Here is a 57,198-nt window from a genome sequence, read left to right on the forward strand (position 1 = left end):
CCTATGCGGGGTTGGTCCCGAGGCAGTACCAGAGCGGGGTGACGGACCGGAAGGGTCGCATCACGCAGCGGGGTCCGGGCGTGTTGCGGAAGCTGTTGGTGGAGTGCGCGTGGTGCATGCTGCGGTACAACCCGTGGGCGCGGGCTCAGTACGCCCGGCTCACGGGCGGGGGTGCGAGTCGGAAGAAGCCGGCGATCGTGGCGCTGGCGAGGAAGCTGCTGGTGCGTTGCTGGGCCATGCTGCGGGACGGCCAGCGCTGGCGGGCGGACCCGGTGCCTGAGGCAGCGAAAACGTAGGCAAGTGACAGCGGGTTGTCACTGAGGCAGGGAACAGTTGGAGGGAACGGTCGATCGTCCACGAGTGGCCTGTCCACGTCAGCCCGAAGCTGGGTCTGGGAGAGTGACACTGCGGTGTTGCTGATCTCGGCCGAACGAATGGGCGGCGTGGCGGATCGGATGGGTGGGGCCGGGCGCGAGACCCGAGAGGGGCGTCCGTGACCTCGGATAGTCGAGTGCGGCCCTCGCGGTTCTGATCGACGCGGTGCGGTGTTGGTCCCGGTCGGTTCGGTGGCCGGGGTCTGAGGGTCGTTTTGTTCCTTGAACGGCCCCGGCACAGGGCGAGGACCATTCACGGAACAAAACGACCAAAGAAAACCAATCAACTGACTTGACGCGCACACGGCTTCATAGTCGACACAGCTCACCTGCCCGGCCGGGACACCCCGAGCCTGACGAGCACCTCAATGAGCACAGAATCGTGACAGCAGGCCGGGTCAGGTGCAGCGCCTGGTTCGGCCTGCCTTTGCTAGCCCCACATGACCGCGTGAAACTCCATCGTCCCGATGGTCGTGTAGTCCATCGCGTAACTCCAGAGCGCGAAACGTTCCATGTCCGCCCGCCGGTAGGTCTTGCCGAAGCCGTTGTCGAGGATCTCGTTGAACGCCTGCCCGTCGCCGTAGTGGGCGAACAATTTCTTGTTCCGCCTGGCCGCGCCGGCATCGTCCTCGGCCGGCGTCTGGTAGATCACCGAGTGCAGCTTGCCCTGCCAAGTCGTCAGGATGACATGCCCTTCGGCGATCTCGAACCGTTGCTCATGTGCTCCCGCGGCCTTGTCGTGCGGTCCTTCCCAAACGAGGTCGCCCGGTGGCGTGATGCCGTCAGCATCTTCGAGCAATCGGAACAATGGAAGGGCCATCCGCGTCTTCGCCTCCGCCGCCGAACTTGTAATTGGGCAGATCCGCCTTTGCGGTCTGCCCAACACGATTGAGCGCCCGCCAGGCTAACCCGCAGTGTGCGTCGTGACAAGGGGATTCGCGTTTGTGCAGGTGTGCGTTCACCCGTGTTATGCAGACCAGCCCGGTCTGCCTAACACGGTCTGCCTAACAGGGTGACGGCTCAGAGTCGGTCCGCGAACCAACCCCCGGCCGCTGATGCTCCCGGCTCTCCGTGCGCCGGGGTTGCTCAACCGCCGGCTGGTCCGCGTGACCACGAACGCGACTTCGACAAGCGCCCGCGAGGGGTACTCCCGCAGAAGTTGAGGCCGGGATTCCTGTCACACGCGAACACCTGTCCCGAATTGTTCGGGGCCATTCCGTCTCATTAGCGCGTAAACCGTCTCATTAGTGCGTAAACCGTCTCATTAGCGCGTAAACCGTCTCATTACGGGGAGGGGTGGCGACGAGGCGGAACCAATCTCACGCCGCACCTCAACCGGTCACACCTTCCCGAGCAGTTCGGCGAGCAGGTTGTTCTGCGGGTAGCTGTGCCCGAGGTGCTGGCGGAACCCCTCGGCGAACGCGACGCCGGCGGCCCGGCCCTGCGTCGCGCCCCACGCGCGCATCGACTCGACCAGGTTGTCGACCCCGTGGTGCTTCCGCAGCCACGCCCGCTGGCTCTCGTGGCAGTCGAGCATCCGGCCCTTCTCCGCCATGACGCCGGTGATGTCGACGCGGAACGCCGGCACGATCGGCACCCCGAAGGCGTCCTTCCCCTCGAGCGGGTCGCAGTAGAACAGGTGCGGGATGTGGTCGAGCGGCGGGTGAACGTGGCGGCCGTGGAGGAAGTTCTGGATCGGCGCGGCGAACGTCGCGGCCCGCACGATCTTGCTCGTCTGCTCGTGGTCCATGTGGTAGTCGTCCGGGCTGTGGGTGAACACCACGTCCGGCCGCACCGCGTTGATGAGGCGGACCACCCGCTCCAGCGCCGCCTCGGAGTAGACCACCCGCAGGTCGCGCTCCTCGACGCAGTGGAACGTCGCACCGACCGCCGCGGCGGCGGCCCTCCCCTCCCCGCGGCGGATGCGGGCGATGTCGTCCGGGGAGTGCTCGGCCGACCCGCAGTCGCCGGGGGTCATGCTCGCGACGTGGACCGCCCACCCGTGCTCCTTGTGGAGGCGGATCAGGGTCCCGGCGCAGAGGAACTCGGCGTCGTCGGGGTGCGCGAGGACGGCGATCGCGGTCTTTGGCACGGTCGGGCTCCGAACGAAGAGGCGGGCGGGGGACCGGCCCCCGCCCGCCAGGATATTCATTCCGCCGGCGGCGTCACGGGCCGTCGCCCGGCTCGCCCCCGGGCGGCTGGGGCGGCGGGGCCGTCAGCGGCTTCCGCTCGACCCCCTGGGTCTGCCGCACCGACGACTTCACGGACTGCCCGACCCACGGCCCGCCGCGGCGGTCGTCGGCCACGCCGTCGGCGTCCCCGATGGGCTTGGCGAACGGCGAGACGACCCGCTCGGCGGTGTGCCACTTGAACTCGTCCTGCACGTCGCGGACCTCGGCGAACCGGCCCGCGGCGTTGAACGGGACCGGGAGCGTGTTGAACGCGGCCTGCACCTCGCGGCCCATCTCGGCGGCCCGCGCCCGCACGGTCTGGTCGTCCTGCACGAGCAGCCGCAGGTACGCCAGCTCGTAGCCGTAGGTCTCCTCCTCGGTCCGCTCCGAGCCGTTCGGCGGGCGGTGGAACTCGCGGTCCGCGGCGAGCACCTGCTTCCACAGCTCCAGCCCCTCGCGGTACAGGGCGATCGCGCCGCGCGGCCCGAGCTTGTTGCCCAGGCGCCGGGCCTGCTCGGCCCGCCACAGGGTCTTGCGGGCCAGCACGGTGATCGGCTTGCCGGCCGCGTCCACCCGGGACTCGCCGATCGCGGCGGCCAGGAAGTACGGGAAGTTGGTGACCTGCCGGTTCTGGCCGTAGTAGAACACGGCGCTGCTGGCCCGCTGCCACTGCTCGATGACCGCCTGGGGCGCGCCGTCCGGGGGCCGGCGGGCCGCCTCGCTCTTGTAGTTCTCGAGGCGGGCCGGTTCGATCACCAGCCCGTACTTCTCGCCGTGCTCGGTCCACATCCGGGCGGCCGCGCGCCACTCCTCGAGGGACCACCGGCGGGTGCTGCCGACGACGACGTCGAGGGGCCGGGTGGGGCGGACCGGGTCGTCGGGGAACCACCAGTTCGCGGGCGAGTCGGTCGGGTCGTCGATCCGCCACCCCTCGTCGTCGAACCACCCCTCCTTCTGCTCCAGCTCGGCCTGGTAGCTCTGCGCCCGGGGCGCCCCCTGGCAGAAGATGACGAGCATCGGCTGCCGCGGGACGCGGTACCTCACCGGGTCGTACTCGCCGGGCTGCGGGGTGCCGGCCGGCATCGGCTTGTCGTTCGCGTCCCGCGGGGGCCACGTGTCGGGGACCGGCACGAGGCTGTAGGCGTACCACGCGCGGGCCGTCTTGAACGCGGTGAAGTCGTCCCCGGTCTCGGACCCCGGGTTCGCCTCGGTGTCGTTGAACTTGGGCGGGAGCACCGGGAACTGCTTGTAGGCGTCGGTGTGCAGCTCCTTCTTGGACTTGTACCGGCTCGGCACGTCCTTGTTGTCGCGGAGGAACTGGACGACCGCCTGCGGGGTCGCGCACTTGAGCGACTCCTCGATCTTCTTGACCGTCGCCTGGTCGCCGCCGCTGCCGGCCCGCTCGCCCCGGAGCCGCCGCACGAGGTGCGGGTACTTCTCGCAGAACTCGCGGAACTTCCGCGGGTTCACCACCCGCTCGCCCCGCTCGTCCCGCTCCTCGAGGTCGTCCGGGTTCCGGTCGTCGGGCGAGACGCACGACAACTGGAACAGGCACCGGAGCACCTCGACGTTGTCGGACACGCCGAACTTGTTCTGGTAGAAGAACGCGATCTGGTACCGCATGTCGGGGGACCCGAGCCGCCGCCCGGTCCCGGGCTCGACCCGGCCCTGCCGCCGCTCGCCCTCGGCCAGCAGCTCGATGCCGTTGGCGATGTAGAAGTACATGTCGCCGCTGCCCTGCATCTCGACCGACACGTTGTACGCGATGTTCCAGCTCTGGAAGATCCAGGGGGTGATGAAGTGCGGCTGGAGCTGCGTCACCTGGCGGATCAGCCCCTCCATCTTGTGGAAGTCGTTCCGCTTCTGGGCCTCGATGGTCGAGTGCCACAGGGACGCGACGACGAGCCCGCGGCTCCCGAGGAGGGCCAGCCGGAACGCGGCCCCCTCCAGGTCCTGCTCGCCCTCCTCGACCTCGCGGAGCTCGAGGTTGAGCGACTGCCGCAGGATGGTCCGGGACGCGACCCGCTCGGCGGCGAGGTTCGCGGCCGTGGGCTCGCCGGCCCGCGCGGTGCTCAGCGGGATCGGAATGGTCCCCCGCCAGAACATGCTGACGGTGAACAGCCCGAGGATCGCCGCCAGGTACGTCGCCTTGCGGCGGGCGGAGGCTCGTTGCAGGGGGTTCATAGTTCCGCCCGGGGTCGGGAATCAGGAGTCTGGGGTCAGGAGGAACGGCTCGGGCTTCTGGATCATGCTCCCGAGCATCCCACCGATTGCCGCACAGCACTCGCTCAACGCGCGGTGCTCGTCCGGCGTGATGTAGTTGCAGTCTCGGGCGAAATCGAGGGAACTGTCGGTTTCACTGTTCTCGCCGTCGCAGTCCGTGAGTTTACTCACGAAGTGAGCGGGGTATCTCCGCTTCGCCCACGCCTCTCGGAGGTTCAGACAAACCGATCGGGACGAGCGGCGGATCTGACTCGTCAGGGCGAACCGCTCTTCGGGCGGGAACCGCTTTGTGACCTCGAAGACTTTCATCGCCAGTTGGTACCCCGCCGCGTACACGCGTAGTTCCTTGGCAGACTTCACGCCCATGACGAGCGCTCCAGCGGGTGTAGTGGTGTCGCCCGGTCCCGGTTCCCGATGTTCGGCCCCGACTCCTGATCCCCGACTCCCGATCCCTGACTCCCGGCCCCCGCTACGCCGCGACCTCGCGGGACTTCATCAGGTAGTACGCGAGGACGCCCCACGGGAGCAGGTACCCGATCAGCATCAGCAGGTTCACCACGAGGTACTGGGAGTCGATGTTGAACCCCTCGGCGACGAACGCGCTCCACTCGAACGACTGGAGGTCGGGGAACGCCTTGGACACGCGGCGGACCACCCACGACCACCCCTTGTCGGCCGCGCCGAGGGCCTTGGCCCCGGCCGTGTCGGCGGTCGGCGCGGTCGGCTGCTCGGCCTTCATGAGCTTCGACATGCTCTCGAACGGCCCGCCGCCCACGGTCCGCCCCGTGGCCACGTCGTTGATGAAGTCGGTGAAGAACCCGGTCCCGAACACGACCAGCACCACCAGCAGGCTCAGCACGCTGCTCAGGTACGTGCTCCACGCGACGGCCAGCCCGATCAGGATCGCCAGCCAGCACCACAGCCCGAACATGCCCTTCACGTAGTTGACCGCGAACGGCTGCTCGTACTCCAGCAGGTACAGGTCCGGCTCGGCCATGCCCAGGAGCTGGCCCGGGGTCTCGCACTTCACGTACACGCTGACCCGCGGGAACGGCACGTCCCTGCCGGTCCTCGGGTCCTTCACGGTGCCCGGGTCGCCCTTGAGCGCGTTGCGGAACAGGCCGGCCGGGACGTCGAGCCCCATCACCTGGTAGTCGAACACTTCCTTGCTGCCGAACTCGAAGCACCCGAACTCCTCGGCGAGCGCGTTCAGTTCGGCCCACGCCGGGGTGCCGGGCCGCGCGCCCCCGAGGTTCACCCGCTTGGCGATCTCCTTCTTCCGCTCCTGGTACTCCCTCTCCCGCTGGGGGTCCTCCCAGGGCCAGGTGCCGGGGCCGGTCGGCTGCTTCTGCCGGGCGGCGTGCGTCACGAACCGGAAGCTGACGAACGCGCCCTTGTTCTGCTCGCCCTTGGTGAGCTTGAAGATGTCGAACGTGAACTCGACCGGGACGCGGTCGTCCTGGGCGGCGCCCAGCGCCGCGGGCACCCGGGGGAAGTGCCAGATGCCCCGCTGCATCGCGCCGGCGCCGCCGGGGATGTACCGCCGGTAGTCGAACTCGCGGCCGACGTTGGTCCCCTCGAACTCGGTCTTGTCGGCCCGATACTTCGCCTCGACGCTCTTGAACTCGAGCGCCCCGCGGACCGGCACCCGGGCCTTGTACGTCTCGTCCTTCGCCCGCTGCGAGATCGACGAGTTGGTGATGAGCACGAGGCTCACCCCGGTGAGCCCGAGGAGCACGAGGGTCATGAGCGCGAGGTACCCGACGAACCGGCCCAGTACGATCTCGAACTTCTCGACCGGCTTCGACACGACCGTGTAGATGTTCAGGTTCTTGATGTCGTTCGGGATGCCGTAGAACGACGCGAGGAGCAGCGCCGGGACGAGCACCAGGAGGGTCAGCGCCAGGTCCATCCGCTCGACCGTGACCCGCAGCTCGTCCGACGGCTTGATCTCGCGGAACCACTGCGCGGGGAACAGGAACGGGAGGAACACGAGCAGGAACACCCACAGGAGCTGGCTGCGGATCGCCTCCTTGAAGCTGAGCTTGGCGATCGCCCACACCGGCCCCTCGGCCTCGAACAACACGAGCGCGAGGGTGCCGAGGAGGACCACCGTCGCGGCGACGATGCACACCCCGAGGTAGATGCCGAACAGGCGGTCGGTGCCGAACGCGAACACCACCACGCCGAGCAGCGCGTACAGCCCCAGGGCCACGCCGAGCCCGACGAGCCGCCGCGGGCCGAGCAGGCCGCCCGCGTAGCTGGCCACGGACCGCCCGAACCGGCGGACCCCCGAGGTGCCGAGCGTCAGGTTCCGGCGGCGGATCTTGGCCAGGTCGCGGGCGAACGGCTCGCCGATGCCGAGCAGCGCGAACGCCCCGGCGACCATCCACGCCAGCGGGATCAGCTCCGTGTGGACCTCGGGCGGCGGGGTGACGATCGGCATGCCCGGGGGCGGGGGCGGCACCGGGGGCGGGGCCAGCGGCTTCCCGGCGAACGAGGTCTTGCCCGCGGCCTGCAGGGCGTACAGCCCGAACACGCACCCGTAGCTCACCACCGCCAGGGCGGCGCACGTCACCATGAACTTCGACACCGGCACCCGGAGCCGCTCGGACTGCGACTGGTCGGTCGGGGTCCGCAGCGCGTACAGCAGGTACACGACGAGGCCGAGCATGCCGAACCCGCCCGCGACCTCGAGCCAGTTCTGCACCAGCCCGGCGATGTGGGCGTACCCGAGCGGTTCGCCCTTGTCGAGTTGTAGGATGCCGAACAGCGCCGACGACGTCACGGGTGGAACCTCGGGGCAGGGGACTCGGTGGCGAGCGGGGGGCGTGAGCCCCCCGAGTGTTTCGCCGGACCTCGGGGGGCTCACGCCCCCCGCTCGCCCGACGCGACTACGACTTCGCGGCCGCCTCGGCGGGCGGCAGGTACCGGCGGCCGGGCCGGGCCTTCGACTCGTCGACGATCTTCAGGAACAGCTCTTCGAGGGTCGTCGTCGGGTGGCCGACGGTCTCCAGCTCGCCGCCGTGCTTGCGGAACACCGCTTCGAGGTCGGCCCGCAGCTCCGGCGACTCCTTGACCTTGTTGGCCCGGACCTCGAGCCGCACCGCGTCCTCGAGGAGCGTCGAGACCTTGCCGAGGGTCTGGAGGTCGCCGTTGTACAGGATCGCGATCCGGTCGCAGACGTCCTGGACGTCGTCGAGCCGGTGCGAGCACATGAGGACCGTCTTGCCCTTCTTCCGCAGGTCGAGGATCAGGTCCTTCATCCACCGGGTGCCGAGCGGGTCGAGGCCGCTGGTGGGCTCGTCGAGGATCACCAACTCGGGGTCGTTGATGAGCGCCTGGGCCAGCCCGATCCGCTGCCGCATGCCCTTGGAGTACTCCTTGAGGATGCGCTTCTTGTCGGCCGACAGGCCGACCATGTCGATCAGCTCGGCGGCCCGGCGGCGGCGGGTGTCCGGGTCGATGTTGAACAGGCGGCCGTAGAAGTCGAGGGTCTCCTCGGCGTTGAGGAACCGGTACAGGTACGACTCCTCGGGGAGGTACCCGATCCGCTCGTTCTTCTCGACCTTGGCGGCCGGCTCGCCGAACACGAAGGCGTCGCCCCCGGTCGGGAACAGGAGCCCGAGCAGGAGCTTGATCGTGGTGGTCTTCCCGGACCCGTTCGGGCCGAGCAGGCCGAAGATCTCGCCCTTGTGGATCGTCAGGTCGAGGGCGTTGAGCGCGGTCTTCTTCTTCCGGCCCCAGAAGTCCCGGTAGACCTTGGTGAGGCTCTGCGTTTTGACGACGACATCGGACTCGGCCATGCGGCCTCCGGAACCCGTGGCGGGTGCGGGGGGTACAACAGGTGCAGTCAGTGGTGCTACGCACCGCCCCGGCGGGCGGTTCGCGCATATGGTAGGAACCGCCGGCACCCGCGTCCGGGGGCGGGGCGGAATAGCAACCGGGCACGGACTCCGGGCGAACCCTGAGCGCCAGCGAGGCGGTGGACGTCACCCCCTCGCTGGCGCTCAGGGTTCGCCCGGGCACGGTGTCTTCCCGTGCCCGACGCGGGTTCCCCCTTCCCGTCCCGCACCCGACAGGTGTCCGAACTGGTACAATCCACCAACCGCCCGAACCCGCTCCCCGAAGGAATCCCCCCGATGAGATGGCCGATAGCCCTGGTGCTGTGCGGGTGCCTCGCGGCCCCCGCCCTGGCCGCCGACAAGCCCGACGACAAGAAGCCCGCGACGTACGAGATCCCGTACCGGCTCACCGACACCAAGCACGTCCTCGTGCGGGCGAAGCTCAACGGCAAGGGGCCGTTCAACCTGATCCTCGACACCGGCGCGCCGGCCGTGTTCATCACCAAGGCGGTCGCCAAGCGGTCCGGCGCGGACCTCGACGACAAGGGGTGGGGCACGTTCGACACGTTCGAGGTCGAGGGCGGGCTGAAGGTCGACAAGGTGAAGACCCGCGTCGAGGACCTCGTCCAGATCGAGGGCATGAACAGCATGGGGCTGGCGGGCGTCGAGCTGCACGGCGTCATCGGGTACAACGTGCTCGCGAAGTTCCGCGTCGAGTACGACTTCACGGCCGACAAGCTCGCGTTCGTCGAGCTGAAGGGGTTCGAGCCGCCGGGGGCGGAGAAGGTCGACGCCAAGGGCGGGGACGACATCCAGAGCATGGGGCCGCTCGTGAAGATGCTGGCGGCGCTGTCCGGCATCAAGCCGAACTTCGAGGTGGTGCCGCGGGGGTTCGTCGGCGTCGAGTTCGACGACACGAAGGCCGGCGTCGTGGTGAAGAAGGTGCTGGCGGGGAGCCCCGCCGAGAGGGCCGGGTTCAAGACCGGCGACGTGATCGAGGCGGTGAAGGCCGCGGCGATCGGAACGGGTGCGGACCTGGCCAAGGCGCTGGCGAAGGCCGGCGTCGGCACGAAACTCCGCGTCTCCGTGAAGCGCGGCGACAAGACCGAGGAACTGACCGTCGAACTCGGAAAGGGGCTGTGACCATGAACACGCTTGCGAAACTCCTGCTCCTGTTCGGGCTCGCGTTCCTGCCGGCGCTGGCCGCTGCGGAGGAGAAGCCGGCGGCCGACAAGACGGCCGAGGAGAAGAAGAAGCTCGACGAGAAGCCGGTCACGGTGCCGTTCGAGCTGCTGAAGTCGCGGCACATGGCGGTGATGGTCAAGGTGAACGGCAAGGGGCCGTACAAGCTGATCTTCGACACCGGCGCGCCGACGAACCTCGTCAACAACCGGCTCGCCAGGGACGCCGGGGTCACCAAGAAGGGCGACAAGGGCGGCATGATGTTCGGCATGGGCGGGGCGAAGACGATGGACACGCTCGAGATCGGCGGGGTGAAGCTGGAGAAGGTGCCGGTGATGGTCATGGACCACCCAACCGTCACCGCCATCTCGAACGCGCTCGGGCCGATCGACGGCATCGTCGGGTTCCCGTTCTTCGCGCAGTACAAGACGACCGTGGACTACCAGAAGAAGGAGCTGACGTTCACCCCGAACGGGTACGTCCCCGGCGACGCGATGCAGGGGCTGATGGACAAGATGATGAAGGGCTCCAAGGGGAAGCCGGACCCGAACGTCGCGGCCCCGGCCGCGGTCTGGGGCTTCGCCGTGGACAAGGCCGACAAGGACGAGGCCGAAGGCGTGGAGGTGAAGGACGTGTTCGCCGGGTCGCCCGCGGCCGACGCCGGGCTGAAGGCCGGCGACCGCCTGCTGACACTCGACGGCCGGTGGACCGACACAGTGGCCGACACGTTCACCGCCGCGAGCCTCGTGAAGCCGGGCCGGGCCGTCGCGGTCTTGGTAAAGCGCGGCGGCAAGGACGTGACGCTGACCGTGAAGCCCGCCAAGGGGCTGTAACGCCGGTAGTTTCGAGTTCAACGTCGGGCCGGCACAGCCGGCCCGACGGCACGACGGCGGTCACTCCACCTCGAAGATGCACTCGATCTCGACGGCGATGTTGCCGGGCAGCGAGTTGTGCCCCACGGCGCTGCGGGCCCCGACGCCCGCGTCGTCGCCGAACACGTCCCGCATCAACTCCGAGAACCCGTTGATGACCTTCGGCTGGTCGAGGAAGTCGTCGGTGCAGTTCACCATGCCGAACGTCTTGACGATCCGCTTCACCTTGTTCAGCGAGCCGAGCGTGTCCTTGACGGTCGCGAGGACCGCGAGCCCGACCTGCTTGGCGGCCTCCTTGCCCTGGTCGAGCGTCAGGTCCTTGCCGACGCGGCCGGTGATGAGCGTCTTGTCGGGCTTGAGCGGGCCGTGCCCGGAGACGTACAGCAGGTTGCCGTGCCGCACCGCGGTCTTGTAGACGGCGACGGGCTTCGGGGCGGGCGGCAGCGTCAGGTGCAGTTCCTGGACGCGCGTCTCGGGGTCGCTGGCCATCGCGGAATCTCCGTGGGGGTCGAACGGGGGCGGGTATTGCGTTGGTATACCCCGGCCGGTGCGGGCGGGAAAGTCGCGGACTTTCCGTTCCCTTTCGGTCGCGATGTGGTTTAATGCACGTTCTGCCCCGCTTCGGGCTTACCATGAAATTCGAAGCACGAAATTCGAAACTCGAACAACAGCCCAGAGCACGGGCGCTGCCGACTTTCGGATTTCGTACTTCGTGCTTCAAATTTTGGGCCGAGGCCCCGCTTCGGGCTGCCACCGGAGCCACCATGCTCTCCGCACGCGCTCTCGCCACTCTCGCGGTCGTCCTGCTGTCCCACGCGACCGCACGCGCCGACGACCCCATCGACTACGGCCGCGACATCCGCCCGATTCTATCGAATGCGTGCTTCAAGTGTCACGGGCCGGGCACCCAGAAGGGGAAGCTCCGGCTCGACGACCGCGACGCGGCGGTCAAGAAGGACGCGATCGTTCCCGGCAAGCCCGGCGACAGCGAACTCCTCAAGCGGCTCGCCCTCCCGGACGGCGACGACCAGCGGATGCCCCCGCCCGAGGTCGGCGACCGCCTCACCCCCGAGCAGGTCGCGAAGCTGACCGCGTGGATCAAGCAGGGGGCCGAGTACACCCCGCACTGGGCGTTCGTCGCTCCGAAGCGCCCGCCGCTGCCGCCGATCGCCAACCCCCAGTCCCCGATCGCCAATCCGATCGACTGGTTCGTCGCGGCGAAGCTGCGGGCGGCCGGGCTGGAGATGTCGCCCGAAGCCGACCGGGCCACCCTGCTCCGCCGCGTCTCGCTCGACCTCACCGGCCTGCTGCCGACGCCGAAGGAGGTGGACGACTTCCTGAAGGACACGTCGCCGGACGCCTACGAGAAGGTGGTGGACCGGCTCCTCGCGAGCCCGCACTACGGCGAGCGCCAGGCCCGGCACTGGCTCGACCTCGCCCGGTACGCCGACAGCAACGGGTACACCATCGACGGCGCGCGGTCCATCTGGCCGTACCGCGACTGGGTCATCAATTCGCTGAACGCCGACCTTCCCTTTGATCGCTTCACCACCGAGCAACTCGCCGGCGACCTGCTGCCGAAGGCGACGACCGAGCAGAAGGTCGCGACCGGGTTCCACCGCAACACGTCGTTCAACGAAGAGGGCGGGACCGACGCCGAGCAGTTCCGCGTCGAGCGCACGATCGACCGCACGAACACGACCGGGGCCGTGTGGCTCGGCCTCACCGCCGGGTGCTCGCAGTGCCACGACCACAAGTACGACCCGATCTCGCAGAAGGACTACTTCCGGCTGTACGCCTTCTTCGACTCGTGCGACGAGCCGACGCTGCCGATCGGCGGGAGCCCGCAGCTCGAAGACACGATCGCCAAGCTCCGCGAGATGGAGTTCTGGATTCAGAAGAACGGCGGGAGCCGCGAGGACATCGCGATCGTTCAGAAGGAGATCAAGCGGGTGCAGGGCAAGCTGCCGACGACGCTGGTGATGCGCGAGCGGCCGCAGCCGCGGGTCACGCACGTCCAGATCAGGGGCGACTTCCTCCGCAAGGGCGACATCGTTCAGGCGATGTTCCCGACCGCGATCTCGACTCCGGTCACCGCGCCCAAGAAGCTCACGCGGCTCGACCTCGCGAAGTGGCTCACGAGCGCCGAGAACCCGCTCACGGCCCGCGTAACGGTGAACCGCGAGTGGCAGAAGTTCTTCGGCCGCGGGATCGTCGAGACCGAGAACGACTTCGGCTACCAGGGCAACTTCCCGACGCACCCCGAACTGCTCGACTGGCTGGCGGCCGAGTTCCGCGAGCGCGGCTGGTCGTTCAAAAAGATCCACAAGCTTATCGTGACGTCGGCCACCTACCGGCAGTCGTCGGCGACCACGCCCGAACAGGCGCAGAAAGACCCGCGGAACCTCTTGCTCGGCCGGCAGTCGCGGTTGCGGTTGGAAGCGGAGATCGTCCGCGACGCGGCGCTGTGCGCGAGCGGACAGTTCAACCCGAAGGTGGGCGGGCCGGGGGTGTACCCGCCGCAGCCGAAGGAGGTGTTCGCGTTCACGCAGAGCAACCACGCGTGGCCCGAGAGCACCGGGCCGGACCGCTACCGCCGCGGGATGTACACGTTCATCTGGCGGCAGTCGCAGCACCACCTGCTGACGACGTTCGACGCGGCCGACGCGCAGACCGCCTGCACGAAGCGCAACCGCAGCAACACCCCGCTGCAAGCGCTGCACATGGCGAACGACCCAGTGTTCGTCGAACTGGCGGCCCACCTCGGCACGCGCATCGAGAAGGACGGCCCGGCCGACGACGCCGGCCGGATCGCGTTCGCCTACCGCCTGTGCTTCTCGCGCCCGCCCACGACCTCCGAGGCAGCCCGCGTACAGACCTACCTCGACGCGAAGCGCAAGGCCGACCCGAAAACCGCCTGGGCGTCCGTCGCCCGCGTGCTGATGAACCTCGACGAGTTCATCACCCGGGAGTGAACCGCATTTGTAGCCGCGGATGCGGCGACCGAGGGTAGCCAGGGGTGGAGCGAGTCCGCGAGCGGAACCCCTGGCTACCCTCGGTCGCCTCCACCCAACCCAAGCGCCCAATGCCTCAGACTATACACAAAGCGATTACACAGGTTCTCCGCGACAAGGGGGTACCTCTCACGGCAGAAGAGATCTATGCGTCGATTATTGAGCGTAGTCTTTATGAGTTCAAGGCACAGAATCCCCTCGCCATAGTGATCGGAACCTTGCGCCGCCATTGCGACGGTTTAAATTTTCCATCAGCACGAGAGATGAAATACTTTACCAGAGATTCCGAAGCAAAGTGGGCACTGCTTGAAACGCCGCTACGGGTCAAACCCGGCCTCTTCAAGGTTGGATCTCCAAAAGGGAAGTCGTCCAGTGTCGTAAGTGTTCCGGTGGGTGAAGACGACGACGAACCTGCCGAGCCGACCGGCCCTACACATTACGAAATCCAGTGGAGGCTGCTGAGTCTTGGATCGCAGATGGGGCTGAACATTTGGTGTCCTCAAAACGATCGAGGGCGAGCATGGAAAGACAATGTGTTGGGGACTGTTCCGAGGATGCTAGCCAAACTTCCGACGCAGTTTGATGCCGCAACGAACAGAACAATTGAAAACATTGATGTTCTTTGGCTTGAGGGACAAGCGATCTTAGCTGGATTCGAAGTCGAGCATACATCAACGATCTACTCAGGATTGCTTCGCATGTCGGATCTGGTGGCTATGCAGCCTAATATTGATATCCGATTGTATCTTGTTGCACCTGATGAGCGATTTGGCAAATTTGCTCGCGAGGTCGCCCGCCCAACCTTTTCCCGCTCACACCGAAAGCCACTGCATTCTTTGTGTCGATTCCTCCCGTACACCCGATTGCTTCATCGCCTTGACGCAGCGAAGGATTTGATTAGCGATCTCAAGCCAGAGTTCTTGAATAAGATCGCTGAGGTATACGACCCAGAGGCTGAGTTTGCGTTAGAAGAGTAACTCTGCCGCCCCTCCGGGGCTGATGCGTTTGGTCGGGTTCGTGTTCCAGGGGTTGCGCTCGAAGACTCGCTCCACCCCTGGCTACCATCGGTCGCCGCTCCGCGGCTCACACCGCCCCTCCGGGGCTGAAATGCCATGCAAGACCACGACACTGACAGCGCGTTGACACTCGCCCGCACGCGGCGGCACTTCTTCCGCGACTGCGGGGTCGGCGTCGGGGCGATGGGCCTCGCGTCGCTGCTCGCGCGCGACGCGCTTGGCGAGCCGGGAGCGTCAGCGACCGGAGGCACGCGCAACGACCCGCTCGTGCCCAAGAAGCCGCACTTCCCGGCCAAGGCGAAGGCGGTCATCTTCCTGTTCATGGCCGGCGCGCCGAGCCAGCTCGACCTGTTCGAGCCCAAGCCCAAGCTCAACGAACTCAGCGGCCAGAAGGTGCCCGAGTCGTTCACGATGGGCAAGCGGTTCGCGTTCATCAAGGGCGACGCCAAGCTCCTCGGCACCGGCCGCAAGTTCGCCAGGGCCGGGCAGTGCGGCATGGACGTCAGCGAACTGCTCCCGCACCACCGCGAGGTGGCCGACGAGCTGTGCTGGATTCGGAGCATGAAGACGGACGTGTTCAACCACGGCCCGGCGAAGTGCTTCGTCAACACCGGCTCCCCGCAGTTCGGCCGGCCGAGCATGGGGGCGTGGCTCACCTACGGCCTCGGCTCCGAGTGCGACAGCCTGCCGGGGTTCGTCGTGCTGCAATCGGGGCCGCGCGGCCCCCGCGGCGGCGCGTCGCTGTACGGGTCGGGGTTCCTGCCGAGCGTCCACCAGGGGGTGCCGTTCCTGAAGGGGGCCAATCCGATCCTCGACCTCGCCCCGCCGCCCGGCACCGACCTCAAGAAGCAGGGCGAGTTCGTCGATGCCGTGAAGGATCTGAACAAGCTCCGCCTCGACGCGACCGGCGACCCCGAGATCGCGACCCGCATCGCCGCCTACGAGATGGCGTACCGGATGCAGTCGTCGGCCCCGGAACTCACGGACCTCTCGAAGGAAGACAAGAAGACGCTCGACTTGTACGGCGTGACGCCGGGCAAGCCGAGCTTCGGCACGAACTGCCTGCTGGCCCGCCGGCTCGTGCAGCGCGGCGTGCGGTTCGTGCAGCTGTACCACACCGACTGGGACATGCACGGCGGCGGCCTGGACCTCGGCAAGCCGCTCGACAACATCTGCAAGGAGATCGACCAGCCGTGCGCCGCGCTGGTCAAGGACCTGAAGCGGTTGGGGCTGCTCGACAGCACGATCGTGGTGTGGGGCGGCGAGTTCGGCCGCACGCCGATGGGCGAGACCCGCGAGACCGTCGGCCGCGACCACCACATCGACGCCTACACGATGTGGGTCGCCGGCGGCGGGTTCAAGCCGGGGCTGCTGTACGGTCAGACCGACGACATCGGCTACAACGTGACCGAGAACCCGGTCCACGTCCACGACCTGCAGGCAACGATCCTGCACCAGATGGGCCTGAACCACGAGAAGCTGACGTACCGGTTCCAGGGCCGCGACTACCGCCTCACCGACGTCCACGGGACCGTGGTAAAGGACGTGCTGGCCTGACGGACCAAGCACGTCTGCCACTCACCCGCCTGGGATGGTGATCGCGACTAAGTAGCGGCGACGTGTCGGGTGCCGGGCGGGTGGCACAGGCCTCTGGCCTGTGCAGGCGAACACAGGCCAGAGGCCTGTGCCACCAGAACCAAAGTCAACACCTCGCCCCGGCTCTGCGGGGGGAGGTCCCGACGAGTCCTCGAGTCGCGGACGAGGGGCGGCCGCGTGAACCACGCCCCGACCACGCGGCCCCATCTCGCCACCGGCTCTCGGCGCTCAGTGGGGACGCCGGTTACGGGGGCGTGTAGGCGTCGGCGGCGCTGAGGTTCACCGTGTACCCGAGGTCGGCCAGCGACGCGATCGTCACCCGGCTCACCGGGTTGACGCCGCTGTTCAGCCACCCGGTCATGATCTCGTTGTCGAAGGCCGACTCCCGCCAGTGCCCGTACGCGGTCCCTTCGCCGCCTTCGCTCTCGACCGGCACCCCGGTCACGTTCGTGCCGAAGAGCTGGTTGTACGCCGCCACCGCCTGCGGGCCGGTGAACGTCGGGTTGCTCGTGCCGGCCCCGGACAGCAGCCCCTTCAGCTCCCAGATCGTTCCGATGCCGAGGACGTGCCCCATCTCGTGCAGGATGACGCTCTGGAGTTGGCCGCTGGCCTCCAGGTTCGCGAGGTCGGCCGTGTCGAACTCCATGATCCCGTGGACCGGCAGGAACGAGCCCGACCGGACCCAGTCCGGGCCGGCCCGGCCGAGAACGTTGCCCACGCCGTCGATCGCGATGCCCGAGGCATCGATCAGCACGTCGTCGACCGCGATGCCGTTGTACGTCGCGTCGGGCAGGTCGCCGGTGATGATCTGCGCCCAGCGGTCGGCCGCGTGCTGGAAGATCGCGCGCTGGCTCGTCGTCATCCCCGTGACGTTGAGCGTGATCTGGAACCCGCCCGCCGGCGGTGGGGGCGGAGGAGGCGGTGGGGGCGGAGGAGGCGGCGGCGGCGGAGGTGGAGGCGGAACCGGATCGCTGGTCGCGACCGTGAGCGAGTAGTCGGGGCTGTAGGCCCCGCCGACCCCGGTCACCTGCAAGTAGTACGTGCCGGCGGCGCGGCCGCTGAGCGATACCGTCTCGGTGTTGCCGGACCCCTGCGAGGTCGCGGCGAGCCGCCCGCGGGAGTCGTACAGTTTCAGCGTCAGGTCGCCGTTCGCGTTGTTGAACGCGATAGTCGCGCGGCTCGCCGCCGTGCCGGTCTGAGTGGTCGTGAACTTGAACCAGTCGGCGGCGTCGGCCAGCACGAGGTTGCTGGTCGTCTGCGTGCCGGTCAGCGTGCCGAGGTCGGACGCCGTGGAGCGGCTGTCGTTGTTCTCCCGCGCGTCGTCGAGGGGCGGGTTCGACGGTGCGTCGATGCCCCAGGTGTACGCGCCGCCCGGGGTGCCGGTGTAGTTCGTGACGCCGAGGTAGTAGGTGCCGGCCGACAGTTTAACGGCCAGGGCGCTGTTCGTGTTCGTGGCGGAGATGTCGTCGTTGTACGCGACCCGGCGGCCGCTGCTGTTGTACAGCCCGAGCACGGTGTCCAGCCCGGCGGTCGCGGAGGCCGTGAACGTGGTGTTCCCGGCACGGACGGTGACCTTGTACCAGTCGACCTCGCCGGTGTCGATCGCGGCCGCGGCCGACGCGTTGCCGGCCGCGTCGAGCGCGGCGGCGGTGAACGACGCGGGCACCGCAACCCGCGACGGCGGTACGGTCCACGACGGGGTGATGCGATCCTCGAGCCCCTCGATGCGGGGGCGGAACGTGCGGTGCGCGGCCATGCAGTCCTCGCTCAGAAACGAGTGGGCAATCAGCGGAAATGACTCGTTCCCGACAGATGGGAAAGGGAACCTGCTCGCGATTCGAACACGTGTGCCACTTTGGACGGATTTGGTGGCACCGAGTTCCCGATTTTGCGGCGCTCGAACGCCGAATCGGTTCCCCACTATAAGCACGGGTCAGGCGCGTTGGGGAGGACAATTTTGCCCGGAACCGCGGGCGGGAGTCGGATCGCCGGGCGAACTGCGCCCGCGGGCAACAATTTCGTCCGTCCCGAAACGAGCGAGGGCCGCCCTCGTGGGCGGCCCTCACTGCTGCGTCCGCGGGCACGGCCGCGGGATCACGGGGGCGTGTAGGCGTCGGCGGCGCTGAGGTTCACGGCGTACCCGAGGTCCCAGAGCGAGGCGACCGTGACCCGGCTCAGCGGCTGCGAGCTGCCGTTGATGTAGCCGGTCATCAGTTCGTTGTCGAACACGGTCTCGCTCCAGTGGCCGTACGCGGTGCCCGGGCCGCCGCCGCTCTCGACCGGCACGCCCGTCACGTTCGTGCCGAAGATCTGGTTGTACTCGGCGACGGCGTGCGTCCCGGTGAACCGCGGGTTGGTCCCGCCGAACCCGGTCAGCAGGCCGGACGACTGCCAGAGGGTGCCGATGCCGAGGACGTGCCCCATCTCGTGCAGGATGACCGCGAGGAGCGAGCCGTCGGCCTCCATGGCCGCGAGGTCGGCGCTGTCGAACTCCATGGTCCCGTGGATCGGCAGCCCCGCCCCGCCGCTGCGGAACGCGTCCGGGCCGGCCTGCCCGAGGATGCCGCCCGCGCCGTCGATCGACGCGCCGGACGCATCGATGAGCACGTCGTCCACCGCGACGCCCTGGTACGTGGCGTTCGGCAGGTCGCCGGTGATGACCTGCGCCCACCGGGCGGCCGCCTGCTGGAAGACCGCCTGCTGGCTCGTGGTCAGACCGCCGCCGAACCGCACCGTCACGTCGAACCCGCCACCCGGGGGCGGCGGCGGCGGGGGCGGGCTGCCCGGGGGCGGCGGGGGCGGGGGCGGGCTGCCGGGCGGGGGCGGGGGCGGGACCGGCGTGCCGGAGGGGGTCAGGCCGAGGACGTAGCTCGGGTTGAACGCCCCGCCCGAGCCGGTCACCTGCACGTAGTACGTCCCGGGCAGCAGCCGGTTGAGCGACACCGTCTCGGTGTCCCCGCGGCCCTGCGAGAACGCGATCCGCGCCCGCCGGGAGTTGTACAGGGCCAGGTCCAGGTTCCCCGCGGCGTTGGAGAACGAGATGCTCACCTGCGCCGTGCTCGTCCCCCGCTGGGGCAGCACGAACTTGTACCAGTCGGCCGAGTCGGCCATCACCAGGTTCGGGACCGACCGGGTGCCGCTCAGCGTCCCCAGGTCGGACGCCCGCGGGCTCGTGTCGTTGTTCTCGTAGGCGTCGTCGGTGAGCGGCGGCGGGGCCGGGGGCGGGGCGGTCGGGGGCGGCGCGTTGCCCGTCGTCCGCGCGATGCTCCAGGTGTACGCGCCGCGGGGCGAGCCCGTGAAGCTCGTCACACCGAAGTAGTACACCCCCGCCGACCGGAACGTCACCGACGTGGTGCTGTTCGAGTTCGTGGGGGAGATGTCGTCGTTGAACGCGACCCGCTGGCCGGCCGAGCTGTACACCCCGATGACCGTGTCCAGGGGGCTGCCGGTGGCCGCGGTGGCCTGGAACGTCGTGTTGCCGCTCTGGACCGCTACGCGGTACCAGTCGATCTCACTCGACGCGATGGCCGCGGACCCACCCGCGAAGCCCGCCGCCCCGAGGGACACGGAGGCGTAGGCCGTCGGCAGGGCGACCTGCGCCGGAGGGGTCGCCCCCCACGAGGGGGTCATCCGGTCTTCGAGTGCTTCAGCGGTGGGCCGGAACCGGAGCAGCGGCGACGCTCGCATACGTTCCTCAATCGGGAGAAGGAGTCAGGTCGCAACAGACAAAGGAGCTTTACCTAATAACGAGCGAAGGGAGGAAAAGTAGTCAAAAATCTCGCAGCTCACGTGAGGACTTTCGCGATCTCGCCGAAAGATCTGCTATCAGCGATATTTTCATCTATCACAACAACACAACTGGCCCTCCGGCTGCTCGGCCGAACCGTGCCGCCTCGCACCCCCGTATCGGCGGTACAGAGGGAGAACGCGGTCCGCTGTTGCAGGCGAGGCGACGGGAGCGGGGGGCGTTCCGCTCCCGTCGCCTCGTCTGCAACAGCGGGCCGGCGGCCCCGCGACCCGTTTTGATCGCTGCGGACCGCGGAGCGGCTCCCACGCCCGGAATCACTTCCGCTGTTGGACGATGACGCGGACGCCCTTCTTGTTCGACGTGACGACGTCGAGGAGCCCGTCCCCGGTAATGTCAGCCACGACGAACTGGGTGCCGATGCCCGAGTCGTCGTCGATCGGCATCGGGGTGAACTGGGCCACGCCGTCCGGCCCCTTGGTGTTCTTGAGCCAGTAGATCATCGCGGGCATGTCCGAGCCCGGCTCGCTCTTGCCGTGGCTCCACCACCGCTTGCCGGTGACGAGGTCGGGCCGGCCGTCGCCGTCGATGTCCACGAAGTGCGCCGCGTGCGTCTCCGACACCAGCTTCGGGAACAGGTCCACCTTCTGGAACGACGGGTTCGCGTCCTTCTCGCCGCCCCGCTGCTTGTGCCACCAGATCCCGAACTTGTGCGCCGACGTGGTGAGGACGTCGTTCTTCCCGTCGCCGTCCACGTCGAACGCGAACATGTCGGCGCACCCCTCGCCGAGGTTCGCGGGGTGGAAGGTCCACGGGGTCTTGCCGTCCGGCTTCTCGGGCTGCTCCCACCACCCGGCGGGGCACAGCACGTCGGCCCGCTTGTCGCCGTTCACGTCGCCCATGCCCAGCCCGTGGCTGTACCGCTGCGTGGCCGGGATCTCCTTGCGGGTGCCGGGCACCTCCTTGCCGTTCTCGACCTTCGCCGGGGTGCTCGGCTCGCTCACCGGGTGCATCTCCCACAGCGCCGCCGGGTCGGAGGCGGGGGTGAAGTACGCCATCTGCCCCTCGTTGCTCTTGCCCTTCGGCTGAGCGGCCATCAGGAGCACGCGCTTGCCGGTGCCGAGCAGGTCGGCGTAGACCGGCGTCTCGTTACAGGCCGAGTGCCAGATCACGTGCTTCTTCCAGTGGAGCGGCTTGCCGTCGTCGCCGGCCGCCTTGCCCTTGGGGTTCTCCATCCAGTAGCACGGAGTGCCGGGGTGGTCGATGACGAGCAGGTCCGGGAACCCGTCGCCGTTGAAGTCGTCGGACCAGCAGTTGAACACGCGGCTGTAGTTGCCGAGCCCGTCCTTGAAGTCGGCCGGGGGCTGCAGCTCGTGCGGCTTCCAGTCCGGGGCCTCGTACCAGTACTCGCCGTTGAGCACGTCGACCTTGCCGTCCTTGTTGACGTCGGCGACCGCGACCCCCTCGGACCGGAACTTCGTGTCGAGGACGGTCTTCTTCCAGGTGATGTTGGCCTCGGGCTTCTTCTCGTCGGCCGGCGCGGCGGCCGGCAGCGCGGCGACCGCGGCGAGTAGCGCCGGGGCGAGTACCAGGCGGACCATTGGGGGCTCCTTCGGATCGGGGAGGGGAGACCGAGGCGGGGCGGGTCGAAGTGAGATTATCGGGTCTGCGGTGTGGCGAAGCAATACGCGCCCCGCGATCGCGGGACGCGTCAACGCACGGCGAGCAGCCAAACGAACCACGATATGATAGTCCGGGAAATGCTCGTCACTTGATCTTCTTTGCGGGATCTTGGCCCTTATCTTTCATCGCGTCTTTCTGCATCTTCTCGAGATCCTTCATCACGTCGCCCTGGATGACCTCGCTCACAACAGCCGCGCCGTCGGGGTGCGAATTCGCAGCGCCCGTTGTCCGCATGTGAACGTTGAGCAACTGCTGTGCGTATTTCTTTTGGTACTCTGCCTCCTCCTCGCTGCTCCTCCACTTAATCGACTTCCCCTTATCTCTGACCTGGACCATTCTTTCAGCAGCGGCCTTGACGCTGTCAAGGGGTTCTTTCTTTTCAAGGGCCTCCGCCAAAGCGTTTTGCGTAGCAATGTAGTCTTTGTAGTAGGCATCCGCTTCGCTGTTTCCGCTGCAACCTGCCACAGAAATCGCGAGCACCAGAACAAGTCCTCGCCTCCAAGTGCGCATCATGGTGGAGCTCCGAGAGAACATGGGACGTCCGGAAGTTACATCGTAGGACGGTGAAGCCGATCGTCACGCCGTGCTTATCGACGAACCGCCGCCCGATCTTGCCGGTCACGGAGCCCGCGGCGGCAGGGGCCGACCGGTGCGATGCCTGGCGAACGCGCCCGCGGCTGCGAGACAGATGTGGGGAAAGGCGTGACAGTTCATGCGGGCACCCCCAGAGGGGTGAGCAGCGACCCGCGACAGCATACTCCGGCCCCCCGGCTCAAGCGCGAAGGGGCGGGGTCACAGCTCCGGGCCGAGGAACCGGTGGTTGGCCTCGAACCGGCCCTCGAACGCGCGGTCGGTGAGGTAGTTGGCCCGCGTGTGCCGCGTCGTCGGCTGGCCGGTGATCGCCACCAGCATCTCGTCGGCGTGCAGTTCGGTCGCGAGCTGCGCGTCGAAGTCGCCCAGGACCGACCGCCACCCGACGCGGGCCGCGTGGCCGGGCACCCCGAACGCCTGGAGCACCGCCGCGTTGTTGACGATCGCCTCCCAGTTGTTCGGGTACAGCTTCATCAACTGGCTCAGGTCCTGCCAGAACGTCCACACCTGCAGCCCGTACCCGCGGAGCAGGCTCACGGCCTGCGGGAGCAGGTCGAGCGAGCCGAGCTGCGCCGCCTCGTCGAGCAGGAACAGGGTCCGCTGCTTCGGGAGCCGGGTCCGCCGCATCACCGTGGTCATGAGGGTGACGACCCACAGCCGCATGAGCCCGCGGTGGCTCAAGAGCTTCTCGGGCGGGAGCACGAGGTAGATCGTCATCGGCTTGTTGTTGAGCAGGTCGCACAGGTCGAACGTGGACCGCTCCAGGCTCCGCGACACGGCGCTGCTGCCGAGGCACTTCACGAACGTGGTCGCCGTGGTGCGGATGCACGGCCGGGTCTTGTCGGACGGGGCGGCGAGGTACGCGATGAACTCGTCGCGGGCCAGCGGCGACATGGTCTTCTTGCGGGTATCGAGCGCGACCGCGAGGGTGTAGTCGAGGTCGTCGTTGTACAGCATCTCGCGCAGGGCGCAGAGGTTCCGCTTGTCGAGCGGGGAGCTGGTGGCGACGTCGGCGACCAGCCCGGCGACCAGCCCGCGGCCCGTGTCCTCCCAGTACCGGTCCGACGAGAACTCGTGCCCGACGGCGAGCTGGGCGGCGATCATCTCGGCGTCCGACTCCAGGTCGGACCCGGGCACCTTGAACAGGTCGAACGGGTTGAGCTTGTCGCCCTTGTCCTTGGCGGTGACGAGGCCGAACGGGTCGAGGACCACGACCTGCTGGCCGAGGTCGCGGCGGTACCGGGCGGTGACCTGGTAGTTCTCGCCCTTGATGTCGGTGACGATGACCGACCCGGGGTAGGTGAGGAGCGCCGGGATGATGGCCCCGACCCCCTTCCCCGCGCCGGTCGGCGCGATGGTCATGAGGTGGCCGTCGCCACCGTAGGTGAGGGGCGGGCGGGCGGCGTCGGGGCCGGCCGACGGGCGGAACCCGAGCGTCGGCACGTGCTCGGTGCCGTCCCAGCCCAGGAACAAGGACTTGCCGTCGTCGGGGAGGTTGCTCCTGGGCGCCTTGATCGGCCGGGTAGGGCGTTTCCGGGCCGCCTTCTGGCCCCGGGTGGGGACTTCGTCCGGGTCGGGCATTCGAGCACACTCCGTGCGGGACGGACCGGGACGGACCCCGGAGGGGCGGCTGATACCCCATTGTACCCGACACGGGAAGGCGAATGGATGTTCGGAGGTGGCGGCGGGCCGGGCGGCCCGCCGCGGGCGGACTACTTCGTCATCGCGATGTCGAACGTTGCGGGCGCGCCGGTCGCCGGGATCGTGGCCCGCAGGTCGGTCCTGGTCGCGTCCTCGTACCGTTCCGGAGTGCGAACGAACAGCGGGTTCTTCTTCTGGTTGCTCTTGACCCCTGCCGACCCGAGGGCCGGGTCCGGGGGCGGGCCGGACCCGGGGCCGAGAATGAACTCGCGGTCCCGGGTCTTGACACAGATCACCACCTCGCCGATCGGCGCGTCGGGGATCGAGTACGTCCCCTCGGGGGTAATCTCCGCGCTGGCGGCGTTCGAGCGGTCCGCCGCCACGAACGTGACCACCCCCGCCCGCACGGGTTGCCCGTCGAGCGTCACGGTCCCGGTCACGGGTCCGAGTTTCGCGCCCCCCGAGCACCCGACCAATCCCAATGCGGCGGCGCAGAGCACCGCCCGAGTCGCAATTCGCATGGTGTGCTCCCGGGTTACCAGTCGCTGCCCAGGGGCGCGCCGTCGGAGGGAAGGATCGCCGCGCTCCAGGTACCGGCGGTGACGCTCGGGTTGACGGTGCGGACGCTCCCGTCGGCCAGCGCCACCTGGCACCCGCCCGCGGTGAACGCCGTCGCCCGGCGGTAGTCGCACGCCCCCGACTTCGGGGCGAGCTGGAACGTGTCGATGAGGAACGTGGACCCGGACGCGGTCACGTCGCCCGCGAAGAACGCCCGCCAGTTCGGCTGGTCGGGCTCGTGCTGCCACGGGCCGACGAACGCCGGGGTGTACGCGGTCGCGCCGGCCCCGGACCCCGAGCCCACGCACTTCATCGCCTTCTCGGCGAACAACATGGTGTTCGAGAGCCCGTCCGGGAACCCGGCGCCGAGGGTGCGGAGCGGGTTGTTCTCGGCGGCCGACCACCAGTACGTTCCGCTGGCCGGGGTCGTCCGGGCGACCACCTGGAAGTTGTACGCGTAGCTGCTCAGCCCCCAGGTGGTGCCCCCGGCCATCCACCCGATGTTCGCGCCCGTCACCGTGTCCTTGCCGTTACCGGGATTAGTGTAATCCGTGGGCGACTGGAGCACCTTGAGCGCGTAGCTGCCCAGCGGCGCGCCGCCGACCGACTTGCTGATCGTGTACGCACCGGTCGAGAACAACGCGTCCTGCTCGACGTACGGGAGCAGGCAGAAAAAGAACGTGATGTCGCCCGTTACCACGGTCGGCGGCTTGTTCGGGAACCCCCACGGCCCGCGGTTGCTGGCCCGGGTGGACGGCGAGCCGAGCGCCCCGGTCGGGTCGTCCCACCCGATCCACCCGGGCGGGAGCACGCCCCGCGTGTCCGCTGCCGAGTGCGCGGCGAGCGCGAGTTGCTTCAAGTTGTTGCTGCTCGCCATGCGTGCGGCCGCCTCGCGGACCTTCTGGACCGCGGGCAACAGCAGCCCGATCAGGATCGCGATGATGGCGATGACGACGAGCAGCTCAATGAGCGTGAAGCCCGTCCGTCGGGACGATGGGTGTGGCATTGCGAAAGTTCCGGAAAAGTACTGGGCGGGGTGCCCTGGCGGGATGAACGGTGGGCAGAAGAAATGGTACCCCACGGGGTACGGCGAGCAAACGAAATCACCGCCTTGTTACACACATCCAGCCGCGCGAGTCACCGATCTCACGAAAAGTCCGTCCACCTGCACGCGCATCCAGACGCGCGATTGGCACCGCCCGAATCGACACCGCGTGCCCCATGCCCCGTTGGGGGGGACGCCAACGAACGCGCCCGGGCGGGGCCGCCCGGGCGCTGCGACGCGGCGGGGCTGAACCTCACTTGTGGGGCGTGTGGCACGCCTTGCACGACTCGCCGATGGTGCCGAGCGCATCGTTGGCGGCCTTGGCGTCCTTCTTCTCGGTCGCGTCGAACAGGGCCTTGGTGTCGCCGGCGTACTTCTCGCTCAGCGTCTTCCACGAGTCGGCGTCGCCCTTCTTCGGCTTGTTCTTGCCGAGCGCCGCGCCGAAGACCGACATCGCCTTGGCGTACTTCTGGGCGTCGTCCCACTTCTCGGCCTTCACCGCGGCCTTGACCTTGCCCATGTAGGCCTCGGTCCCCTTGTGCCCCTTCGCCATGATTTCCTTGATCGTCGGCGTCTTGTCATCCTTCTTGTCGTCGGCGGCCGTGCCGAACCCGCCGAACGCGAGGACCAGCGCGGCCATGCCGAGGCCCGCAACAACACTCGTGATCTTCCGCAGCATCAAAACACCTTTTCATTCACAGGGAACCGTCTGAACGCACCGGGGCGAACGCCGACCCGACGCGGCGGACTGGACTCAAGATGCGGGGCGCGCGGCCCGCGGGTGGCGTGCTGAAAACCTGGGGCGTGGCCCGCGGCGGGAACCGAACCCGCGGCCGACTCTCGCCGGTTGAGACGCGGGCCGTTCGGGGGATATTCACCGAAACCGGGGCACGGGTGCGGGGCCACCTGACCGATCACGGCCGGGACCGCCAGCGCGTCGGCGGGTCGCAGAACGGGCGCGCAACACCGGTCCCCGGGAACGTTGCAGCGAGGATAAGGCGACGTGCGGGGTGCGTCAAGCGTGCGGGGCGTGAAGTTGGGACGAGCCCGGGGCAGTGGGGGATGCGCACCCGTGCCCGATTCTCGCTCCCCGTCACATCCGCTCTGCGGTGCGACGGGGAGCAACGGGAAGACCGGACCCGGTCGGAGCGGCCGCGCCAAAACCTTCCCCTTGTCCGGGTTGCGGGCCGCGCCCTATTCTTCACCGTGTACCTGCCCCCTTGGTTCCGCCGCCGGCCCCAACCTTCCGGGACGCCCGCGGCGGAGGGAACGTCTCCGGTCCCGCGCCGACCTTCCGGCGACCCGGCGGGACCGCCCACCATCTCTACCGGGTGCAATCGGCCATGACGAGCTGGCATCGCAACGAGTACATCCTGAAGGGCGTGTTCCTCGGGCTGTGGGTCTTCTTCGCGCTCCAGGTGCCCGGCGGCCCGACCGACGCCTGGGTGGACATCGCGTGGGTCGTCGGGTGGGTGTGCGCCGGCCTCGCCGTCGGCCTCGCCGCCGGGACCGCGCTGCAGGTCTCCCGCGGCCTGCGGCCGTGGCACAACTGGGTCGCGTTCCCGCTGATGGTGCTCCTCGAGAGCCCCACGTTCATCTACGCCGGCATCGTGTCCGGCCTGCTCGTCGGCGTGCTCTCGGGCACGGCCGGGGCCGAGCCGTGGGCGGGGGACCTCGCCGGCGCCTTCGGCCTCACCTTCGCCGACATCCGGCACACCCCGCCGGCCGGCGAGTGGCTCGGGTACTGCGCCTTCGGCGGCGCGGTCCTCGGGCTCGCGCTGTACCGGTTCCGCCAGGTGCCCGACCGCACCCGCCGGTTCTGGATCGGGCTGGGGGTCGCGGCCCTCATGGTGTACCTCGCGGACCAGTACGTCGCCCGCGTCCCGGGGCTCGACGACCCGGCCCGCCGGTTCAACCTCGGCGCGTACATCCTGCTCGGGCTGCCGTTCTTCTACCTGCTCACGTTCTGCGGCGAGTCGGAGGAGTCCGAGGTCGAGATCATGACGTTCTGCGCCGCGCTCGGCGTGGGGCTGCACCTGATGGGGTTCGCGAAGCAGTTCCCGGGGCTCGGCGCGGCCGCCCCGTTCCTGATCCCGGTGACGCTGTACTTCGTGTACGCGACCCGCATCATGCCCGGCCTGCGGGTGTTCAAGCACGTCCTCCGCGGGTACGGGTACATGAACCTCGGGCGGCTCACGCTGGCCGTGCAGTTCTTCAACCGGGCGCTCGAACTCGACCCGCGGAGCCCGCTCGCGGGCCAGGGGCTCGTGGCGCTGCACAACAACCTGACCCTCTCGCAGATCGACAGCGACCCGCAGCTCGTCAGCGCCCTCGACTTCACCCTGTGCCTCGACCGGGCCACCGCCCTGCTCATGCCGGCCGGCACCGTGCCGACGCCGACCCAGCGGGCCGAGGCGGAAAGGTTCCTGTCCCTCGTGGAGCAGAAGAAGCCCGCGTACCTCGCGCAGATCGACTACCTGCGGGTGGTCTCGCTGATGCACGCGAAGCAGTACGACGCGGCCGCCGAGACGCTCGCCCGGCTGCTCAGCCCCGAGACCCCCGGCTACCACCCGGTCGTCCGCGGCCGCGTGCTGTTCGACGCCTGGGACCTCGCCCTGCGGCTGCACCCGAAGCTGGTCGAGCGGCTCGGGTGGGACGAGCTGAACAAGCCCGGCCGCCGCATGGAGCTGATCGCCGCGACCGAGCGGAAGCTCGCGGCCGAGCCGACCAACCCCGCGGCGAAGGAGTACCGCACGATGCTGTACGCCCAGCTCGCGGAGGGCGAGTTCATCGCCGCGGCCGCGGCCGGGCGGCCCAAGGACTTCTCGTTCGAGTACGTCGAGCAACTCGGGCTCGCGCTCGTGGACGACGCCGACCCGGACCGCCGCGAGCGCGGCATGGGGTACATGCGGATCGCCGGCCGCGGCCTTCCCGACAAGGGGCCGGGCATCTTCGTGAAGCTGGCGCAGGTGTACGACAAGCACGGCGACGCCGAGAACGCGCGGAAGTCGTACGAGTCGGCGAAGCAGGTCGGGCTGGCGGTCGGGCCGCGCGAGCTGTACCGCGACCAGAAGGCGTTCTACACCGACGCGCTCCGCAAGCTCGCGGCGCTCGCCGAGGCGAAGGGCAACGAACTGCTCGCCGCTGCCGAGGAGGCGGCGGCCCGCGGCGACGCCGACGGCGCGGCCGGCCGCAGGGCCGAGGCGCACGCGCACTTCGAGACCGCCATCGCCGAGTGGCGGCAGTACCTCGAGGACGGCGGCCCCGCGGCGCTCGACGCGTACCGCAAGCTCGCCGAGTTCTACGGCAAGACCGGCGACGCGCTGAACGCGCTGCTCATGACCGAGACCGGGCTGACGTACAGCAGCACCGACACCGACCTGCTCAAGAAGAAGGACACCTTCTACTACTCGGTCGAGCCCGAGCGGCTGGAGAAGGTCAAGGACCGGGTGGTGCGGTGGTTCGACGTGAGCTACTGCGTGAAGAAGGCGATGTCGGTGCTCAACACCAAGGACGGCGGGGCCGACCTGCTCGACTGGGCGGCGCACCTCAGCGCCCTCGCCCGCGTCATGAAGCCGACGAGCAACGGCGTGCGGCTCATCGAGGCCCGGGTGCTGCTCCGCAAGGGCGAGCGCGACGCCGGGGTGGCGATCCTCGAAGACGTCCGCGAGGCCGAGAAGGGGTCGGGCGAGGAGCAGGAGGCGTGGTACACGACCACGAAGCTCCTCGGGCAGCTCTACCTGGAGGAGTTCTCGCGACCGGACCTGGCGCTGAAGTGCTACTCGGACTACAAGGACTACCACAAGAGCGGGGCCGACACGATCTACCAGATCGCGAAGTGCTACGAGGCCCAGGGCGACACGCCGAACGCGATCAAGTTCTACAGCGCCGTCACCGCCTACGAGGGCCACACGCTGTACTGGGACGCGAAGGAAGCGCTGCGCCGGCTCGGCAAGGAGTGAAGCCGGAAGAGATTGATCCACAGATTACGCAGAAGACACAGATTTCCGGACAGAGATGCGCTCTGGATGTTTGTGTTGTAGCCGCGGAGCGGCGACCGAGGGTAGCCAGGGGTGCGGCCCGCGTGCGGGCAAACCCCTGGTCCCCGGCGCGACGCGGGGCGCCCCGGACCAGGGGTTCACGCTCGAAGACTCGCTCCACCCCTGGCTACCATCTGTCGCCCCTCCGGGGCTGCCCTCTGTCCTCTGTCCTCTGATTTCTAATCTGTGTCTTCTGCGTAATCTGTGGATAACTCCGTCTTCTCGTGACCTCACCGCGGGACGATCTCGACGGCGTTCGCGTCGAGCGCGAGCGGGAATCTCAACCGCTCGTGACCTCCGCGACCGGCCGGTGTACACTACCGCCCGTTCCGGGGACCACTCGCGGGCCAGGGGTTCGAACGTGCCACTCGAAACGCTCAACGCCGACCGCACCGAAGCGGAGCGCGTGTTCCACGACCAGCAGGCCGCGGAGCGGGCCGTCAGCTTCCGCACCGGCCGGGCCGACCTCGCGTTCGCCGACGCCGACTTCCTCGACCACGAGACGTGGGTGCGGCCGGCGTTCGCGCTGCTCGGCGACCTCCGCGGCAAGCGGGCCCTCGACTACGGGTGCGGGCACGGCATGGCCGCCGTCGTAATGGCGCGTGCGGGCGCGGCGGTCACCGCGTTCGACCTCTCCCCGGGGTACGTCGCCGAGGCCCGCGAGCGCGCCGCCGTGAACCGCGTGGCGGTCGAGTGCGTCGCGGCCGACGGCGAGGCGTTGCCGTTCGAGAGCGGGTCGTTCGACGCGGTGTGGGGGAACGCGATCCTGCACCACCTCGACCTTTCGCGGGCGGGGCGCGAGCTGCACCGCGTCATGCGGCCCGGTGGCGTGGCAGTGTTCTGCGAGCCGTGGGGCGGGAACCCGCTCCTCGCGTTCGCCCGCCGCCGGCTCCCGTACCCCGGCAAGGACCGCACCCCCGACGAGGTGCCGCTCACGCGCCGCGACCTCGCGCCGCTGCGGGCGACGTTCCCCGACCTCGACGTGCGGGGCTATCAGCTCCTGGGAATGGTGCGGCGGGTGTGGCGGAACCGCACCGTGTGCCGCGCGTGCGACGCGGCCGACACCGGCCTGCTGCGCGTGCTGCCGGGGCTCGGGAACTGGTGCCGGTACGCGGTCGTCGTGCTGCGGAAGCGGTAGTACCCGGTCCTGTGGACCGCTCTCCGTCCGAGCCCGAGCGCCGAGCGAGGGTTGGCGTTGTCCCTCGCTCGGCGCTCGGGCTCGGACCAGACGAAGCGCTCCCCCAGGACAGTTCGCTCCAATGGGACCCGAGTGGGTAGCGGTGCCGGCAGTCTCGCCTGCCCCACCGACTCACGCGGGCATCAGCCGCGGGTTCGAGAACACCATCTTCCACGGGCGGATCGTCCACCGCACGAACACGCCGGCGGCGTGGAACGGGTCGGCCCGCAGCAGCGCCTCGGCCGCTTCCATCGAGTCGGCCTCGTAGATGATGAGCGCGCCGTACCCGTCGTCGAACGGGCCGGACCCGAACAGTTGGTCCTTCTCGATCAGGCTCGTCAGGTACGCCCGGTGCGTCGGCCGCACCGCGTTCACCTTGTCCGCGTCCTGAATGTACTCGATCACGGCGGCGTACTTCACGACCGGGCCTCCGCGGTGGTGACGAGCACCGGCACCACGCGCTCGGCCGGGAAGTACGCCCGGCTCAGCACCGCGTGCGCCCCGAACAGCACGCCCGAGAAGAACAGGTCGCCGACGATCGTGCCGCGGAAGAACGGGACGCCGGCCGCGTAACAATCCGCGAGCCCGGCGAGCGAATACCCGTACGGGGCGGCCTGCTCCAGCCAGCTCACGAAGTTGCTGGCCGTGAAGAACAACAGGCTCGCGCCGAGCGCGCCGCCGGCGATGGTGAGCGGTGAATCGGTCCGCCGCAAGAAGGCGTACCCGACCGCGACGTAGCCGAGGAAGTACACCCACGACAGCGGGTACGGGTCCATGCCCAGCGCGAAGTAGACGGCGGCGTCCTTCGCGATGATCGCCAAGGCAACGAACAGGAACGCCCGGTTGAAGGAGAGCCGGGCCGCGGCGAACAACCCGACGGCCCCGATTACCGAGACGTTCCACGGCTGCGCCGACGCGGGCAGCACGGAGACGATCGCCGGCAGTGCGGCGGCCGTCGCGACGCCGGCCCAGGCGAGCCCCCGGGTCATCGGCTTGTGGGGCGGGCAGTTCGTCGGATCGTCGGTCACGGTGGACCTCCGGGGAAGTCGATTCGGGCAGCGCGTTAAGGACAGAGTAGGCACGGGGCTGCGCACCCGCAAGTCGGGTACAATGCGCCAACCGCACTCGCACGAGGGAACCCATGAGCGCGAACGCAACGGGACTGGACGACGACGTGCGGATCGGGGTGCCGGCCGCGGGGCGGGCCGCGTTCGTTCCCGAGCCCGGGGGACCGACGTCCCCCGCTCGCCACGACCCCGAACCGGAGTTGCGCCCCGGCGAGACCGAACTCGGCCGGCCGCCGCAACTCGCACCCGACCTCGCGCCGCTCTCGGTCGCCGATGCCGCCGCGCTGAAGGCGCTCGACGAGGACGCCGCCGGCCGCGACCTCGCCGAGGCCGAACTGCTCCTCGCGTCCGACCCGACCGGCCTAGGGTGGCTCGGGTGGTTCGGCTCGCCGCTCGTGTTCGCGGTGCTGATCGGCACGGTCGGCGTGTTCGGCCTGTTCTTCGTGAACCAGGCGATCACCCTCGTCAACGCGCTCGCGCAGCAGCCGCAGTGGGCGCAGTACGCCGGGTACGCGGGGCTCGGGCTGTTCGCGTTCTGCGTGCTGTTCGCGGCGCTGCGGTTCGCGTTCATCTACGCCCGGCTCACCCGCAACCGGCAGCTCCGCGTGAAGGGGATCGAGGAGCTGTCGCGGCGGACGCGGCTGCGGTGGCTGGCGGCGGCGAAGTCGGCCGAGGCCCGCGAGCAGATCGAAGCGTACCTCAGCACCTACCCGATGGACACCGAGAAGGACCGCAAGGCGCTGCGGGGGCTGGGCCTGACCGACGAGATGCAGGGGCGGATGGCGGCGGTGCGCGTCGAACTGCTCGACCGCGACCGGTTCGCGTCGACCGAGCAGTGGTTCGCCCGGTTCCGCGACGGGTTCCAGGCCGAACTCGACGCCGCGGCCGAGACGCGCATCAAGTACTGGGGGAGCCGCATCTGGGTGGTGACGGCGGTGGCCCCGAACGCGATGGTGGACTCGGGCGCGACGCTGTTCTACGCCTTCTCGCTGCTGACCGACCTGTGCCGCATCTACAACCTGCGGGCCGGCCGCACCGGCACGGCGGTGCTGCTGAGCCGGGTGTTCTTCAACGCCTACCTCGCGGGCCAGGGCACCGAGTGGGAGAAGCTGGCGGAGGAGCAGTACGACCAGTTGTTCGCGGAGGCGATGAACGTGGTAGGTGTCGGCGTCAGCTCGAACGTGGTGGGCAAGATGCTGGGCAAGGTCGGCGCGAAGGCCACGACCGGCTACCTGAACCGCGTCCTCCTCATCCGCCTCGGCCGCTACTCCTCGCGGCTCCTGCGGCCGGTGACGAGAGATTAGTTTCCCGGCCGATGGGAACGCCGTAGGGCCGGCTGTGCCGGCCGACGCTGGGCACAGCGGGGAGGCCGCGGCCGGCACAGCCGGCCCTACGGTTCCGCGTCATCACCCGCCGCGCCTCACTTCGCCCGCTACTTGCCCTTGAACCGGAACGTCTCCCCGTACACGGTCACCCCGCCGGTCTTCTCGACCTCCAGCGGTCCCGCTTCCATTGATTCCCGTGGCACGGACTTGGGCCGCTTCGCAACACTGACGGGGAACGCCCCGACCTCCGTCCCGTCTTTGAGCCAGTACACCCGCACCGCGTAGTTGTCCGACTCGGGCGGTTTTACATCCCCGGTGCCGTGGCCCTCGACCACCCACTTCGCCGACCACACGAGCACGTACAGTCGCTCGTCGTCGGTCGCCGCACCGATCACTCGCGTTTGGTGGTGCGGAGTGCGGTTCAGGCCCACCGGGATCGGGACGCCCACTGTCGTGCCGGACCGGAACAGCACGGTCAGCCGGCCGGCCGGCAACGCGGTGTGGAGGATCTGCGGGGGCGACGGCGGCAACGCCGGCAGCGGACCGAACAACTTCGGTTCCACGACAGCCCCGCCCACGGCGTGAACGACGAAACCGTCGCCCTTCACGACCACGACAGGTTGGTCGGTCGCCGGATCGGGCGGGGCGGAGATCAGCGTCGCGGCGAGCAGACTCAGTGCGAGCGGGGTCATGTGCGGTCTCCGGAGAGGCGACGGCGGCCATCGTACCCGCGCCGGCTCTCGACCGTGAGGAGCCGTTACCGGCGCGTTGCGCGGAAGGCACCAGCAGGGGGCACGCTGGCCGCGTACAATCGACCCCGTCCCCGCGACCGGTCGCCACCCAGTTCCCTGCGAGGTGCCGCATGTCCGACAAGAAGACGTACACCGACGACGAGGTGAAGGCGAAGCTTGCGGAGTGCGGGCTCGGCGAGTGGTACCTCGAAGACGGGTGGATCCGCCGCAAGTACAACACCGACGGCTGGCCGCAGACGCTCATGGCCGTCAACGCCGTCGGGTACCTGTGCGAGGCCGCGTGGCACCACGCCGACCTCGCCGTCACCTGGGGCAAGCTCTGGGTGAAGCTCCGGACCCACGACGCCGGCGGCATCACCGACCAGGACTTCGAGCTGGCCCAGAAGATCGAGGAGGTCGTGCTGTGGCGGCCCGCCGCCGGCGGCGCGCTCTCCGGCAACCCGAAGAAATTCGTATTCAGTAAGGGCTGATGCCAGAAGTCCCGGGTTGAACGTACCGGGCCACCCGAAGACGTTCGCGTTCGCGAAGTCGTGACCCACTCCCGTCCCGAGCAACACATGAAACGCTGCCTCTCGGTCCTCGCGCTGCTCGTTCCGTCGTTCGCGCTCGCCGCGCCGGTCGTCACCGTCACCGGCGGGAAGACCGACGGGGCCGACGTCGTCGTCCGCGTCCCGTTCGCCGGCGACGCGGTGACCGCCAACGCCGTCGAACTCTCGACCGGCGGCACCGTGCCCGCCCAGGTCACCGGCCCGGCCCTCACCGACGACCCCGCCGTCAAGCAGTACCTCGTGTTCGTGCTCCCCAAGCTCAAGGCCGGGGAGACCGTCACCGCCACCGCCGTCACCAAGGCCGGCGCGCCGCAGTTCAAGTTCGTCGAGAAGTCTGGCGCGCCGCTCGAACTCGTGTACGGCTCCGCCGAGCAGCGGCCCGTGCTCCAGTACTTCAACCTGCCGCGCGACCCCAAGGACCACTACTACACGTTCAAGCCGTTCCACAACGTGTACGACCCGGTCGCCGGCAAGACGGTGCTGACTAACACGTCGTCGAAGGCCGCGAAGGACGGCCAGTTCCCGCACCACCGCGGGCTGTTCTTCGGGTTCAACCGCATCGCGTTCGGCGACAAGCAGACCGCCGACGTGTGGCACGGCACCGACAACGTGTTCTCGCAGCACGACAAGATGCTGGTGACCGAGGCCGGCGACGCGCTCGGCCGGCACCGCAGCGAGATCTCGTGGAACGGCAAGGACGGCAAGCCGTTCGCCACCGAGCACCGCGAGGTCACCGCCTACGCGGCCCCCGGCGGCACGCTCATCGACTGGAGCACCGAGCTGACCACCGCGCTCCCGAAGGTGCGGCTCGACGGCGACCCGCAGCACGCCGGGTTCCACTTCCGGGCCAACATGGAGGTGTCGAAGAACGGCAAGGCGAACACCTACTACCTGCGGCCCGACGGCAAGGGCAAGCCGGGCGAGACCCGGAACTGGGACGCGAAGGGGAAGGACGCCAAGGCGGTGAACCTGCCGTGGAACGCGGTCAGCTTCGTGGTCGGCGAGTCGCGGTACACGGTCCTGCGGGTGAACCACCCGAGCAACCCCGGCGAGACCCGCGGGAGCGAGCGCGACTACGGGCGGTTCGGCGACTACTTCGAGTACGACCTGACCCCCGAGAAGCCGCTCAAGCTCAAGTACCGCATCTGGGTCCAGCCCGGCGAGATGACCGTCGAGCAGTGCCAGGCGATCGCCGACGCCTTCGTGACCCCGCCGGCCGCCAAGCTCGCCGCGAAGTGACCGGGGAAGAGAAAGAGAGTGATCCACAGATTACGCAGAAGACACAGATTTCCAGACACAGAGCAGAGGACAGAAAGCAGACCCGATGGTCTCTAACTTCTGATCTCTGTCCTCGGTCTTCAAATCTGTGTCTTCTGCGTAATCTGCGGATCACCCTCTTCTCAACTGCCGAACGCGAGCGCGTGCAGCTCCGCGGCGCGCCGCTCGATCAGCTCCCGCATCGCCAGCTTCTCGCGCCACTCGGCCGGGATCCCCTCCGCCCCGTAGTACGCCCCGGCGATCTGCCCGTAGACCGCACCGGTCGAGTCGGCGTCCTCGCCCAAGTTCACCACCGCCAGCGCCCCGGCGCGGAACGTGTCGGTCGTGTGGAACGCCCACAGCGCCGCCTCCAGCGTGTGGATCACGTACCCGCTCCCGCGGACCTGCGGCGGCTCCTTCACCTTGAACGACCCGCGGGCGATCTCCTGCACCTTCGCCGCGAGCGGGTGCTCCAGCCAGCAGTTCACGGCCGGCTCGTACTCGTTGTTGAGGATCGCCCGCTTGTCCAGGCCGCTCACCGCCGCGAGGATCAGCCCCGCGAAGTACCGACACGCATCGACGCAGACGTTCGCGCCGTGCGTCGTCCGCGAGCTTTCACCAGCAAGGCGGATCGCTTCCGCCGGGTTGTTGGCGAACGCGAGCGGGGCCGGCGCGAGTCGCATCAGCGAGCCGTTGCCCGCGGTGTCGGCGTCCACCGGCCCGGGGTACGGCTCGCCCGTCTGCCGGAAGCGGTCGAGCGAGCCCCGCGTCGTGATGCCGATGTCGAAGCACCGGCCCTTCACGCTGAGGTGCCCGCCGCGCCACCAGCGGACGTAGGTTTCGAGCTGATGGACCGGGTCGAACCCGCGCGTCTCGACGAGGCTTTCGGCGAGGCACAGCGCCATGCTCGTGTCGTCGGTCCACTCGCCGGGCTTCAGGTCGAACGGCCCGCCGCCGACCATGTCGGTGAGCGGCGCGAAGGTGCCGGGGTGTTTGAATTCGAGCGTGGTGCCGAGCGCGTCGCCGGCGGCGAGGCCGAGCAGCGCGCCGCGGAAGCGGTCGAGCGTCGTCATTTGGGGCGTCCGTGGTTGCGGGAGGTGCGTGAGGTGAGCATACCGGTCCACTGGAGGGACCGGAAGCGCCGCCGCGAGGTTCGCGGCCCGACGATTCCGGCACCCGGTAAACTGAACCCGTCGGCACCACCGGAGCGGAGGCGGAAATGGACCTCGGGATCAGCGGGAAGGCGGCGGTCGTGTGCGCGTCGAGCCGCGGGCTGGGCCGGGCGTGCGCGCTCGAACTCGCACGGGCCGGGTGCGTCGTCGTGGTTAACGGCCGCGACGCCGGCGCGCTCGAATAGACCGCCCAGGAGGTCCGCGACCTCACGGGCGCGACCGTTCACGCGGTCGCGGCCGACGTCGCGACGCACGACGGCCAGCGCGACATCCTGGCCGCGGTCCCGCAGGTGGACATTCTCGTGACGAACAACGGCGGCCCGCCCCTCCGCGACTTCCGCGAGATCGACCGCGACGCGATGCTCGCCGGGGTCGTCGGCAACATGGTCGCGCCGATCGAACTGATCCAGCGGGTCATCGACGGCATGGTCGCGCGGCGGTTCGGGCGGATCGTGAACATCACCTCGGGGTCGGTGAAGATGCCGCTCGCGGGCCTCGACCTCTCCAGCGGCGCACGCGCCGGGCTCACGGGGTTCCTCGCGGGCGTCGCGCGGTCGGTCGCGCACGCCAACGTGACGATCAACTGCCTGCTGCCGGGGTCGTTCGACACGCGGCGGCTGCGGTCGTCGCTGGAAACCGCCGCGACGCGCTCCGGCACCGACGTCGCAACCGTGCGGGCCACGCGCGAAGCGGCGATCCCGGCGAAGCGGTTCGGCGACCCGGTCGAGTTCGGTGCGGCGTGCGCGTTCCTGTGCTCAGCCAGCGCCGGGTTCGTCACCGGCCAGAGCCTGCTCATCGACGGCGGCGCGTTCCCCGGCGTGATGTGAACCGATCCTCCCCCGCAGCGCCGCCAACTCCTCGACCGTGATCCCGTGCGTGCCGACCATGCGGTGGTGGGGGTCGGGGCCGTGGCAGTCGCTGCCGCCGCTCACCGCGAACCCGAAGCGCGCCGCGGCATCACGCAGCGCCGCGGTGCGCGAGTTCCGGCCCCACGGGTACTCGGCCTCGAGCGCGTCGAGTCCGTAGCCCGCGAGCGTGCGGAACGTGTCGTCGTCCAGGTCGGCCGGGGGGTGCGCGAGCGACGCAACGCCCCCGGCCGCGTGGACCAGGTGAATCGCCTCCTCGACCGGCACCAGCACCTTCGGCCCCACCTCGCCCCGCAGCGGCCCGACGAAGCGCTGGAACGCCTCGTGCCGGTTGTGCGCGATGCCGCACGCGACGAGCAACTGCGCGACGTGCCGACGGCCGAGGCTCACGGCCCCCTGCTCCACCAACGCCACGCGGTCCGCCGGGATGTTTCGGCCGCCGACGCGGAGCCGTTCGACGAACTCGCGGAACCGCTCGCGGCGCCGCTCACACACGCGGGCGAGCGCGGCGCTCAGGTCGGCGTGGTCCGTGCGGACGAAGTACCCGAGCAGGTGGAACTCGCGGTCGCGGAACGACGCGGAAATCTCCACGCCGGCGATCACGTCGAGGTGCGGCGCGGCGGCTTGTGCTTCGGCGACCCCCGCGAGCGTGTCGTGGTCTGTGACCGCGACCGCGGCGACGCCGGCCTGCCGCGCGTGGGCGACGACCTGCGAGGGGGTGAACTCGCCGTCGCTCGCGGTGGTGTGGGTGTGCAGGTCGGCACGCCGCGGCCGAGCGAGGGCGGCGAGTTGGCGGGCCAGGTTCGTGAACGGCGAGCGGCGCGGCATGGGGTGACAATACGGCCCGGCGCGCCGTCCGGCCGCGAACGCCGCGAACGCCGCGGGTGTCCTTGAATCCGCCGCGGGGCTAAAACTCCCCCACACCATCACCACGAACGGAAGTGTACCAGTGGCCGACGAAGCACCCGACCTCGCCGAGGTCCGCCTCGACAAGCTCCGCCAGATCGAAGCCCTCGGCATCGACCCGTGGGGCCACCGGTTCGACGGCGTCACCCCGATCGGCGAGGTCCGCAAGCTGCCGGCCGAGAACTTCGCCGACGACAAGCAGGGGCCGGCCGTGCGGGCCGCCGGCCGCGTCGTGCGGATGCGGCCGGGCGGGAAGCTCGTGTTCCTCGAGATCTGGGACCAGACCGGCCGGGTCCAGGTGATGCTCCGCGTCAACAAGCTCACCGAGACCGAGTGGAAGGTCGTCCAACTGCTCGACTTCGGCGACCTCATCGGGGTGGACGGCGAGTTCGGCAAGACCCGGACCGGCGAGCCGACGATCCAGGCCACGAAGCTCACGTTCCTCACGAAGTCGCTGGAGCCGCACCCGAAGGACACGTCGGGGATGAGCGACGAGGAGTACCGGCTCCGGCACCGGTACCTCGACATGATCTACACCCCGGACACCCTCCGCCGGGCGCAGCAGCGGGTGAAGCTCATCCGCACGATCCGCACCCACCTCGACGACCTCGGCTACCTGGAGGTCGAGACGCCGACGCTCCACGCGATCGCCGGCGGCGCGGCGGCCCGCCCGTTCGAGACGCACCACAACACCCTCGGGCTCGACCTGTTCGTCCGCATCGCGCTCGAACTGCCGCTCAAGAAGCTGCTCGTCGGCGGGCTCGAAAAGGTGTACGAGATCGGCCGCGTGTTCCGCAACGAGGGGGTCAGCAAGAAGCACAACCCCGAGTTCACGATGCTGGAGCTGTACCAGGCGTACGGCGACCTGTTCAGCATCATGGAGCTGACCGAGGGGCTGATCGTCGCGCTCGTGGACGCCGTCGGACCGGCCGCCGAGGTCGAGCGGACCGAGGAGTACGAGGAGAAGGGCGAGAAGAAGACGCGGGCCGTGCGGAAGCGGGCCTACGACCTGTTCGGCGAGCGGCACCTGCCGTTCGGCGACCGGGTCGTGAACTTCGCGCCGCCGTTCCTGCGGGTGCAGTACGCGGACCTGATGCGCGAGCACGCGGGGTGCGACATGCTCGACAAGGACGCCGTGCGCCGGGCCGCGACCGCGGCGAAGGTGCGGCTCGAACTGCGCGACGAGAAGACCGGCACCGTGACCGCGAAGGAGCACGACGTGCTCGTTCACGAGCTGTTCGAGCACAGGGTCGAGCCGGCGCTGGCGAAGCTCGACCGGCCCGTGTTCGTGTACGACTACCCGGCCGCGCTGTGCCCGCTCACGAAGCGCAAGCGCGACAACCCGGCGCTGGCCGAGCGGTTCGAGCTGTACGTGTTCGGCATGGAACTCGCCAACGCCTACACCGAGCTGAACGACCCAATCACGCAGGAGCAGACGTTCGCCCAGCAGCTCGCCGGCATGGCGGAGGAGGACTCGATGGCCAAGATGGACCACGACTTCATCCGGGCGCTGCGGCACGGGATGCCGCCCGCGGGCGGCCTGGGCATCGGCATCGACCGGCTCGTGATGCTGCTGACCAACACGCAGACGATCCGCGACGTGATCCTGTTCCCGCTCCTCCGACCCGAGGCGAAGTGACCGCCGACAAGGTACGTCACTCGCTCCGCGAGTGACTCCGGTGGGGCTCCGATACCGAACCTCATGGATTCGCTTCTGTCTGGTGGGGCAGACATTCTTGTCTGCCTCGTGAGGCGTTTGGAGGCAGGCAAGAATGCCTGCCCCACCACGGGCAACTGATCCACGCAATTCGGTATGAGCCGACCGGTGAAAATTTCTGCGCCGGGGTGCGACTCGCGGAGCGAGTCGTCTACGCTGCCGGAGCCGCCCCCGCCTTTCGGTTGCGTTGCGGTTCACCGCGTCGTACCATCATTTCCCAGCGTCCCTCGGAGAGCGGGGAGAACTTTATGATCGTGCAATGTCCGCACTGCGCCGTCCGGCTCACGATCCCGGCCCCGCGGCCCGGTGACCCGCCCACCGAGTGCCCGGAGTGCGCCGGGATCTTCCTGCCGCAGCCCGCGACGGCCGCGGTGCCCCCCGTGCCCGAAGCGGCCGCGGTCGAGGACGACGACCCGTTCACCACGGCGGAACCCCGCCGCGCCCCCGAACCGGCCCCGAAGGGCCGCGGGGCCAAGGCAAAAGCGAAGGCCAAGGCCGGGGCCAAGCCCGAGAGGAAGTTCCCGGTGCTGCTCGTCGGCGGGGCGGTGCTCGCGATGGCCGCGGTCGTCGGCCTCGTCGTCGTGCTGATGAGCGGCGACAAGCCAAAGCCGGTTGCGGCGAACCCCGACCCCGAGCCGGCCCCGAAGAAGGTGGTCGCGCCGAAGAAAGACGGCCAACGGCCGCTGCCCCCGCAGCCCAAGCCGACGGTGCCGCCCGAGTTCGCGGAACTGTTCGCGGCCAGCGTGACGAACCGCCCGGCCCCGACCGTTCTCGTCCCGTCGCTCCAGAAGATCGGCCCCGACGATCTGACGGTCCCGCCGTTCGCGTCGAAGGCGGCCCCGCCCGAGGGCGGCGGGAAGATGACGATCGACGAGACCAAGAAGGCGACCGCGTACCTGAAGGTGTCGGCCGGGGCGGTCCGCGGGAGCGGGTCCGGGTTCGTGGTCCGGGCGACCGGCGACGAGTTGCTCGTGGCGACGAACCAGCACGTCATCAGCCCGCGGTCGGCCAGCCCGATCGACGGGCCGCCGCAGGTCACCGTCGTGTTCGAGAGCGGGCTCCCGGGCGAGTGGGAGCGGCCCGGCCAGGTCGTCGCCGCCGACGCGGAACTCGACCTCGCCCTGGTCCGCGTCACCAAGGCCGAGCGGGTGCCGAAGCCGATCGACCCGGACCTCGCTCCGAAGCTCGCCGAGCTGATGGAGGTCCGCATCTGCGGGTTCCCCTACGGCGACGCCCTCTCCATCGGCACGCGGAACCCGAACATCACCATCGGCCGCGGGGCCGTGTCGAGCATCCGGCTCAACGACGCCGGGGCCGTCGGCCGGGTGCAGCTCGACGGGTCGCTGAACCCCGGCAACAGCGGCGGCCCGGTGGTGGACACCGACGGCCGGCTCGCCGGGGTCGCGGTCGCCACGATCAAGGGGAGCGGCATCGGGCTGGCGATCCCGGCGCACGAACTCTCGGCGCTGCTCGCCGGCCGCGTGTACCCCGCGGTCGTGCTGTCGTCCGGGTCCGAGACCAACCAGGGCGCGTTCCGGGTGCTCGCGCCGCTCGCCGACCCGCTCGACCGCGTGAAGGGGGCGGCGCTGCACGTCTGGACCGGAGCGACCGTTCCCGCCCCCGAGGCCGACGACGAGGCCGGGTGGAAGCCGCTGCCGGGTGCGAACAAGGTCGAACTCGCCAGGGTCGACCTCGGGGCCACGACGCGGGCGATGGTCGGCGAGTTCCGCCTGCCGGCCGGCGCGAAGGCCCCGGCCGTCGCGCTCCAACTGGAGTGCCGCAGCGCGACCGGCGCGGTCCTCCGCTCGAAGCCGGTCGCGTACAAGTTCGTGCTCAACGGCGTGCAGTCGGCGAGCGACGCGATCCCGATCGAGACGTTCCGCAAGAACCTCGCGAAGTACGCCGGGCAGGTGGTCGCGGTCCGCGGGAAGCTGGTGCCCGGCACGCCGCGGCGCGGGGCCGTGTACGAGGTGACCGTGTCCGACGACTCCGACGTGCGGCCCGAGGGGCTCACGTTCGTCGCCGACCGCGAGGTCGCGACCCAGTTGAGCGAGATCCCGCCCGAGGACCAGGCGCTGCCGGTGCGGCTGACGCTCAAGGTCGGCACCCCGGCCGCGAACGGGACCGCGGCCGCCCGGGTCGCGCAGATCGACTTCATCGGCCGCGGGAACCGGATCGTCAGCACCGTGCCCGCCACCGAGCCGGCGGGCGACGAACTGGTGGCCCTGAACCGCGCGCCCGAGAAGTTCGTCGGCCAGGAGCTGACGGTGATGGCGTACCTGTCGCCGGTGGTCGCCGGCCGCGACGATGACCCGGAACTGTCGCTCCTGCTGTTCTCGGAGCAGCGGCCCGGGAACCTCCACTTCACGGCGTCGCCGGCGCTCGCGGCGAAGGTCCGCGACCCGGCGCTGCGGGGATTCCTGCACCCGGCCCGGGTCACCCTCAAGGTGGAGGCCAAGGAACTCGACGGCGTCGGCCCGCGGGTCGTCACCGTCAAGAAGATCGAACTGCTCGACCGCGCCGGCCGGCCCCGCTCGGTCCTGGAGTAGTGGGGAGAGGACAGACGCCTTCGGCGGCAGAGGACAGAAATCAGAGGACAGTCAAACCTCAGTGGGTATGCTGTTCTGTCCTCTGTCCTCTGCCGCCGAAGGCGTCTGTTGCTCCGCGGCAGTCCGCCTTTTCACGCCGCCGGTGTCGTGCTACCGTGCCCCCGGTTGTCGGCCGAGGTGGAGGGTGCGGGATGGCAAGCCGGTGGCAGGTCGTACTGGGGCTCACCGCCGTGGGAATCGCGGCGGCCCCGCCCATCGTGTACACGTCTCAGCACGCCGTGCAGTTCCGCAACCTCCGCGTCGTCACCGAGGGGGTCCTGTACCGGAGCGGCCAGCTCACGCCCGACGGGCTGAAGCGGGTCATCCACGAGAAGGGGATCAAGACCGTCGTGACGCTCCGCACGTCCCGCGTCGCCGGGCGGGCGTCGCCCGACGCCTGGGAGGAGGAGATGTGCGCGGCCCGCGGGGTGCGGCACGTCCGCATCGTCCCCCGGCTGTGGAGCCCGGACGAGGCCGGCGAGGTGCCAGCCGACGACGCGGTCCGCGAGTTCCTGGCGGTGATGGACGACAGGGCGAACTACCCGGTACTGGTCCACTGCTTCGCGGGCGTCCACCGCACCGGGACGATGTGCTCGGTGTACCGCATGGAGTACGACCGGTGGCCGTGCGACCGGGCGATCGAGGAGATGCGGACGTGCGGGTTCGACCCGATCGACATGCGGGACAACATCGCCGAGTACCTGCGGAACTACCAGCCGCGGTGGAAGCGGCCGGGTAGCGAAGGGGCCGCCGGGCGCATAGAGTAACCCGGTCGGCGCTCCTGCGAGGGTGGCGGAATTGGCAGACGCACTGGATTTAGGTTCCAGCGGGAGCGATCCCGTGGGGGTTCAAGTCCCCCCCTTCGCACTGAACACGCACTTTCTCACACGTCCAATCCTGAATCTTCAGCGGTGGTGTGCGGGTAGCCACAGTGAACGCACCGGTTTGCCAGGATGTTATGATTCATCCAAACCCCCACAAAAATGTCACGGCACCGCGGGCAGCGGAATGAGTAAACCCGCATCATACCGCAGAGCGCACCCAGACAACTTGGTACGACTGTCAACCCGAACGGGACCCCAAGCTTGCCGCCAAACCAGACCGCGGGCATAGAACTGAGGAACCCCAGCACCATCACGCGACGCCAGAACCGATGCCCCGCGAGCCCGTCATCAACGGCGGGCTGTGCGGGTTCCTCACCTGGGCGCGGGCGCGTCCAGAAGTATGCGGCCGCGAACAGCACGAGGTTCGCGACCGCCAGCAGTACCACGAACGCGAAGCACAACGTGCCAACGTCTGGAGAGTCCGAAGCGAACAGCATGTTGGCACCTCATGGAGCGGCACACGCCCGGCCGTTCGTTCCCCGGTCCGGCCTCACTCGTCCCAGTCCTTGCCCAGCGCATCGCCGGCGTCGCGGGTGACGACCGCCTTCAGCGTCGCCTCGGTGAGTCTCTTCAGGTCCAGCATCCGCACCGAGCCGTCGCACAGCGCCGCCAGGATCTTGTCGTCGCCGGTCACGCTCGTCAGCTTCGGGAACGGCTTCTTCGGGTCGAACGGGATGTCGTTCGGCTTCGCCCACTCTACCGCCTCGGCCGTCTCCACCACCATGAGCGTGTTCGACGTGCCGTCGGCCATGGCGTTGAGGGTGATTTGCTTCCCCGGCTCGAACGCCGCGCCCGGCCCCGAGAACCCGCGGTAGTGCGTGAACCCGCCCGGGGTCGCCGGCACCTGGGGCGACAGGAAGACCTTCACCACCGCCTGCGACGCCTTCTTGTTGTTCTCGCTGTCCCACGGCTCGTCGAGCTTGAACTGCTTGTACAGGTTGTCCTGCTCCAGGAACGGCAGGATGGCGACCCGCCAGCTCAGCAGCGGCTTGCCGTTCTTGTCGACGATGTCGCTCGGGAACCGCTGGTACGTGTCGTGGTAGCTGTGGACCGCGATGGCGATCTGCTTCAGGTTGTTCGAGGAAGTCATCCGGGCTGCGGCCGCCCGCACCTTCTGCACGGCCGGCAGCAGCAGCCCGACCATCACGCTCCCCGCTCCGTACACCGCAACGAGTTCCTTCGGCACCGCCAGGCTCGCGGTGAGCATCGCGCCGTCGCGCTTCACGAACGCCGCGGGGTTGGCCAGCCACTCGTCGGCCTGGTTGAGTGCCCCCAGACCGAACACCGTCAGCAGCGCCTCGGGCAGGGCGCCCGCCGGGCGCGGCCCCTTCTGCCCCAGGAGCCGCTTTTCGAGGTCGTCCTTCAGCTTCGCCAGTTCCGTGCGGGCGTACTCGGCCAGTACCTTGATCGCCTTCTCGGCGTCCTGCGCGTCTTCCGCCGTCTTGTACCCGGCGGCGAGGTCGAGCGTGATCGCCCCGCCGACGCTCGCCGACAGCGTGACGTGCTCGGCCTTCAGCAGCGCCTTGGCCTCGGCCGGCAGGTCGGCGAGCATACGGGCCGGCAGCGGGACCGCTTGAAGGTTGACCGCCGCGACGAACGGCTTGCCCGCCGCGGCGAGCTTGAGGGCGTACCCCATCGGTCCGGTCTTGGCCTTGCGGTCGGCGAACAGGAGGGCGAAGGTGCCCGACGGGCCGACGACGACGTGCTGCCGGTCGGGGAAGTACAGGTCGAACCCGGCGCCCGGAGCGGAGAACACGTCCTTCCCAGCGACGGCGGCCTTCTCCGCGCCCGGGGCGTAGGCCTTCACGACCTCGGCCGGGTCGAACGGGGCCGAGAACCGCAGCACGCCGAACGGGACCGGCGGCCCCTCGCCACCGCCCGGCACGAGGAACGCGGTCATCCGGTCGAACGTGGAGATCTTGGGGACGAACTGCTCGTCGAGGGCGGCGAGCGCCTTCGGGCCGGCCTTCTCGAACGTCTGCCGGAAGCCGGCCAGCGCGTCGCTCTTCCAGAGGTCGGCGGCCCGGACATGGACGAACCCCACGGCGTCGGACGGGACCAGGGCGAGGTCGGCCGGCAGCGCCGGCTCGGGCTGTGCCGCGGCGGCCGGTGGGGTGCCGGGCCGGAACAGGACGACCGCGGCCGCGAGACCGGCGAGCGCCGCAGCGGCAAGGGAACGGGTGGCGGAACGCATGCGAGAACCCTCACGGGTCGGGGAGGCCCCCGGTGATTCGGGGGCCGAGACGTGAACCGCCCCGCGGGCGCGCGGCCCGCGGGGCTCGGTCATCTTACGCGGATTACTCGTCGTCCGAAATCACCTCGCCGCCGGACTTCGTGATGTACGCCTTGAGCGTGTCCTTGGGCGGGATATTCGGCAGCGTGCGGACCGAGCCGTCGAACATGCCCACCAGCACCCGGCCGCTGGCGACCGCCCCGAGCAGTTTCGTCGGATCCTTCTCGGGGTCGAACTCCAGTTCGTCGGGCTTGGTCCACGGCACCGCGTCGGCCCCGGTCACGCACAGGAACGTGTTGGACGTGCCGTCGGCAATGTCGGTGAGCTTCCCGCCCTTGACCCAGTCGAACCCGGCCCCGTTGCCGACGAACACGCGAAAGTGCGTGTCGGTGCCGCCCTCGGGCGTCACCCCGGGGACCGCGTACACCTTCGGCATCTTCGCCAGCAGCTTCTTGTTGTTGGCGCTATCCCACGGCTCGTCGAGCTTGAACTGCTGGTAGAGGGCGTTCTGGTCGATGTACGGGAGGATGAGCACGCGCCAGCTCAGCAGCGGCTTGCCGGTCTTGTCGCACACGGCCGCCGGCGGCAACGTCCCGTTCGCGTCGTGGTAGCCGTGCATCGCCAGGCCGATCTGCTTAAGATTGTTCAGCGCCGTGAGCCGGGCGGCGGCCTCCTGGGTCTTCCTGCGGGCCTCGACGAACGCGCCGCCGAACGGCAGGTCGCCGGGGAGCGTCAGGGTCGCCTGCGTGTCGCTCCCGAGGGTCTCGAACCTCGCCCCCTTCAGCGCCGGCCCCGCGGCCCGCATCACGGCGAGGATGTCCCGGGCACCGGCGTCCTTGACGAGTTCCTTCAGCCCCTGGTCGAGTTGCTCCTGGAGCAGCGCGGCCAGCGCGCCGAGCACCTTCTCGCACTCGGTCGCCTGCTTCGCGCTGCCGGCCCGCACCCTCACGACGACCGTCGGGTCGGCGGCCAGGTCGAGCGTCGCGGAGATCGAGACGGCGTGGAACAGCGGCTGGAACGCGCGGACCTGCACGGGCACGTTGTCCCCGCGGATCTCGTCGGGCAGGTTGGCGAGCGTCGCCGCGGCCACGGCGGCGTACTTGCCGCTGGCGGCGGCCCTCAGCGCGTCGTCGAGCGGCCCCGGCTTGGCGGCCCGCGGCTTGGCGAACTCGTCGTACAGGTTCACGAGCACCACCGCGGTCCGGTCGTCGGGGGCAGTAACCTTCACCTTCGGGTCGTCGCGCCGCAGGAGCTTCGCGACCCCCTTCTCGATCCGCTCCTTCTCGAACGCCTTCGCGAAGGTCAGCACAAGCCCGTACTGGTCGGCGTCGCGCGGCCCCTTGAGGCTGGGTACGAACACCACGACCGACTTTACGTCCTCAACGGCGAACCCCAACTCGGCCTTGAGGCCGGTCGTGAACAGCTCGATCGTCTTCGGGTCGCTGTTACGGACGTTCTTCACGATCGCGCTGCCCCAGACCTTGGGAGCGTCGAGGTACCCGAACAGGGCCGCATCGGTCGGGACGTACCGGAGCCCGCCGGGAAGTTCGGCCGCAACCGGTTGCCCGGCGACTGCTTGTGGAACCTCGCGCGGCAGCGATGTGGCCGCAACGGCCGCCGCCAACGCCGCCAACCCGCCCCACCACCGGACGCCCTTCGGCTGCACCATGACCAGTTCCCCTCAAAGTGGTTCCGACGTGCCGCGACCCAACGTACCGGAGGATTCGCGTGAACTTGACGATATTTTCAAGGCGGTTGCAAACCCCGGGCGGCGGGCCGCGTTCAGTGAGAGGACGCCCCGCGGACCGAGCGGTTTCATTCGCCCCCGAACCGGACTAACCGCTCCGACCCCCGGAACCGTCGCGAAAAATCGAACCGTCCTCGCGCAAGTTCCAAGCCGGACTTGCATCCGTTCCCTCAGTGGGCAGTCTGGATTGTACAAAAGCAATCCAGGTTGCTCCTCCGGGTGCCCGTGCCGATCGGCCGGCGGGTCGGACTCGCGAGATCTCACCACCATTGAGGGTCAGTGATGTTCCGCTCTCTGCATCGCCGCCTGCTGTACGCCACCTTCGGCCTGAGTGCCCTCGCGGTCCTCCCGCTGACCGGTGTCGTCAGCGCCCAGCAGCGGACGTTCCGAAACAACTTCATCCCGTACGTCCCGCCGGGCTCGTTCCGCCCGCTGCTGGCCCCCGGCGCGCTCGGGGTCGCGGGCATCGGCGGCGGCGGGGTCGCGGGCCTCGGCGGCCAGATCCAGGGCCAGATCCAGGGCGGCATCCAGGGGATCGGCGGCCAGATCCAGGGCGGCATTGGCGGGATCGGAGGCCAGATCCAGGGCGGCATTGGCGGGATCGGGGGGATCGGCGGCATCGGCGGCGGGATCCAGGGCATCGGCGGCGGGATCGGGGGGATCGGCGGGTTCCAGGGCGGCATCGGCGGCGGGATCGGCGGGTTCCAGGGCGGGATCCAGGGCGGCATCGGCGGCGGGTTCCAGGGCGGGATCCAGGGCGGCATCGGCGGGATCGGAGGCATCGGCGGCGGTCTCGGCGGCGGGATCGGAGGCATCGGTGGCGGTCTCGGTGGGGGCATCGGCGGCGGCGGTGGGAACTTCATCGTCGGGCCGTTCCCGCAGATCGGGCCGGGCTACCTCGGCCAGGGCGGCGGCGCGCTGGGCGGCCAACTCGGCGGCATCGGTGGCGGCATCCAGGGCGGCATCGGTGGCATCGGCGGGATCCAGGGCGGCATCGGCGGGATCCAGGGCGGCATCGGCGGGTTCCAGGGCGGGATCCAGGGCGGGATCGGCGGGATAGGAGGGTTCCAGGGCGGGATCGGCGGGATCCAGGGCGGGTTCGGCGGCCAGATCCAGGGCGGGTTCGGCGGGATCCAGGGCGGGTTCGGCGGCCAGATCCAGGGCGGGTTCGGCGGCGGGATCCAGGGCGGGTTCGGCGGCCAGTTCCAGGGCGGGATCGGCGGCATCGGCGGGAAGATCGGGTTCAGCGGCGAGTACGGCAACTGACCCGGCCCGACGGATCGAGCGCAGCGGCGGCCCGTGACGAGTTCACGGGCCGCTCCCATTTCCGGCCCCCGGCCCGCGGGGGCGGTTGCCATCGACGCCCTTCGCCCCGGCTCCCTATAATCCCGAATCCACCACCACCGGCAGCAGCGGGAGCCGTCATGCACGAGCGCATTGCGTACACGGGGATCACGTTCGACGACGTGCTCCTGGAGCCGGGGTACAGCGACGTCGTCCCCCGCGACACCGACGTCCGCACCCAGCTCACCCGGAACGTGAAGATCAACATCCCGATCGTGTCCAGCCCGATGGACACCGTCACCGAGAGCGGGCTGGCCGTCGCCCTGGCCCAGGAGGGCGGGATCGGGATCATCCACAAGAACCTGACCGTCGCCCGGCAGACCCGCGAGGTCGACAAGGTGAAGCGGAGCGAGAACGGGATCATCACCGACCCGATCACGCTCCCGCCCGACGACACCGTGGGCCACGCCCGCCGGGTCATGGAGGAGCACCACGTCAGCGGCGTCCCGATCACCACCGGCGACGAGAAGCAGCTCCGGGGGATCCTGACCCGCCGCGACCTGAAGTTCCTCGACGACAACAACCAGAAGTTGCAGGAGGTGATGACCAGCAAGAACCTGGTGACCGCCCCCGAGACCACCACGCTCGAAGAGGCGGAAAAGATCCTCACCCGAAATAAGGTGGAGAAACTGCTCCTGGTGGACGATCAATTCAGACTGAAGGGGTTGATCACGATCAAGGACATCGACAAGATCCTGAAGTTCCCCAATGCGTGTAAGGACGCGCGGGGGCGGCTGAAGGTCGGGGCCGCGATCGGGGTCAACGACTTCGACCGGGCCGCGTCGCTGATCGAGGCCGGCGTGGACGTGCTGGTCGTGGACTCGGCCCACGGGCACAGCCGCAACGTGATCGAGACGGTCCGCGGGCTGAAGAAGCGGCACGCGATCGACGTGATCGCCGGCAACGTGGCCACCGCCGAGGGCGCGAAGGCCCTGGCCGACGCCGGGGCCGACGGCATCAAGTGCGGCATCGGGCCGGGGTCCATCTGCACGACGCGGATCGTGTCGGGCGTGGGCGTGCCGCAGATGTCGGCGATCGCCAACGTGGCCCGGGGGCTGGCCGGGACCGGGGTGCCGCTGATCGCCGACGGCGGCGTGCGGTACTCGGGCGACATCACCAAGGCACTGGCCGGCGGGGCGTTCTCGGTCATGATCGGCGGGCTGTTCGCCGGCCTCGACGAGAGCCCCGGGCAGACGATCCTGTACCGCGGGCGGTCGTTCAAGCAGTACCGCGGGATGGGGTCGCTCGGGGCGATGATGGCCGGCAGCGCCGACCGGTACCACCAGGGCCGGGACGGGAACTCCGCCACCCCCGGGAACGGAAAGTTGGTGCCCGAGGGGGTCGAGGGGCGGGTCCCGTTCAAGGGCCACCTCGCCCCGTTCGTGTACCAGTTGGTCGGCGGCCTGCGGGCCGGGATGGGGTACTGCGGCTGCAAGACGCTGGAGGAACTGCGGGCCAGGGCCCGGTTCATCCAGGTGACGGCCGCGTCGGTCCAGGAGAGCCACCCGCATGACATCTTTATCACTCACGAAGCCCCGAACTACAGCTCCGCGGAAGCGAGCGGCGGGGACGGCGTTTAGCGCGGCGTGCGTCGCCGCGGCCCTCGCGGCACTGGGCGCCAGCGCCGCGGCGCAGCCGCCCGCCGGGGTGCCCAGCGCGCTGGCCGCGCCGCCCCTGGCGGTCCCGCTGCCGCCCGCGGACGCGCAGGCTCAGCCGCCGGCCCCGCAGCCGGACCCGAAGAAGGCCGACCCGAAGCAGCCCCCGGTCCTCGGCGGCGACCCGCAGCCGAAGCTCGGCGGCGACCCGCAGCCGAAGGGCGACATTGAGAAGCGGTCCACCCCGGAAGAGCAGGCCGCGCTGGACCGGAGCAAGTACACGGCCCTCCCCAAGCCCGAGGACGTGTTCCACATCTACGACAACGCGCAGCTCGAGCAGATCATCATGAACTCGATCCGCCAGGCCGACCGCCAGCGGAACGTGAAGATGGACGAGAACTACGCCGCGACCCTCAGGTTCCCGCCGGTCGCGCCCGTCGGCGGCAACGCGCCGTACGTCGCGAAGACGTCCGCGTACCCGCCGATGCAGACGGCGTACGACGCGCTGTACGTCGTCCACCGCCGTCTCCACTTCGAGGAGAAGAACGCCGAGCGGTACGGGTGGGACCTGGGCATCGTCCAGCCGCTCGTGTCGGCCCTGTACTTCTACAAGGACGTGATGCTCTGGCCGCAGAGCCTGGCGTCGGGCTTCGCCTACGGGTTCTGGGACACCAGCGCCGGCAAGTGCCTGCCCGGCACGCCCGTGCCGTACTACCTGTACCCGCCGGGCCTGACGATCACCGGCACCGCCTTCGAGGGCGTCGTCATGACCGGCCTGGCGTTCGTCTTCCCGTGACCAACGCTCCGCGGGGTTTCGAGTTCAACGTTTCAAGTTCGGGCGCGGGGTCGGGGCCGCGGGTGTACCATACCTACACCCGCACCCGCGATCTCCCGAACGCGAACCGTGAAACTCGAACCTCGAAACCCCGCCTGGCTCGTCCCCCGGACCGCCTACGCGCACGTCCCGTTCTGCGGCCACCACTGCGGGTACTGCGACTTCGCCGTCATCTCCGGCCACGACCACCTCATCGACCACTACCTCGACGCCCTCGACATCGAGATGAGCGCCCTCGGCGCGCCCCGCCCCGTCGAGACGCTGTTCATCGGCGGCGGCACCCCGACGTACCCGAACCCGGCCCAGTTCGAGCGGCTCCTGGCGACCGTGAACCGGTGGCTGCCGTTGCAGTCCGAGGCGAGCGGGGGGCGTAAGCCCTCCGAGTGTGTCGAATACCCCACGCCTCGGGGGGCGTACGCCCCCCGCTCGCCAGGGCCGGAGTTCTCCATCGAGTCCACGCCCGACAGCCTCACGGCCGAGAAGGCGGCGATCTTCGCGGCGCGCGGCGGGACGCGGGTGAGCATCGGGGTGCAGTCGTTCCGCCCGGAGTCGCTCGCGGCGCTCGACCGCCGGCACACCGCCGAGCAGATCCCGGCCGCGGTCCAGGCGGTCCGTGCCAACGGGCTGCACCTGTCGCTCGACCTGATCTTCGCGGCCCCGGGCTCGACGCTCGACGCGTGGGCCGCCGACCTCGACGCCGCCCTCGCGCTCGGCCCGGACCACGTCTCGACCTACGGCCTCACCTACGAGAAGGGCACGCCGCTGTGGAAGCAGCGCCGCAGCGGCCGCGTCGCGGTCGTGCCCGAAGAGGACGAGCTGGCGATGTACGAGTTGGCCATCGACCGGCTGACCGCAGCCGGGTTCGAGCACTACGAGGTGAGCAACTTCGCGAGGCCCGGGCACCGCACCCGCCACAACGAGCGGTACTGGGCGAACGAGGCGTACTTCGGGTTCGGGGCCGGCGCGGCGCGGTACGCCGGCGGGGTCCGCGAGTTGAACACCCGCGACACGAAGGCGTACGTTCGGAAGGTGCTCTCGGGCGAGTCGCCGACGTTCCAGTCGGAGCAGTTGGACCCGCGGGAGCGGGCGTTCGAGACGGTCGGCACGCAGTTGCGGCGCATGAGCGGGATCGCCCGTGGCCGGTTCGCCGGGCAGACCGGGTTCGGGCTCGACGACCTACTGGGCGACCGGCTGAAGCGGTTGGTGGACGGCGGGCTGCTGGCCGACGACGGCGACTCGGTGCGGCTCACGCGCCGCGGGCTGTTCGTCGCCGACGCGGTGATCGAGGAGCTGATGAAGGCGCTGGAGGCGTAGCGCCGCGGTTCGCCACGGACGAACCACAGAAGTGCGGGCGGATCTGGGCTCGCAGGGAACACCACGGTGAGCGCCCAGCGGGGGACCGGGGCTCACTCACTTCTCGTCCTTCGGTGCTGGGAACCGAAACACTTCCTTCCACAGCGCCGGGTCGAACTTGCTCCGACGCACGTCTCTCTCAATCACGACTGTTTTCACTGGTTTCGGCAGGACCACGAACGCATACGGAGCCTTGGCCGCCTCCTTTGCCACCTCCCTGACCTCCTTCGCCTCATCCGCCGCTTTCTCGCGCTCGTTTCGCGTGTCGTCGATCGGCGGTATGCGGGCCCTGAGTTCAACGGAGTACAGACGAGCCCGGTACCCGATTACGACATCCGCTCCCCGATTCCGAGGTGTCACCTCACACTCGTCACACGACCCGGCGAAGATCGCCACGACGAAGTGCGACTCGAAGTTAACGTCCAACTCTTGGCACTGCTCGGTGAACGGCGGGTCTTGGGTCGGCCCCCGGTGCTGCTTCCACAACTCTTTCCACGCAGCCGCATTTGTGACGACGGCGGCCTGCTCTTTGAGAATCGCACTGTGCGTGCCACACAGGACGAGCGTCGGCTTGAGCGCCGCTTCCTTCGGCTCCTGGGCGCGAGCCGGGTAGGCGAGCACGAGCACGACGCACAGGTTAAACGCGATACGGACACACATGGGCGTACCTTCCCCAGGGGCTAGCCACCTCAGGCCAACTGCCCGCGTCAGGTCACTCGCGCAGGTCGCTCTCGGTGAACAGGGTGAACCCGTTGCCCTCGAGCGCCGCGGCGGCCGACTCGAAGTCGTCGACGTGGACGGCGATGGCGGTGTTCCCGAGCGGGCCGACGCCGGTGAGCAGCGGGTACATGTAGCAGATGTTGATCTCGGCGCTGAGCAGCGCCTTGGTGATGGTGAGCAGCGGGCGGTCGTCGTCGGGCAACTTGACGACGATCAGGTCGCTCTCGGTGAACGGGTACTTCGCGGCGGTGAGCACCTCGTACCCCCGCTCGTAGTCGCTGGGCACGAGCCGGATGATCGCGCAGTCGGCCGTCTCGACGACGGTGAGCGACACGACCCGCACGTCGGTGGACTCGAACTTGCGGACCAGTTCGAGCAGCGCCCCCATGCGGTTGGCGAGGAACACGTTGAACTGCCGGACGCTGGGCCAGTCCCGGCCCCGCGACGTCTGGTACTCGACCCCCGCCTCGTCCCCGAAGCTCATGAACGGCCCTTTGTAAGATGAGAGGACGGAACCCCAGGGGACGGACGAGCAGGTGCCGCAGCGCCCGCGCGTCCCTCACCTGGCCCCTGCGCTTCTGATGTTCTGGCCTCGGACCCCCGTGGCGACGGCCGGCCCCGCGGGCCGGCCACGAACCGCCCGGCCCGCGGTCACACGCCGGGGACCGGCGGCCCCGGGAGCTTCGCCCCCGCCGCGGCCGCGACCGCCGCCCGCCGCTGGGTCCACCACTTCCACACGATCGGCAGCACCGACGCGACGATCACCATCGCGGCCAGCTTGTCGATGTGCTTGGCCCACGTGAAGTCCGGCCTGTCGAGGAGCCGCTGGAACATCGGGTCGGCCACCGGGATGAGGTAGTAGCCGAACAGCAGCATGCTCGTGATCCAGGCGACGCCGCCGATCACGTTGTAGGAGAGGAACGTCCGGTACTCCATCCGGGCGGCCCCGGCGACGACCGGCACGAACGTCCGCACGATCGGCACGAACCGGGCGAAGATCACCGTCTTCCCGCCGTGCCGCTCGTAGAACTCCCGGGCCTTCTGGAGGTACTCCTGCCTGAACAGCCGGCTCGACGGGCGGCGGAACAGCGCGGGACCGGTGCGGTAGCCGATCCAGTACCCGACCGTGTCGCCGACCACCGCCGCGACGCACAGGCACCCGAGGAACGGCCACAGCGGCCAGTCGCTGAGCTGGGCCACGACGCCGAGGACGACCAGGAGCGAGTCCCCGGGGAGGAGGAACCCGATCAGCAGGCCGGTCTCGGTGAACACGATCAGGGTGACGGCGCACAGGGCGGCCCACATCACGCCCGGCTGGTTGAGCGCGGCTTTGAAGGCGTCCGGGTTCGTGAGGTTCCGCGGGTCGATGAGCGTCCCGACGATGTTCGCGACCTGAGCGAAGAACGACTCTTCCATGTCCGGCCCGCCGGGAACGTATGACGGAGCACCGGGCTTGTGCCCGCGCGCTGGCGTTGGGGTTAGCGTATTGCAAACGGGGGGGCTTGGGAAAGCCCAACCGGATTCGGCGCGGCCGGGCGAGCCACCCTCTTCGGCGAGCGGGGGACGTAAGTCCCCCGGTAGAACCGCGATTCTCACTCACCGGGGGACTTACGTCCCCCGCTCGCCCAGATCACACCGACACCGGCGCGGCCGGCGAGCCTCGCGCCGGAGCCGCGGTCACTTCTTGCGGAGCAGCGTCAGGACCATCATGTCCTCGCCCTCGCCCTTGAAGTCCTTGGGCCGGTCCTTCGTCAGCCCCTTCGAGAACGTGATGACGAGTTCCAGCCCCTTGTCGGTCTCCTTCGCCTCGTACAGGCCGAGCACCTTCTCGTCCGGCCCGACGGACAGGTCGATGTGGGCCGGCTTCTTCGACGGGTCGAGGGCGAACTTCACGCTCTCGGTCCGCTTCTCGCCCTTGATCGAGAGGGTGCCGTCCTTGATCTCGACGCCCTTGGCCTCGTCCTTCTTCTTGTCGTCGGGCTTCCCGTTGACGAGGACCGAGACGACCTCGTACTTGCCGTCGAGCTTCTTGGCCGCGTCGGCCCTCTCGTCGGCCCGCAGGACCGGGGCCGCGAGGGCCAGGAACGCGGCGGCCGCGATCAACTTCCGCATGGTGAACCTCCTGGCGAGAAATTCGAAGCACGAAGCACGAAACGAAGCACTCGATTCAACCGCCGCTTTCGTGCTTCGAATTTCGTGCTTCGAATTTACTTATCCCACGTTACTTCTTCTCCTCGGCCTTCTTCAGCTTCATGAGCATCCCCTCGCCCTCGGACTTGAACTCCTTGGGGCGGTCGGCTTCCTTCTCGTGGAACACGATGGTGACCTCGCCCTTCTCGACCTTGTAGATGCCGGGGAACGTCTTACCCTTCTCCGGCCCGTCCGACGGGAGGATGTCGATGGTGGCCGGCGTCTTCGCCCCGTCCACCTTGAGCTTCGCCTTCTTCTCCTCGCCCCCGACGGTGATGGTCAGGGCGTCGCCCTTGATGCTCACCTTCAGCCCGTCCATGACCTCCTTCGGGGCCGCCTTCCCGCCCTTCTCCAGGACGGTGACGACGTAGCTCCCCTCGAGTTCCTTGAGGGCCTTCTCGTCGGCGAGCGCGACCCCGGCGAGCGAGACCGCCAGCAGCGACGCGGCAACAGCGAACCGTTTCATGGCAACCCTTCGGTGTGACGCGGACGGACGCGGGTGATGAGCCCCGCCGGGCGTAGTGTACCCGTGCCGGGGCCGAACGCAATGGACCCAACAGTGGTGAGTGGTGGGTTGGTAGTTGGCGAACCCTGAGCGCCAGCGAGGGGTGACGCGCCCCCCCCCTTCGCTGGCGCTCAGGGTTCGCCCGGATACGTCCACTGCCCACTCCCGAAGGCGTCACTTGTCCTTCTGCTTCTTCAGCACGAGGATCATGGCCTTGGTGTCCTTCTCGGTCTTGAACTCCTTGGGGCGGTCGGCGGGCTTGTCCGACTCGACGCCGCAGATCGTCAGCGTGTCGCCGTCCACCTTGTAGATCCCGTGGACGACCTTCTCCTTGCCCCCCTCGGTGCTCGTGATGGTGATCTCGGCGGGGGACTTCGAGGCGTCGGCCTTGAACGCGGCCGCGTCCTCCTTGCCGCCCTTCTTGGTGACGATCTGGTCGCCCTTGATGACGAGCGTCCGGTCGGCCTCGGGCTGCTTGGTGATGAACTCGGCGGGGATCTTCTCGCCGTTGGCCTCGACGCCGACGAGCAGGTAGGTGCCGTCGAGCTTGGCCGCCTTCTTGTCCTCGGCCGCCAGGCCCAGGCCCGCAACCAGCACGGCCGCGATTCCGAACAGTGCCCGCATCGCATCGCTCCAGGGGAGATGTTTGGTCGAACCGCCCGCGCACCGGGCGCGGCGTTGAAGGTACCCGCCCGCGGCCGCCCCCGCCAGTCGTCGGTCGCCGGGTTCGCTCACTTCGCCGCGGCCCGGTCGAACACCGCGAAGGCGTCGGGCAGCGCCTCGCGAACGATCACGAGGTGCTCGACGCCGGGGTACTCCTT

General features: G+C 69.2%; 47 protein-coding genes, 1 tRNA gene and 1 pseudogene (1 of these 49 only partly in view). 20 read left to right on the forward strand and 29 right to left on the reverse strand.

What is annotated here, in order from left to right; genetic code table 11:
• A partial coding sequence (locus ACTIGN_RS18720) for a transposase (RefSeq protein ID WP_439626572.1) occupies positions 1–296 on the forward strand: 296 nt, incomplete at its 5' end.
• Positions 297–804: 508 nt separating this feature from the next.
• Here the strand turns inward: ACTIGN_RS18720 and ACTIGN_RS18725 are convergent.
• The 6 genes from ACTIGN_RS18725 to ACTIGN_RS18750 form a co-directional block, all read right to left on the reverse strand.
• Complete coding sequence (locus ACTIGN_RS18725; RefSeq protein ID WP_439626574.1) at positions 805–1,194, reverse strand: hypothetical protein; 390 nt, start codon at positions 1,192–1,194, stop codon at positions 805–807.
• A 519-nt stretch (positions 1,195–1,713) separates the two neighbouring features.
• Entirely contained in the window at positions 1,714–2,466 is a 753-nt protein-coding gene (locus ACTIGN_RS18730; RefSeq protein WP_439626576.1) for a PIG-L deacetylase family protein, read from the reverse strand.
• A 73-nt stretch (positions 2,467–2,539) separates the two neighbouring features.
• Positions 2,540–4,729 carry a hypothetical protein gene (locus tag ACTIGN_RS18735; RefSeq protein ID WP_439626578.1) on the reverse strand — a complete coding sequence of 730 codons (2,190 nt, stop codon included), beginning with the start codon at positions 4,727–4,729 and terminating at the stop codon, positions 2,540–2,542.
• 21 nt (positions 4,730–4,750) lie between these two features.
• Positions 4,751–5,134 (reverse strand): four helix bundle protein, encoded by a 384-nt coding sequence (locus ACTIGN_RS18740; RefSeq protein WP_439626579.1) that lies wholly within the window; start codon positions 5,132–5,134, stop codon positions 4,751–4,753.
• 103 nt (positions 5,135–5,237) lie between these two features.
• Positions 5,238–7,556: a hypothetical protein gene (locus ACTIGN_RS18745; protein WP_439626581.1), complete on the reverse strand. Its 2,319-nt coding sequence runs from the start codon at positions 7,554–7,556 to the stop codon at positions 5,238–5,240.
• A gap of 106 nt (positions 7,557–7,662) precedes the next feature.
• Positions 7,663–8,574: an ABC transporter ATP-binding protein gene (locus ACTIGN_RS18750; RefSeq protein ID WP_439626583.1), complete on the reverse strand. Its 912-nt coding sequence runs from the start codon at positions 8,572–8,574 to the stop codon at positions 7,663–7,665.
• A gap of 336 nt (positions 8,575–8,910) precedes the next feature.
• On the opposite strand from ACTIGN_RS18750, the gene ACTIGN_RS18755 reads away from it, so the two are divergent.
• Both ACTIGN_RS18755 and ACTIGN_RS18760 read left to right on the forward strand, forming a co-directional pair.
• Positions 8,911–9,756 (forward strand): PDZ domain-containing protein, encoded by an 846-nt coding sequence (locus tag ACTIGN_RS18755; protein ID WP_439626585.1) that lies wholly within the window; start codon positions 8,911–8,913, stop codon positions 9,754–9,756.
• Between the two features lie 2 nt (positions 9,757–9,758).
• On the forward strand, positions 9,759–10,628 hold the full coding sequence (locus tag ACTIGN_RS18760; protein ID WP_439626587.1) for a PDZ domain-containing protein: 870 nt from the start codon (positions 9,759–9,761) through the stop codon (positions 10,626–10,628).
• A gap of 60 nt (positions 10,629–10,688) precedes the next feature.
• On the opposite strand, the gene ACTIGN_RS18765 is transcribed toward ACTIGN_RS18760, so the two are convergent.
• On the reverse strand, positions 10,689–11,156 hold the full coding sequence (locus ACTIGN_RS18765; RefSeq protein ID WP_439626589.1) for a RidA family protein: 468 nt from the start codon (positions 11,154–11,156) through the stop codon (positions 10,689–10,691).
• A gap of 275 nt (positions 11,157–11,431) precedes the next feature.
• Between ACTIGN_RS18765 and ACTIGN_RS18770 the strand changes: the two genes are divergently transcribed.
• The 3 genes from ACTIGN_RS18770 (at position 11,432) to ACTIGN_RS18780 (ending at position 16,254) form a co-directional block, all read left to right on the forward strand.
• A complete protein-coding gene (locus ACTIGN_RS18770) occupies positions 11,432–13,642 on the forward strand; it encodes a DUF1553 domain-containing protein (RefSeq protein WP_439626590.1) in 2,211 nt (736 codons plus the stop codon).
• Positions 13,643–13,752: 110 nt separating this feature from the next.
• Positions 13,753–14,658 carry a hypothetical protein gene (locus ACTIGN_RS18775; RefSeq protein ID WP_439626592.1) on the forward strand — a complete coding sequence of 302 codons (906 nt, stop codon included), beginning with the start codon at positions 13,753–13,755 and terminating at the stop codon, positions 14,656–14,658.
• Positions 14,659–14,793: 135 nt separating this feature from the next.
• On the forward strand, positions 14,794–16,254 hold the full coding sequence (locus ACTIGN_RS18780; protein WP_439626594.1) for a DUF1501 domain-containing protein: 1,461 nt from the start codon (positions 14,794–14,796) through the stop codon (positions 16,252–16,254).
• A 283-nt stretch (positions 16,255–16,537) separates the two neighbouring features.
• On the opposite strand, the gene ACTIGN_RS18785 is transcribed toward ACTIGN_RS18780, so the two are convergent.
• From ACTIGN_RS18785 to ACTIGN_RS18820, 8 genes are all read right to left on the reverse strand, one after another.
• On the reverse strand, positions 16,538–18,049 hold the full coding sequence (locus ACTIGN_RS18785; RefSeq protein WP_439626596.1) for a pre-peptidase C-terminal domain-containing protein: 1,512 nt from the start codon (positions 18,047–18,049) through the stop codon (positions 16,538–16,540).
• 338 nt (positions 18,050–18,387) lie between these two features.
• Positions 18,388–19,980 (reverse strand): pre-peptidase C-terminal domain-containing protein, encoded by a 1,593-nt coding sequence (locus tag ACTIGN_RS18790; RefSeq protein WP_439626598.1) that lies wholly within the window; start codon positions 19,978–19,980, stop codon positions 18,388–18,390.
• A gap of 375 nt (positions 19,981–20,355) precedes the next feature.
• Positions 20,356–21,639 carry an FG-GAP repeat domain-containing protein gene (locus ACTIGN_RS18795; protein ID WP_439626600.1) on the reverse strand — a complete coding sequence of 428 codons (1,284 nt, stop codon included), beginning with the start codon at positions 21,637–21,639 and terminating at the stop codon, positions 20,356–20,358.
• Between the two features lie 166 nt (positions 21,640–21,805).
• Entirely contained in the window at positions 21,806–22,234 is a 429-nt protein-coding gene (locus tag ACTIGN_RS18800; RefSeq protein ID WP_439626602.1) for a hypothetical protein, read from the reverse strand.
• Between the two features lie 279 nt (positions 22,235–22,513).
• Positions 22,514–23,893, reverse strand: coding sequence for a type IV secretory system conjugative DNA transfer family protein (locus ACTIGN_RS18805; protein WP_439626604.1), 1,380 nt, complete (start codon positions 23,891–23,893; stop codon positions 22,514–22,516).
• Between the two features lie 131 nt (positions 23,894–24,024).
• Positions 24,025–24,474, reverse strand: a complete 450-nt coding sequence (locus ACTIGN_RS18810; RefSeq protein WP_439626606.1) for a hypothetical protein — start codon at positions 24,472–24,474, stop codon at positions 24,025–24,027.
• 14 nt (positions 24,475–24,488) lie between these two features.
• The gene (locus tag ACTIGN_RS18815) at positions 24,489–25,517 is read right to left on the reverse strand and encodes a DUF1559 family PulG-like putative transporter (protein WP_439626608.1); all 1,029 of its coding nucleotides are present in this window, start codon (positions 25,515–25,517) and stop codon (positions 24,489–24,491) included.
• A gap of 292 nt (positions 25,518–25,809) precedes the next feature.
• The gene (locus ACTIGN_RS18820) at positions 25,810–26,235 is read right to left on the reverse strand and encodes a cytochrome c (protein WP_439626610.1); all 426 of its coding nucleotides are present in this window, start codon (positions 26,233–26,235) and stop codon (positions 25,810–25,812) included.
• A gap of 664 nt (positions 26,236–26,899) precedes the next feature.
• Between ACTIGN_RS18820 and ACTIGN_RS18825 the strand changes: the two genes are divergently transcribed.
• Positions 26,900–29,518, forward strand: a complete 2,619-nt coding sequence (locus tag ACTIGN_RS18825) for a tetratricopeptide repeat protein (protein WP_439626612.1) — start codon at positions 26,900–26,902, stop codon at positions 29,516–29,518.
• Positions 29,519–29,957: 439 nt separating this feature from the next.
• Entirely contained in the window at positions 29,958–30,734 is a 777-nt protein-coding gene (locus tag ACTIGN_RS18830) for a class I SAM-dependent methyltransferase (protein WP_439626614.1), read from the forward strand.
• A 171-nt stretch (positions 30,735–30,905) separates the two neighbouring features.
• Here ACTIGN_RS18830 and ACTIGN_RS18835 read toward each other — a convergent pair whose 3' ends face one another.
• Both ACTIGN_RS18835 and ACTIGN_RS18840 read right to left on the reverse strand, forming a co-directional pair.
• Positions 30,906–31,193 carry a YciI family protein gene (locus ACTIGN_RS18835; protein ID WP_439626616.1) on the reverse strand — a complete coding sequence of 96 codons (288 nt, stop codon included), beginning with the start codon at positions 31,191–31,193 and terminating at the stop codon, positions 30,906–30,908.
• Positions 31,190–31,801, reverse strand: a complete 612-nt coding sequence (locus tag ACTIGN_RS18840) for a DUF6580 family putative transport protein (protein WP_439626618.1) — start codon at positions 31,799–31,801, stop codon at positions 31,190–31,192. Before ACTIGN_RS18840 ends, ACTIGN_RS18835 begins: the two co-directional genes overlap by 4 nt.
• 113 nt (positions 31,802–31,914) lie before the next feature.
• Between ACTIGN_RS18840 and ACTIGN_RS18845 the strand changes: the two genes are divergently transcribed.
• A complete protein-coding gene (locus ACTIGN_RS18845; protein WP_439626620.1) occupies positions 31,915–33,144 on the forward strand; it encodes a DUF697 domain-containing protein in 1,230 nt (409 codons plus the stop codon).
• A gap of 128 nt (positions 33,145–33,272) precedes the next feature.
• Here the strand turns inward: ACTIGN_RS18845 and ACTIGN_RS18850 are convergent, their stop codons facing one another.
• Positions 33,273–33,857: a hypothetical protein gene (locus ACTIGN_RS18850; protein ID WP_439626622.1), complete on the reverse strand. Its 585-nt coding sequence runs from the start codon at positions 33,855–33,857 to the stop codon at positions 33,273–33,275.
• A gap of 170 nt (positions 33,858–34,027) precedes the next feature.
• Between ACTIGN_RS18850 and ACTIGN_RS18855 the strand changes: the two genes are divergently transcribed.
• Entirely contained in the window at positions 34,028–34,387 is a 360-nt protein-coding gene (locus ACTIGN_RS18855; RefSeq protein ID WP_439626624.1) for a 4a-hydroxytetrahydrobiopterin dehydratase, read from the forward strand.
• A gap of 87 nt (positions 34,388–34,474) precedes the next feature.
• Complete coding sequence (locus ACTIGN_RS18860) at positions 34,475–35,704, forward strand: DUF6807 family protein (protein ID WP_439626625.1); 1,230 nt, start codon at positions 34,475–34,477, stop codon at positions 35,702–35,704.
• A 161-nt stretch (positions 35,705–35,865) separates the two neighbouring features.
• Here the strand turns inward: ACTIGN_RS18860 and ACTIGN_RS18865 are convergent, their stop codons facing one another.
• Positions 35,866–36,795, reverse strand: coding sequence for an ADP-ribosylglycohydrolase family protein (locus tag ACTIGN_RS18865; RefSeq protein WP_439626627.1), 930 nt, complete (start codon positions 36,793–36,795; stop codon positions 35,866–35,868).
• A gap of 146 nt (positions 36,796–36,941) precedes the next feature.
• Here ACTIGN_RS18865 and ACTIGN_RS18870 point away from each other — a divergent pair.
• Positions 36,942–37,721: pseudogene (locus ACTIGN_RS18870) on the forward strand (SDR family NAD(P)-dependent oxidoreductase).
• Here ACTIGN_RS18870 and ACTIGN_RS18875 read toward each other — a convergent pair.
• Positions 37,650–38,588 (reverse strand): PHP domain-containing protein, encoded by a 939-nt coding sequence (locus ACTIGN_RS18875; protein ID WP_439626629.1) that lies wholly within the window; start codon positions 38,586–38,588, stop codon positions 37,650–37,652. The pseudogene ACTIGN_RS18870 and the gene ACTIGN_RS18875 sit on opposite strands and share 72 nt — an antisense overlap.
• 121 nt (positions 38,589–38,709) lie before the next feature.
• Between ACTIGN_RS18875 and lysS the strand changes: the two genes are divergently transcribed.
• The 4 genes from lysS to ACTIGN_RS18895 all read left to right on the forward strand — a co-directional run bounded on the left by lysS (position 38,710) and on the right by ACTIGN_RS18895 (position 43,838).
• The gene (lysS, locus tag ACTIGN_RS18880; protein ID WP_439626631.1) at positions 38,710–40,305 is read left to right on the forward strand and encodes a lysine--tRNA ligase; all 1,596 of its coding nucleotides are present in this window, start codon (positions 38,710–38,712) and stop codon (positions 40,303–40,305) included.
• A gap of 326 nt (positions 40,306–40,631) precedes the next feature.
• Complete coding sequence (locus ACTIGN_RS18885; protein WP_439626633.1) at positions 40,632–42,932, forward strand: S1 family peptidase; 2,301 nt, start codon at positions 40,632–40,634, stop codon at positions 42,930–42,932.
• Positions 42,933–43,123: 191 nt separating this feature from the next.
• Complete coding sequence (locus ACTIGN_RS18890) at positions 43,124–43,738, forward strand: dual specificity protein phosphatase family protein (RefSeq protein WP_439626635.1); 615 nt, start codon at positions 43,124–43,126, stop codon at positions 43,736–43,738.
• A gap of 16 nt (positions 43,739–43,754) precedes the next feature.
• Positions 43,755–43,838 (forward strand) — tRNA-Leu (locus tag ACTIGN_RS18895).
• Between the two features lie 507 nt (positions 43,839–44,345).
• Here ACTIGN_RS18895 and ACTIGN_RS18900 read toward each other — a convergent pair.
• Positions 44,346–46,049, reverse strand: a complete 1,704-nt coding sequence (locus ACTIGN_RS18900) for a DUF1559 family PulG-like putative transporter (RefSeq protein ID WP_439626637.1) — start codon at positions 46,047–46,049, stop codon at positions 44,346–44,348.
• A 103-nt stretch (positions 46,050–46,152) separates the two neighbouring features.
• A complete protein-coding gene (locus ACTIGN_RS18905; RefSeq protein ID WP_439626639.1) occupies positions 46,153–47,757 on the reverse strand; it encodes a DUF1559 family PulG-like putative transporter in 1,605 nt (534 codons plus the stop codon).
• Between the two features lie 360 nt (positions 47,758–48,117).
• Between ACTIGN_RS18905 and ACTIGN_RS18910 the strand changes: the two genes are divergently transcribed.
• The 4 genes from ACTIGN_RS18910 to ACTIGN_RS18925 all read left to right on the forward strand — a co-directional run bounded on the left by ACTIGN_RS18910 (position 48,118) and on the right by ACTIGN_RS18925 (position 52,923).
• A complete protein-coding gene (locus ACTIGN_RS18910) occupies positions 48,118–49,101 on the forward strand; it encodes a hypothetical protein (protein ID WP_439626641.1) in 984 nt (327 codons plus the stop codon).
• Between the two features lie 158 nt (positions 49,102–49,259).
• Complete coding sequence (gene guaB, locus ACTIGN_RS18915) at positions 49,260–50,759, forward strand: IMP dehydrogenase (protein ID WP_439626643.1); 1,500 nt, start codon at positions 49,260–49,262, stop codon at positions 50,757–50,759.
• Positions 50,689–51,570 carry a hypothetical protein gene (locus ACTIGN_RS18920; RefSeq protein WP_439626645.1) on the forward strand — a complete coding sequence of 294 codons (882 nt, stop codon included), beginning with the start codon at positions 50,689–50,691 and terminating at the stop codon, positions 51,568–51,570. The genes guaB and ACTIGN_RS18920 overlap by 71 nt, the downstream gene beginning before the upstream one ends.
• 108 nt (positions 51,571–51,678) lie before the next feature.
• On the forward strand, positions 51,679–52,923 hold the full coding sequence (locus ACTIGN_RS18925; RefSeq protein ID WP_439626647.1) for a coproporphyrinogen-III oxidase family protein: 1,245 nt from the start codon (positions 51,679–51,681) through the stop codon (positions 52,921–52,923).
• Between the two features lie 96 nt (positions 52,924–53,019).
• Here ACTIGN_RS18925 and ACTIGN_RS18930 read toward each other — a convergent pair whose 3' ends face one another.
• The 7 genes from ACTIGN_RS18930 to ACTIGN_RS18960 all read right to left on the reverse strand — a co-directional run.
• Positions 53,020–53,622, reverse strand: coding sequence for a hypothetical protein (locus ACTIGN_RS18930; protein ID WP_439626648.1), 603 nt, complete (start codon positions 53,620–53,622; stop codon positions 53,020–53,022).
• Positions 53,623–53,674: 52 nt separating this feature from the next.
• Entirely contained in the window at positions 53,675–54,166 is a 492-nt protein-coding gene (locus ACTIGN_RS18935) for an acetolactate synthase (protein ID WP_439626649.1), read from the reverse strand.
• A gap of 167 nt (positions 54,167–54,333) precedes the next feature.
• Entirely contained in the window at positions 54,334–55,098 is a 765-nt protein-coding gene (locus ACTIGN_RS18940) for a DedA family protein (RefSeq protein ID WP_439626651.1), read from the reverse strand.
• Between the two features lie 261 nt (positions 55,099–55,359).
• Entirely contained in the window at positions 55,360–55,794 is a 435-nt protein-coding gene (locus ACTIGN_RS18945) for a TIGR03067 domain-containing protein (RefSeq protein WP_439626652.1), read from the reverse strand.
• A 109-nt stretch (positions 55,795–55,903) separates the two neighbouring features.
• Positions 55,904–56,338, reverse strand: coding sequence for a TIGR03067 domain-containing protein (locus ACTIGN_RS18950; protein WP_439626654.1), 435 nt, complete (start codon positions 56,336–56,338; stop codon positions 55,904–55,906).
• Positions 56,339–56,551: 213 nt separating this feature from the next.
• A complete protein-coding gene (locus ACTIGN_RS18955) occupies positions 56,552–57,001 on the reverse strand; it encodes a TIGR03067 domain-containing protein (protein WP_439626656.1) in 450 nt (149 codons plus the stop codon).
• A gap of 107 nt (positions 57,002–57,108) precedes the next feature.
• Positions 57,109–57,198, reverse strand: partial view of a dienelactone hydrolase family protein gene (locus tag ACTIGN_RS18960; protein ID WP_439626658.1) — the final stretch only. It continues 1,311 nt past the right edge of the window; 90 of the gene's 1,401 nt are visible here — the last part of the coding sequence; its start codon lies off the right edge, out of view; it ends in the stop codon at positions 57,109–57,111.

This window comes from Gemmata sp. (assembly GCF_051859125.1).
GTDB lineage: Bacteria > Planctomycetota > Planctomycetia > Gemmatales > Gemmataceae > Gemmata.

Bases quoted from the DNA above. Each gene is read 5' to 3' on its own strand.
- ACTIGN_RS18725 (WP_439626574.1), bottom strand. From the start codon at position 1,194: ATGGCCCTTCCATTGTTCCGATTGCTCGAAGATGCTGACGGCATCACG.
- ACTIGN_RS18735 (WP_439626578.1), bottom strand. From the start codon at position 4,729: ATGAACCCCCTGCAACGAGCCTCCGCCCGCCGCAAGGCGACGTACCTG.
- ACTIGN_RS18740 (WP_439626579.1), bottom strand. From the start codon at position 5,134: ATGGGCGTGAAGTCTGCCAAGGAACTACGCGTGTACGCGGCGGGGTAC.
- ACTIGN_RS18750 (WP_439626583.1), bottom strand. From the start codon at position 8,574: ATGGCCGAGTCCGATGTCGTCGTCAAAACGCAGAGCCTCACCAAGGTC.
- ACTIGN_RS18755 (WP_439626585.1), top strand. From the start codon at position 8,911: ATGAGATGGCCGATAGCCCTGGTGCTGTGCGGGTGCCTCGCGGCCCCC.
- ACTIGN_RS18760 (WP_439626587.1), top strand. From the start codon at position 9,759: ATGAACACGCTTGCGAAACTCCTGCTCCTGTTCGGGCTCGCGTTCCTG.
- ACTIGN_RS18765 (WP_439626589.1), bottom strand. From the start codon at position 11,156: ATGGCCAGCGACCCCGAGACGCGCGTCCAGGAACTGCACCTGACGCTG.
- ACTIGN_RS18770 (WP_439626590.1), top strand. From the start codon at position 11,432: ATGCTCTCCGCACGCGCTCTCGCCACTCTCGCGGTCGTCCTGCTGTCC.
- ACTIGN_RS18775 (WP_439626592.1), top strand. From the start codon at position 13,753: ATGCCTCAGACTATACACAAAGCGATTACACAGGTTCTCCGCGACAAG.
- ACTIGN_RS18780 (WP_439626594.1), top strand. From the start codon at position 14,794: ATGCAAGACCACGACACTGACAGCGCGTTGACACTCGCCCGCACGCGG.
- ACTIGN_RS18785 (WP_439626596.1), bottom strand. From the start codon at position 18,049: ATGGCCGCGCACCGCACGTTCCGCCCCCGCATCGAGGGGCTCGAGGAT.
- ACTIGN_RS18790 (WP_439626598.1), bottom strand. From the start codon at position 19,980: ATGCGAGCGTCGCCGCTGCTCCGGTTCCGGCCCACCGCTGAAGCACTC.
- ACTIGN_RS18795 (WP_439626600.1), bottom strand. From the start codon at position 21,639: ATGGTCCGCCTGGTACTCGCCCCGGCGCTACTCGCCGCGGTCGCCGCG.
- ACTIGN_RS18800 (WP_439626602.1), bottom strand. From the start codon at position 22,234: ATGATGCGCACTTGGAGGCGAGGACTTGTTCTGGTGCTCGCGATTTCT.
- ACTIGN_RS18805 (WP_439626604.1), bottom strand. From the start codon at position 23,893: ATGCCCGACCCGGACGAAGTCCCCACCCGGGGCCAGAAGGCGGCCCGG.
- ACTIGN_RS18810 (WP_439626606.1), bottom strand. From the start codon at position 24,474: ATGCGAATTGCGACTCGGGCGGTGCTCTGCGCCGCCGCATTGGGATTG.
- ACTIGN_RS18815 (WP_439626608.1), bottom strand. From the start codon at position 25,517: ATGCCACACCCATCGTCCCGACGGACGGGCTTCACGCTCATTGAGCTG.
- ACTIGN_RS18820 (WP_439626610.1), bottom strand. From the start codon at position 26,235: ATGCTGCGGAAGATCACGAGTGTTGTTGCGGGCCTCGGCATGGCCGCG.
- ACTIGN_RS18825 (WP_439626612.1), top strand. From the start codon at position 26,900: ATGACGAGCTGGCATCGCAACGAGTACATCCTGAAGGGCGTGTTCCTC.
- ACTIGN_RS18845 (WP_439626620.1), top strand. From the start codon at position 31,915: ATGAGCGCGAACGCAACGGGACTGGACGACGACGTGCGGATCGGGGTG.
- ACTIGN_RS18850 (WP_439626622.1), bottom strand. From the start codon at position 33,857: ATGACCCCGCTCGCACTGAGTCTGCTCGCCGCGACGCTGATCTCCGCC.
- ACTIGN_RS18855 (WP_439626624.1), top strand. From the start codon at position 34,028: ATGTCCGACAAGAAGACGTACACCGACGACGAGGTGAAGGCGAAGCTT.
- ACTIGN_RS18860 (WP_439626625.1), top strand. From the start codon at position 34,475: ATGAAACGCTGCCTCTCGGTCCTCGCGCTGCTCGTTCCGTCGTTCGCG.
- ACTIGN_RS18865 (WP_439626627.1), bottom strand. From the start codon at position 36,795: ATGACGACGCTCGACCGCTTCCGCGGCGCGCTGCTCGGCCTCGCCGCC.
- ACTIGN_RS18875 (WP_439626629.1), bottom strand. From the start codon at position 38,588: ATGCCGCGCCGCTCGCCGTTCACGAACCTGGCCCGCCAACTCGCCGCC.
- ACTIGN_RS18885 (WP_439626633.1), top strand. From the start codon at position 40,632: ATGATCGTGCAATGTCCGCACTGCGCCGTCCGGCTCACGATCCCGGCC.
- ACTIGN_RS18890 (WP_439626635.1), top strand. From the start codon at position 43,124: ATGGCAAGCCGGTGGCAGGTCGTACTGGGGCTCACCGCCGTGGGAATC.
- ACTIGN_RS18900 (WP_439626637.1), bottom strand. From the start codon at position 46,049: ATGCGTTCCGCCACCCGTTCCCTTGCCGCTGCGGCGCTCGCCGGTCTC.
- ACTIGN_RS18905 (WP_439626639.1), bottom strand. From the start codon at position 47,757: ATGGTGCAGCCGAAGGGCGTCCGGTGGTGGGGCGGGTTGGCGGCGTTG.
- ACTIGN_RS18910 (WP_439626641.1), top strand. From the start codon at position 48,118: ATGTTCCGCTCTCTGCATCGCCGCCTGCTGTACGCCACCTTCGGCCTG.
- guaB (WP_439626643.1), top strand. From the start codon at position 49,260: ATGCACGAGCGCATTGCGTACACGGGGATCACGTTCGACGACGTGCTC.
- ACTIGN_RS18920 (WP_439626645.1), top strand. From the start codon at position 50,689: ATGACATCTTTATCACTCACGAAGCCCCGAACTACAGCTCCGCGGAAG.
- ACTIGN_RS18930 (WP_439626648.1), bottom strand. From the start codon at position 53,622: ATGTGTGTCCGTATCGCGTTTAACCTGTGCGTCGTGCTCGTGCTCGCC.
- ACTIGN_RS18935 (WP_439626649.1), bottom strand. From the start codon at position 54,166: ATGAGCTTCGGGGACGAGGCGGGGGTCGAGTACCAGACGTCGCGGGGC.
- ACTIGN_RS18940 (WP_439626651.1), bottom strand. From the start codon at position 55,098: ATGGAAGAGTCGTTCTTCGCTCAGGTCGCGAACATCGTCGGGACGCTC.
- ACTIGN_RS18945 (WP_439626652.1), bottom strand. From the start codon at position 55,794: ATGCGGAAGTTGATCGCGGCCGCCGCGTTCCTGGCCCTCGCGGCCCCG.
- ACTIGN_RS18950 (WP_439626654.1), bottom strand. From the start codon at position 56,338: ATGAAACGGTTCGCTGTTGCCGCGTCGCTGCTGGCGGTCTCGCTCGCC.
- ACTIGN_RS18955 (WP_439626656.1), bottom strand. From the start codon at position 57,001: ATGCGGGCACTGTTCGGAATCGCGGCCGTGCTGGTTGCGGGCCTGGGC.